The sequence below is a fragment of the Streptomyces sp. NPDC050988 genome, assembly GCF_044456225.1.
Taxonomy (GTDB): domain Bacteria; phylum Actinomycetota; class Actinomycetes; order Streptomycetales; family Streptomycetaceae; genus Streptomyces.
This window is the reverse complement of record NZ_JBITFQ010000006.1, coordinates 363314-405647: the sequence shown is the minus strand read 5'-3', so window position 1 is coordinate 405647 and position 42334 is coordinate 363314. Positions and strand designations below refer to the sequence as shown.

At 70.0% G+C, this 42334-nt stretch carries 40 protein-coding genes and 1 pseudogene; 23 read left to right on the top strand and 18 right to left on the bottom strand.

Annotation, left to right across the window (positions count from 1 at the left end):
* The first annotated feature begins 400 nt into the window (after positions 1-400).
* The 3 genes and pseudogenes from ACIBEI_RS17555 to ACIBEI_RS17545 all read left to right on the top strand — a co-directional run.
* Entirely contained in the window at positions 401-877 is a 477-nt protein-coding gene (locus tag ACIBEI_RS17555) for a hypothetical protein (protein WP_398889572.1), read from the top strand.
* A gap of 313 nt (positions 878-1190) precedes the next feature.
* The gene (locus ACIBEI_RS17550) at positions 1191-2519 is read left to right on the top strand and encodes a beta-xylosidase (protein WP_398889570.1); all 1329 of its coding nucleotides are present in this window, start codon (positions 1191-1193) and stop codon (positions 2517-2519) included.
* Positions 2520-2630: 111 nt separating this feature from the next.
* A pseudogene (locus tag ACIBEI_RS17545) lies at positions 2631-3644 on the top strand (WxL protein peptidoglycan domain-containing protein); the annotation flags it as partial.
* Here ACIBEI_RS17545 and ACIBEI_RS17540 read toward each other — a convergent pair.
* Positions 3541-3879, bottom strand: a complete 339-nt coding sequence (locus ACIBEI_RS17540; RefSeq protein WP_269649623.1) for a P-II family nitrogen regulator — start codon at positions 3877-3879, stop codon at positions 3541-3543. The pseudogene ACIBEI_RS17545 and the gene ACIBEI_RS17540 sit on opposite strands and share 104 nt — an antisense overlap.
* Positions 3880-4044: 165 nt before the next feature.
* Between ACIBEI_RS17540 and era the strand changes: the two genes are divergently transcribed.
* Positions 4045-5004 carry a GTPase Era gene (era, locus tag ACIBEI_RS17535; protein WP_398889568.1) on the top strand — a complete coding sequence of 320 codons (960 nt, stop codon included), beginning with the start codon at positions 4045-4047 and terminating at the stop codon, positions 5002-5004.
* A gap of 206 nt (positions 5005-5210) precedes the next feature.
* Here era and ACIBEI_RS17530 read toward each other — a convergent pair whose 3' ends face one another.
* The 3 genes from ACIBEI_RS17530 to ACIBEI_RS17520 all read right to left on the bottom strand — a co-directional run bounded on the left by ACIBEI_RS17530 (position 5211) and on the right by ACIBEI_RS17520 (position 8118).
* On the bottom strand, positions 5211-6539 hold the full coding sequence (locus ACIBEI_RS17530) for a GH1 family beta-glucosidase (protein ID WP_398889565.1): 1329 nt from the start codon (positions 6537-6539) through the stop codon (positions 5211-5213).
* 187 nt (positions 6540-6726) lie between these two features.
* The gene (locus ACIBEI_RS17525) at positions 6727-6993 is read right to left on the bottom strand and encodes a protealysin inhibitor emfourin (protein WP_055616049.1); all 267 of its coding nucleotides are present in this window, start codon (positions 6991-6993) and stop codon (positions 6727-6729) included.
* 54 nt (positions 6994-7047) lie between these two features.
* Entirely contained in the window at positions 7048-8118 is a 1071-nt protein-coding gene (locus ACIBEI_RS17520; protein ID WP_398889563.1) for a M4 family metallopeptidase, read from the bottom strand.
* 420 nt (positions 8119-8538) lie between these two features.
* On the opposite strand from ACIBEI_RS17520, the gene leuA reads away from it, so the two are divergent.
* The 6 genes from leuA (at position 8539) to ACIBEI_RS17490 (ending at position 17086) form a co-directional block, all read left to right on the top strand.
* Positions 8539-10260, top strand: a complete 1722-nt coding sequence (gene leuA, locus ACIBEI_RS17515) for a 2-isopropylmalate synthase (protein WP_398889561.1) — start codon at positions 8539-8541, stop codon at positions 10258-10260.
* A gap of 172 nt (positions 10261-10432) precedes the next feature.
* Positions 10433-11143 (top strand): TerB family tellurite resistance protein, encoded by a 711-nt coding sequence (locus ACIBEI_RS17510; RefSeq protein ID WP_398889559.1) that lies wholly within the window; start codon positions 10433-10435, stop codon positions 11141-11143.
* Positions 11144-11417: 274 nt separating this feature from the next.
* A complete protein-coding gene (locus tag ACIBEI_RS17505; RefSeq protein ID WP_398889557.1) occupies positions 11418-13547 on the top strand; it encodes an MMPL family transporter in 2130 nt (709 codons plus the stop codon).
* Between the two features lie 202 nt (positions 13548-13749).
* Complete coding sequence (locus ACIBEI_RS17500; protein WP_398889555.1) at positions 13750-15003, top strand: sensor histidine kinase; 1254 nt, start codon at positions 13750-13752, stop codon at positions 15001-15003.
* Complete coding sequence (locus ACIBEI_RS17495; protein WP_398889553.1) at positions 15000-15671, top strand: response regulator; 672 nt, start codon at positions 15000-15002, stop codon at positions 15669-15671. Before ACIBEI_RS17500 ends, ACIBEI_RS17495 begins: the two co-directional genes overlap by 4 nt.
* Positions 15672-15925: 254 nt before the next feature.
* Positions 15926-17086, top strand: coding sequence for an exo-alpha-sialidase (locus ACIBEI_RS17490; protein WP_398889621.1), 1161 nt, complete (start codon positions 15926-15928; stop codon positions 17084-17086).
* A gap of 39 nt (positions 17087-17125) precedes the next feature.
* Here the strand turns inward: ACIBEI_RS17490 and ACIBEI_RS17485 are convergent, their stop codons facing one another.
* On the bottom strand, positions 17126-17515 hold the full coding sequence (locus tag ACIBEI_RS17485) for a VOC family protein (RefSeq protein WP_398889551.1): 390 nt from the start codon (positions 17513-17515) through the stop codon (positions 17126-17128).
* Positions 17516-17625: 110 nt separating this feature from the next.
* Between ACIBEI_RS17485 and ACIBEI_RS17480 the strand changes: the two genes are divergently transcribed.
* Complete coding sequence (locus ACIBEI_RS17480; protein ID WP_398889549.1) at positions 17626-18279, top strand: TetR/AcrR family transcriptional regulator; 654 nt, start codon at positions 17626-17628, stop codon at positions 18277-18279.
* Between the two features lie 109 nt (positions 18280-18388).
* Here the strand turns inward: ACIBEI_RS17480 and ACIBEI_RS17475 are convergent, their stop codons facing one another.
* From ACIBEI_RS17475 to ACIBEI_RS17455, 5 genes are read right to left on the bottom strand one after another with little or no spacing between them, the layout of a single operon-like run.
* Positions 18389-19324, bottom strand: a complete 936-nt coding sequence (locus ACIBEI_RS17475; RefSeq protein ID WP_398889547.1) for a dihydrodipicolinate synthase family protein — start codon at positions 19322-19324, stop codon at positions 18389-18391.
* Positions 19303-20415, bottom strand: a complete 1113-nt coding sequence (locus tag ACIBEI_RS17470) for an oligopeptide/dipeptide ABC transporter ATP-binding protein (RefSeq protein WP_398889545.1) — start codon at positions 20413-20415, stop codon at positions 19303-19305. The genes ACIBEI_RS17475 and ACIBEI_RS17470 overlap by 22 nt, the downstream gene beginning before the upstream one ends.
* Before the next feature lies 1 nt (position 20416).
* A complete protein-coding gene (locus tag ACIBEI_RS17465; RefSeq protein ID WP_398889619.1) occupies positions 20417-22432 on the bottom strand; it encodes a dipeptide/oligopeptide/nickel ABC transporter permease/ATP-binding protein in 2016 nt (671 codons plus the stop codon).
* Entirely contained in the window at positions 22432-23394 is a 963-nt protein-coding gene (locus tag ACIBEI_RS17460; protein ID WP_190227965.1) for an ABC transporter permease, read from the bottom strand. Before ACIBEI_RS17460 ends, ACIBEI_RS17465 begins: the two co-directional genes overlap by 1 nt.
* A gap of 27 nt (positions 23395-23421) precedes the next feature.
* Positions 23422-25050: an ABC transporter substrate-binding protein gene (locus ACIBEI_RS17455; RefSeq protein ID WP_398889543.1), complete on the bottom strand. Its 1629-nt coding sequence runs from the start codon at positions 25048-25050 to the stop codon at positions 23422-23424.
* Positions 25051-25282: 232 nt separating this feature from the next.
* On the opposite strand from ACIBEI_RS17455, the gene ACIBEI_RS17450 reads away from it, so the two are divergent.
* Both ACIBEI_RS17450 and ACIBEI_RS17445 read left to right on the top strand, forming a co-directional pair.
* A complete protein-coding gene (locus tag ACIBEI_RS17450) occupies positions 25283-26083 on the top strand; it encodes a FadR/GntR family transcriptional regulator (RefSeq protein WP_398889541.1) in 801 nt (266 codons plus the stop codon).
* A complete protein-coding gene (locus tag ACIBEI_RS17445) occupies positions 26080-26538 on the top strand; it encodes a protein phosphatase (protein WP_398889539.1) in 459 nt (152 codons plus the stop codon). The genes ACIBEI_RS17450 and ACIBEI_RS17445 overlap by 4 nt, the downstream gene beginning before the upstream one ends.
* 45 nt (positions 26539-26583) lie before the next feature.
* Here ACIBEI_RS17445 and ACIBEI_RS17440 read toward each other — a convergent pair whose 3' ends face one another.
* Entirely contained in the window at positions 26584-28254 is a 1671-nt protein-coding gene (locus tag ACIBEI_RS17440) for a subtype B tannase (RefSeq protein ID WP_398889537.1), read from the bottom strand.
* A gap of 243 nt (positions 28255-28497) precedes the next feature.
* On the opposite strand from ACIBEI_RS17440, the gene ACIBEI_RS17435 reads away from it, so the two are divergent.
* The gene (locus ACIBEI_RS17435) at positions 28498-29718 is read left to right on the top strand and encodes an abortive phage infection protein (RefSeq protein ID WP_398889535.1); all 1221 of its coding nucleotides are present in this window, start codon (positions 28498-28500) and stop codon (positions 29716-29718) included.
* A 21-nt stretch (positions 29719-29739) separates the two neighbouring features.
* On the opposite strand, the gene ACIBEI_RS17430 is transcribed toward ACIBEI_RS17435, so the two are convergent.
* On the bottom strand, positions 29740-30312 hold the full coding sequence (locus ACIBEI_RS17430; protein WP_398889533.1) for a class I SAM-dependent methyltransferase: 573 nt from the start codon (positions 30310-30312) through the stop codon (positions 29740-29742).
* A 55-nt stretch (positions 30313-30367) separates the two neighbouring features.
* On the opposite strand from ACIBEI_RS17430, the gene ACIBEI_RS17425 reads away from it, so the two are divergent.
* A complete protein-coding gene (locus ACIBEI_RS17425) occupies positions 30368-31171 on the top strand; it encodes an AraC family transcriptional regulator (RefSeq protein WP_398889531.1) in 804 nt (267 codons plus the stop codon).
* Positions 31172-31182: 11 nt separating this feature from the next.
* On the opposite strand, the gene ACIBEI_RS17420 is transcribed toward ACIBEI_RS17425, so the two are convergent.
* Positions 31183-31788: a CGNR zinc finger domain-containing protein gene (locus ACIBEI_RS17420; RefSeq protein ID WP_398889529.1), complete on the bottom strand. Its 606-nt coding sequence runs from the start codon at positions 31786-31788 to the stop codon at positions 31183-31185.
* 65 nt (positions 31789-31853) lie between these two features.
* Here ACIBEI_RS17420 and ACIBEI_RS17415 point away from each other — a divergent pair, with 65 nt between their 5' ends.
* Both ACIBEI_RS17415 and ACIBEI_RS17410 read left to right on the top strand, forming a co-directional pair.
* Positions 31854-33110, top strand: coding sequence for an MFS transporter (locus tag ACIBEI_RS17415; protein ID WP_398889527.1), 1257 nt, complete (start codon positions 31854-31856; stop codon positions 33108-33110).
* 106 nt (positions 33111-33216) lie between these two features.
* Positions 33217-33687 carry a peptidoglycan-binding protein gene (locus ACIBEI_RS17410; protein WP_398889525.1) on the top strand — a complete coding sequence of 157 codons (471 nt, stop codon included), beginning with the start codon at positions 33217-33219 and terminating at the stop codon, positions 33685-33687.
* 69 nt (positions 33688-33756) lie between these two features.
* Here the strand turns inward: ACIBEI_RS17410 and ACIBEI_RS17405 are convergent, their stop codons facing one another.
* From ACIBEI_RS17405 to ACIBEI_RS17395, 3 genes are all read right to left on the bottom strand, one after another.
* Positions 33757-34722, bottom strand: a complete 966-nt coding sequence (locus tag ACIBEI_RS17405) for a serine protein kinase RIO (RefSeq protein WP_398889523.1) — start codon at positions 34720-34722, stop codon at positions 33757-33759.
* A 223-nt stretch (positions 34723-34945) separates the two neighbouring features.
* Positions 34946-35971: a GNAT family N-acetyltransferase gene (locus ACIBEI_RS17400; RefSeq protein ID WP_398889617.1), complete on the bottom strand. Its 1026-nt coding sequence runs from the start codon at positions 35969-35971 to the stop codon at positions 34946-34948.
* Positions 35972-36049: 78 nt separating this feature from the next.
* Positions 36050-37027, bottom strand: coding sequence for an ArsR/SmtB family transcription factor (locus ACIBEI_RS17395; protein WP_398889521.1), 978 nt, complete (start codon positions 37025-37027; stop codon positions 36050-36052).
* Positions 37028-37324: 297 nt separating this feature from the next.
* On the opposite strand from ACIBEI_RS17395, the gene ACIBEI_RS17390 reads away from it, so the two are divergent.
* Entirely contained in the window at positions 37325-38188 is an 864-nt protein-coding gene (locus ACIBEI_RS17390; RefSeq protein ID WP_398889519.1) for a hypothetical protein, read from the top strand.
* 3 nt (positions 38189-38191) lie between these two features.
* On the opposite strand, the gene ACIBEI_RS17385 is transcribed toward ACIBEI_RS17390, so the two are convergent.
* Together ACIBEI_RS17385 and ACIBEI_RS17380 are read right to left on the bottom strand one after the other, a co-directional pair.
* Positions 38192-38389 carry a DUF397 domain-containing protein gene (locus ACIBEI_RS17385; protein WP_398889517.1) on the bottom strand — a complete coding sequence of 66 codons (198 nt, stop codon included), beginning with the start codon at positions 38387-38389 and terminating at the stop codon, positions 38192-38194.
* Positions 38371-39204 carry a Scr1 family TA system antitoxin-like transcriptional regulator gene (locus tag ACIBEI_RS17380; protein ID WP_398889515.1) on the bottom strand — a complete coding sequence of 278 codons (834 nt, stop codon included), beginning with the start codon at positions 39202-39204 and terminating at the stop codon, positions 38371-38373. Before ACIBEI_RS17380 ends, ACIBEI_RS17385 begins: the two co-directional genes overlap by 19 nt.
* Before the next feature lie 127 nt (positions 39205-39331).
* Between ACIBEI_RS17380 and ACIBEI_RS17375 the strand changes: the two genes are divergently transcribed.
* The 5 genes from ACIBEI_RS17375 to ACIBEI_RS17355 are packed head-to-tail and all read left to right on the top strand — an operon-like array spanning position 39332 to position 42090.
* On the top strand, positions 39332-39559 hold the full coding sequence (locus ACIBEI_RS17375) for a hypothetical protein (protein ID WP_398889513.1): 228 nt from the start codon (positions 39332-39334) through the stop codon (positions 39557-39559).
* A complete protein-coding gene (locus tag ACIBEI_RS17370; protein ID WP_055613418.1) occupies positions 39556-39771 on the top strand; it encodes a hypothetical protein in 216 nt (71 codons plus the stop codon). Before ACIBEI_RS17375 ends, ACIBEI_RS17370 begins: the two co-directional genes overlap by 4 nt.
* A 35-nt stretch (positions 39772-39806) precedes the next feature.
* Entirely contained in the window at positions 39807-40421 is a 615-nt protein-coding gene (locus ACIBEI_RS17365) for a DUF1266 domain-containing protein (RefSeq protein WP_398889511.1), read from the top strand.
* 22 nt (positions 40422-40443) lie between these two features.
* Positions 40444-41190: a DNA repair protein RecO gene (gene recO, locus ACIBEI_RS17360; RefSeq protein WP_269648986.1), complete on the top strand. Its 747-nt coding sequence runs from the start codon at positions 40444-40446 to the stop codon at positions 41188-41190.
* Between the two features lie 48 nt (positions 41191-41238).
* Positions 41239-42090: an isoprenyl transferase gene (locus ACIBEI_RS17355; RefSeq protein WP_398889508.1), complete on the top strand. Its 852-nt coding sequence runs from the start codon at positions 41239-41241 to the stop codon at positions 42088-42090.
* The last annotated feature ends 244 nt before the right edge of the window (positions 42091-42334 follow it).

The window sequence follows — 42334 nt, the reverse complement described above, 5'->3', positions numbered from 1 at the left end:
CCCCCCCCCCCCCCCCCCCCCCCCCCCCCCCCCCCCCCCCCCCCCCCCCCCCCCCCCCCCCCCCCCCCCCCCCCCCCCCCCCCCCCCCCCCCCCCGACGCGGGCCCCACCGGTCGACTTCGGCCACATCTCCGCCCGGCGGAAGATTCCCCACCGCTTCTCTTGCAATCCCGAGCCGCTCGCGTCTCAATGGACGACAGCTCTTCCGACGGACCGTCAGATTCGTCGCCGCGCAGCGTGCCCGCACACCGCTCGCGGTGACTGGTCCGTGCGCACGTGAATCCCCGCACCGTCGCCGGCCCGCGCACAGGTACCGGTGGCAAGCACGCGTGCCCGCACGACGGCGCGCCCGTCGAACGTCCCCACATGGCAATTCCCGTACAAGGGAAGGGAATCCCCCAATGAGATGCAAGCGACTCGGAATCGGTGCGGCGTTAGCCGCCGGCACCCTCGCCGCAGGCCTGGCCCTCGCCCCGGGCGCCGCGGCCGTCGTCCCCCAGAGCGCCACGATCATCGCCGACTGCGGTTCCTACGGCGGCGGTGAGGCCACCCTCACGGCCACCCAGACCGGCACCTCCGCCACCATCACTCTCAGCTCCTCCGAGATCACTTCCCCGCTCGCCCTCGACGCGGACTCGATCGTCTCCACGCTCACCATGGTGAAGGCGAGCGGTGGCACGACCGCCTTCACGGGCACCAAGAACCCCGCGATAGCCGCGGGCGGTGGCGTCTCGGTCGGCCCGCTGACCGGCACTGTCGCGCCCGGTGACAGCCTGGAGGCGAACGGCGGCTCCCTGCAGATGGTGATCTTCGGATTCATCACCGTGACGTGTACGGCGGAGGGGCCGCAGTCGCCGGGCCCGTTCGTGTTCGAGTGAGTCCCGGGCGGTAGCCCTCCCACGTAGCCCCCCGTAGCCCCCCACGAGCAAGTCGAGCCATCGACCGGTGTCGCCTGTGCGCGGCGGCACCGGTCGATGCGCTGAGTCCCCCCCCGGGGGGGGCGGGCTCGGGAGGGGGTTCGGAGTGCGTCAACTTCCCTCTGTATCAAGTAAGTTGACAGAAACTGATGGGCCATCAGTTCCCGTCCGGTGATTCCATTGACATTTCACACAACCCACACATCAATGTCCCCCTGTCGGCGCAGAAGAACGCGGAAGAGCCGCTGCGCCCGCATCCTCAGGAGGGGCAACCATGGGTTCAGGAACCCGAAGACGCCACCGTTGGGCGGCACTTCTCGGAGCGACCGCGCTCGCGGTCACCGGGGGAGGCGCACTCGCCTGTCCCGCGAGCGCGGAGCCTCAGCAGGTCGACTTCGCCACGCACTGCGTCCCGCCGCCCATCGCGGGCATCCCGCCGATCGACGGCACGACCACCGCCAAGATCACGGTGGACAACGCCGCGCCCAAGGTGGGCGACACGGTCACCGTCACGTACACGGTGGTCAAGCCCGCCGCGAGCAACCCGGTCGACATCGCCCTGCCCGCCGACATCATGACGCCCACCGGCAAGGTCACCCTCGGTGGCGTGCAGACCGGTGACATCACGGTCGCGGGCCCGAAGAAGAACGAGCCGGTGCCCGGGAAGGGTGCCTTCCCGTCGTTCTCGATGACCGGCACCTTCACGGTCACCACCCCCGGCGCGATCACCCTCTCGCCCGGCGACTACAACATCCACACCAGCTACATCCTGGAGCTGGACACGCCGTGCACGGTCACCAACCCGCCCGCCCCCGTCTCCGAGACGGTCACCGCGACGGACGGCGGACAGACCAACAACCGTGCCATCAGCCTCGGTACGGCCTCCGGGAAGCCCGGTGACAGCGTGACCGTCACGGGCACGAACTTCACCCCGGGCGCCGCCGTCACCCTCGCCGGACGGGCCGGCGCCGCCGAGACCGCCGACAAGGGCACCGCCACCGCGAACTCGCAGGGCGCCATCAGCGGCACCCTTACCGTCAACGACAAGGCGACCACCGGGGTCGTGGCGTACGAGGGCAGCGCCTGGAGCGACACCAAGGGGGCCGGGCCCGCCGCCTACGTCGTCATCGACGACAACACTCCGCTCCCCGAGGGCAGCCAGAAGGTCAACTCCTCGGTCAAGGCAGGCACGTTGTCCATGACCCAGGCCGGCGACACCGTCGAACTCGCGGCGGTCGACTACGGCAAGGGCGGCTTCTCGCGCGGCTCCCTGCAGACGGTGACCGTCAAGGACTTCCGCGGCGGACCCGCGGGCTGGTCCCTGACCGGCAAGGTCACCGACTTCGCCGGTCCCGGCGGGGCGAAGATCGAAGCGGCCAAACTGAGCTGGACCCCGGTCTGCGCCACCAAGACCGGCAGCCCCAGCACCTGCCGGCCCGGTTCGCCCGGCTCGGTCGGCAGCGCGGGAGCGACTCTGGCGTCCACCCCCAACGCCGCGCAGACCGGCGGTGAGTTCACCGTCGACGCCAGGCTCTCGCTGAACGTTCCGGCGTTCACCCCGCCCGGTGCGTACTCCGGCGTGCTGACGCTCACGCTCACCTGACACATCGTCAACAGAGACGCCAACTGAGCTGTAAGCAGGCTCGTTTCATCGGTGGCCGGGCGCGCACCCGCCCGTCCGCCTCGTCCGACTCGCCACCGGGGGTCCGCACCCATGCGCAAGCCGTTCGTCCTCCTCCTGTTGCTGTTCCTCGGCCTGACCGGGGCGCCCGCGTACGCCGCCGACAACGGCAGCTGGTCCGTCTACCCCGTCTCGAACGACCTCGCCTCGCGGCCCTACTTCCACCTCTCCGCCGATCCGGGGACGACCATCGAGGACAAGGTCACCGTCGCCAACAAGACCGGGGCGCCACTGGCCTTCCGGCTGTACGCCGCCGACGCCTACAACACCGCCCGGGACGGCGGGTTCGCGGTGCGCACCAGCAAGGAGAGGCAGCGGGGCGTCGGCGCCTGGGCGAAGCCCGCGAAGTCCCGGGTGACCGTGCCCGCGCACGGCTCGGTCACCGTGCCGTTCACGATCCGGGTGCCCGAGGGCGCCGAACCCGGCGATCATCCGGGTGCGCTGGTCGCTCTCGACGAGCGCATCGACGGCGGGTCGGGGGCCGTCGAGGTCGGTGTGCAGCGGGCCGTCGGCGCCCGGATCTATCTGCGGGTGGGCGGGCCGACCGTGCCCGCCGTCGCCGTCGAGGACGTCCGCATCACCCACCACCAGCCCCTGGTCCCGGGCATGGGCGACAGTACGGCCACCGTCTCGTACACCCTGCACAACACCGGCAACGTCACCCTCAACCCCAAGGTGGAGCTGAAGGCCGAGGGGCTCTTCGGCCGTACGCTGCTCGCCCGCGACCTGGCCGAGGTCCCCTCCGAGCTGCTGCCCGGGCAACGGGTGAAGCTGAGTGAACCGTGGCGGGGCGCGCCCCAACTCGACTGGGGCGACGTGACGTTGACCGCCAGCGCGCACGACACCCGCGAGTCGGCGAGTACGTCGTTCTTCGCGCTGCCGTGGCTCGTGGCGGTCGTACTGGGAGTGGGGATCGCGGGCGGCGTGGCGGTGGGGATCAGGATCAGAGGGCGTCGGGACCGCGCTCGCCCGTCCGTACCCGCACCACCGTCTCCACCGGCACCGTCCACACCTTCCCGTCGCCGATCTTCCCCGTCCTCGCCGCCTTCACGATCCCTTCGATGACGGCGTCGGCGTCCGCGTCCTCGACGACGACCTCGATACGGATCTTGGGGACCAGGTCGACCTGGTACTCCGCACCCCGGTACACCTCCGTGTGGCCGCGCTGACGCCCGTACCCGCTGGCCTCCGTCACGGTCAGCCCGTGCACGCCGATGTCCTGGAGGGCGGTCTTGACCTCGTCGAGTCGGTGCGGCTTGACGATCGCGGTGATGAGCTTCATGCCGGGGGCCTGACCTTCTGCGGATGCGGATGCGGGTGCGGGTGATGGGGAGGGGCGGGGAGCGTCCGGAACCCCGTGATCGTATGGCCGTCCGGGCCTGTGCCGTAAGGTCCCGGCCCGGTGCGCGGGGCGCTGGGTGCGGCAGGGCTCCGATGATCAGGGACAATGGGCGTCATGAGCGTTCGTACCCAGTCATCCGAGCCGTCCGAGGCGATCCACCGCGCCGGCTTCGCCTGTTTCGTGGGCCGCCCCAACGCGGGCAAGTCCACCCTGACGAACGCTCTGGTCGGCCAGAAGGTGGCGATCACGGCGAACCAGCCGCAGACGACGCGGCACACCGTGCGCGGCATCGTGCACCGGCCCGACGCCCAGCTGATCCTCGTGGACACGCCTGGGCTGCACAAACCGCGCACGCTGCTCGGCCAGCGGCTGAACGACGTCGTACGGACGACGTGGGCCGAGGTCGATGTCATCGGGTTCTGTCTGCCCGCGAACGAGAAGCTCGGTCCCGGTGACCGTTTCATCGCGAAGGAACTGGCGTCGATCAAGAAGACGCCGAAGATCGCGATCGTGACGAAGACCGACCTCGTGGACAGCAAGACGCTCGCCGAGCAGCTCATCGCCATCGACCAGCTCGGCAAGGAGCTCGGGTTCGAGTGGGCCGAGATCGTGCCGGTGTCCGCCGTCGGGGACAAGCAGGTCGATCTGCTCGCGGATCTGCTGGTGCCGCTGCTTCCGGAGGGGCCCGCGCTCTATCCTGAGGGTGACCTCACGGACGAGCCCGAGCAGGTCATGGTGGCCGAGCTGATTCGTGAGGCCGTGCTGGAGGGGGTGCGGGACGAGTTGCCGCACTCCATCGCCGTTGTCGTGGAGGAGATGCTTCCCCGCGAGGACCGGCCTGCCGACAAGCCTCTTCTCGACATCCACGCGTTCGTCTATATCGAGCGGCCCAGTCAGAAGGGGATCATTATCGGGCCCAAGGGGAAGCGGTTGAAGGAGGTTGGGATCAAGTCGCGCAAGCAGATTGAGGCGCTGCTGGGTACGCCGGTTTTCCTTGACCTCCATGTCAAGGTCGCCAAGGACTGGCAACGGGATCCACGCCAGTTGCGCAAGCTCGGCTTCTAGATCTTTTCTCTTTCCCCAGCCCCACCCCTTCCCGAAACTGGGGGCTGCGCCCCCAGACCCCCGCTTCGGCCTGAACGGCCTCGTCCTCAAACGCCGGACGGGCTGGAAATCAGCCCCTCCGGCGTTTGAGGAGCGGGGGTTCGGGGGCTGGCCCCCGAGTAGTGACGGGAATGGGTAGGGGCGGCGGGGGCGAGGAACTCCCCGGGTCACCCTCCCTGGGTTTGGATCACGTCCCGCAGCCAGCCGTACGACGCCTTCGGCGTTCGGTTCAGGGTGTCGAAGTCCACGTGGACCAGGCCGAAGCGGCGGGCGTAGCCCTCTGCCCACTCGAAGTTGTCGAGGAGGGACCAGACGAAGTAGCCGCGGACGTCCACGCCCTGGTCCAATGCCCGGTGCAGCGCCCGGAGATGACCGTCGAGGTACGTGATCCGGTCCTGGTCGTCGAGGCCCTCGTACGAGCAGCCGTTCTCCGTGATGACCACGGGCGGGAGCCGGTCGCCGTACCGCTGGTGGAAGTCCACCAGGAGTTCCGTGAGGGCCTCGGGGACCACCGGCCAGCCGAAGTCGGTGACCGGGTAGCCCTCGATCTCCCTTACGGAGAAGGGGAGTTCGGCGGGCATCGTCAGTCCGCCGAACTCGATCTCGGAGCCCTGGGGCGCGCCCACCCTGGTCGGGGCGTAGTAGTTGATCCCGTACCAGTCGATCGGCTCGGAGATGACCTTCAGGTCGGCCTCGACGTCGCCGGGCATCAACTCGCCTAGCCCGTCGGGGTATTGGCCCGTCAGCACCGGGTCCGCGAACAGCCGGTTGAGGAGGATGTCGTAGAAGGCCGCCGCCTCCAGGTCCTCCGGTTCCTGGGACGCCGGCCAGGTCGGGCCGTGCGAGTTGGCGATGCCGATGTCCGTGACTCCGGCCGCGCGCAGGGCCCGTACGGCCAGGCCGTGGCCCAACAGCTGGTGATGGGCCACGGGCAGTGAGTCGAAGAGGAGTTTCTTTCCCGGCGCGTGCGCGCCGAGCGCGTGGCCCAACAGGGTGTGTTCGGCAGGCTCGTTGAGGGTGATCCACTTGCTGATCCGGTCACCGAGCCGGTCGACCACCACGGCGGCGTACTCGGCGAAGCGCTCGGCCGTGTCCCGGTTCAGCCAGCCGCCCGCCTCCTCGACCGACACCGGCAGATCCCAGTGGAAGAGGGTCGGGACGGGGCGGATGCCCGCCGCGGTCAGTTCGTCGACCAGGCGGTCGTAGAAGTCCAGGCCGCCGGGGGAGTTCACCCGCGGCCAGGAGATCGAGAAGCGGTACGCGTCCACGCCGAGGTCGCGCAGGAGCGCGACGTCCTCCGGATAGCGGTGGTAGTGGTCGCAGGCCACCGCCGCGGTGGAGCTGTCCTTGATGTGCCCCGGTTCGGCCGTGAAGGCGTCCCAGACCGAGGGGTCGCGCTTGTCCGCCGCGCCCTCGATCTGATGGGCCGAGGTGGACACGCCCCAGAGGAAGCCGGCCGGGAACTGGGGTATCGGGTTCGTCGCCGTGTTCGCCATGCGCGCGATCATCTGTAGCGGGGGTTCGTGAAGTCAACGGGGTTGGGTGAACTGGCCGTTGCCGGTGCCGCCGGGGCGCCCAACAGGGAGGGGCTTGCCGTGATTTGGCGGGTGCGGGGCGTCTGTGGCTTGTCGCGCAGTTCCCCGCGCCCCTAGGAGAGACGGGGCGCTCCTGCGGGCTGGGTCTTCAGGAACCCTCCTTCAGGACCCTTGAGATCAGCTTGCGCTGCTCCTCCGTCAAGCGTGGGTCCGCGCAGTACACCGTCCTGCCGTTGACGGTGATCTGGTAGCTGAAGCCGTCCGGAACCCCTATGGGGGGCGTGCCCCGGCCGGACGCGATCGCCTGTTCGGCCAGGGCGTGCCACTCCTGGGCGTCGGTGCGGCCCGAGGTCTCCACCTCGGCGTGCCGCTCGATGCCCGCGAATCCGCCCGTGCGCCTCACCTGAATACGCATGGGTCCTGTCTAGTACGAAATGGCGCTAATGCGAAACGATGGCGCGGTGCGCGGTCACAGGGTCCGTACCCCGACCTGCTCCCACGCCTTCGTCACGGCCTGCAGTTCGTCGCCCTCGCCGAACGAGGCGCGTGCCCTCGCCACGGTCAGCGTCGCGAAGTCCGTGAAGTTGGCCTTCGACCCCAGTTCGCCGCCGGTCAGCACGTCGTACCAGATCCGTCCGGCGCGCTCCCACGCGTGCCCGCCCAGCGCGGTCGCCGCCAGGTAGAAGGCGTGGTTGGGGATGCCGGAGTTGATGTGGACGCCGCCGTTGTCGCGGCCCGTCTGGACGTAGTCGTCCACCGTGGCGGGCTGCGGGTCCTTGCCGAGCACGTCGTCGTCGTACGCCGTGCCCGGGGCCTTCATCGAGCGCAGGGCCGTGCCCGTGACGCGCGGGGCCAGCAGGCCCGCGCCGATCAGCCAGTCGGCCTCGGCGGCGGTCTGGCCGAGCGTGTACTGCTTGATGAGCGCGCCGAAGACGTCCGAGAAGTGCTCGTTCAGGGCACCCGGCTGGCCGAAGTACGTGAGGTTCGCCGTGTACTGCGTGACGCCGTGGGCCAGCTCGTGGCCGATGACGTCGACCGGGATGGTGAAGTCGAGGAAGATCTCGCCGTCACCGTCCCCGAAGACCATCTGCTCGCCGTTCCAGAAGGCGTTGTTGTAGTCCTCGCCGAAGTGCACGGTCGCGTTGAGCGGCAGCCCCTCGGCGTTGATCGAGTTCCGCTCGTACGCCTTCTGGAACAGCTCGAAGGTCGCGCCCAGGCCGGCGTACGCGCGGTTGACCGTGGCGTCCTTGCCGGGCTTGTCGCCCTCGCTGCGGACCTTCTTGCCGGGCAGGTCCTGCTTGTGCTTCGCGTCGTGGATCGTGCGGTTCGGCTTGTCCTCCGTCGCGCCCTTCGGCGGGGCCAGGGTGGGCGCGCCGATGACCGTGGTCAGGCGGCGGTGGGTGCGCTCGAAGGCGTCGCGCTCCAGGGTGCGGCGTGCCTTGCCGGCGAGTGCCGGGTCCTCGGCCTGGGCCAGGGTGTCGAGGACGTGGGGTGGAACGATGGTGCAGAAGACGGGCTCGAAGCCCCCGTTTGTCGTCATGGTCGGCACCATTGCACTGCGTGATGCTGCTGTCACTAGGGGCAACCATGATTGGTGAAATGCGGGGATAAGGGGGGCTGTGGGGTGGGGGTTGTGTTACGGGTGCGGGTCGGTGGGGGTTGCTCGCGCAGTTCCCCGCGCCCCTGAAAGGCGCAGGCGCGCCATGATGGCCTATGTGACCTTCTGCACCTTTTGTGCAGTAATTCCCTCGCGTCCCGCATACTGATACGGACCCTCGCGTGGGGCTTGGCTCGGCTAGCATGCGGAGCATCATGCGTTTCGGGCTGCTTCTCCTTAGCTGCCGCGGCGAGGGCCTGTAGTCGAGGCCGACCCCCTCCCCGCGGAGTTCGGCGTTGCGCCGTCGGCCGTCCCTCGGACTCTCTCCGAGGATCAAGCGGACCAAGAGGAGCCCCTCGCATCATGGCGAACCGCCAGCAGCCCACCTCCATGCCGATCCACAAGTACCGCCCGTACGACCAGGTCGACATCCCCGACCGTACGTGGCCGGACAACCGGATCACCGTCGCCCCCCGCTGGCTCTCCACCGACCTGCGTGACGGCAACCAGGCCCTGATCGACCCCATGTCGCCCGCGCGCAAGCGTGAGATGTTCGACCTGCTGGTGAAGATGGGCTACAAGGAGATCGAGGTCGGGTTCCCCGCCTCCGGCGAGACCGACTTCGTGTTCGTGCGCTCGATCGTCGAGGAGCCGGGTGCGATTCCGGACGACGTCACGATCTCCGTACTGACCCAGGCCCGCGAGGACCTGATCGAGCGGACCGTCGAGTCGCTGAAGGGCGCCAAGCGCGCCACCGTGCACCTGTACAACGCCACCGCGCCCGTCTTCCGCCGGGTCGTCTTCCGCGGCTCCAAGGACGACATCAAGCAGATCGCCGTCGACGGTACGCGGCTGGTCGTGGAGTACGCGGAGAAGCTGCTGGGCCCGGAGACGACCTTCGGCTACCAGTACAGCCCCGAGATCTTCACCGACACCGAGCTGGACTTCGCCCTGGAGGTCTGCGAGGCGGTCATGGACGTCTGGCAGCCGGGTCCGGGCCGGGAGATCATCCTCAACCTGCCCGCCACGGTGGAGCGTTCGACGCCGTCGACGCACGCGGACCGCTTCGAGTGGATGAGCCGCAACCTGTCGCGCCGTGAGCATGTCTGTCTGTCCGTGCATCCGCACAACGACAGGGGTACGGCGGTCGCGGCGGCCGAGCTGGCGCTGATGGCCGGGGCCGACCGTATCGAGGGCTGTCTGTTCGGGCAGGGCGAGCGGACCGGCAACGTCGACCTGGTCACGCTGGGCATGAACCTGTTCTCCCAGGGTGTGGACCCGCAGATCGACTTCTCGGACATCGACGAGGTGCGGCGCACCGCCGAGTACTGCAACCAGATGGAGGTCCACCCGCGCCACCCGTACGTGGGCGATCTCGTATACACGTCCTTCTCCGGCTCCCACCAGGACGCCATCAAGAAGGGCTTCGACGCCATGGAGGCCGACGCGGCCGCGAAGGGCGTCACCGTCGACGACATCGAGTGGGCCGTCCCGTATCTGCCGATCGACCCGAAGGACGTCGGGCGGTCGTACGAGGCCGTCATCCGCGTCAACTCGCAGTCCGGCAAGGGCGGTATCGCGTACGTCCTGAAGAACGACCACAAGCTGGACCTGCCGCGTCGGATGCAGATCGAGTTCTCGAAGATCATCCAGGCGAAGACCGACGCCGAGGGCGGCGAGGTCACCGGCAAGGACATCTGGGCGGTCTTCCAGGACGAGTACCTGCCGAACGCCCAGAACCCCTGGGGCCGTATCCAGGTCAGCAACGGCCAGTCCACGACCGACCGTGACGGCGTCGACACGCTCACCGTCGAGGCCGAGGTGGACGGCACCGAGACCGTTCTGGTCGGCACCGGAAACGGCCCGATCTCGGCGTTCTTCCACGCCCTGCAGGGGATCGGGGTCGACGCCCGGCTGCTCGACTACCAGGAGCACACGATGAGCGAGGGCGCGTCCGCGCAGGCCGCCTCGTACATCGAGGTCGCGATCGGTGACAAGGTCCTGTGGGGAATCGGCATCGACGCGAATACGACACGCGCCTCACTGAAGGCCGTGGTCTCCGCGGTCAACCGCGCGACCCGATAAGGCCGTTCACCTGCGTTTCTCCGGTCCCGTCCGCCTCACAGGCGGGCGGGACCGCGGCGTGTATCAAGCCATGTCACAGAGTGGTCTCGCCCTGGGTACTGACTCTTCCTCAACAATGTGGCTAACATCACGCCAACGCGGCGATGTTGCCGCGGGGTTACGGAGGTGCGACGTGCTGCCAGGACGGGGACGAAACGGCCGGTTTGTCCGCGCCGGCTCCATGGGAGTTTCGCGCATCCTCGGAACCCGCACGGCGTGGACCACCGTCGGCGACGGCGAGTTCTTCTGCCCCGGCTGCGGAGGCGACCGCAACTACCAGCGCCTCACCGGCCGCCGCCGCTTCACCTGCCTCGGCGTCCCGGTCCTGCCGCGCGGCGAGACGGGTCCCGTCGTCGAGTGCGCGGCCTGCAGCCGGCACTACAGCGCGGACGTCCTGGACCACCCCACCACGACCCGTTTCTCGGCGATGCTCCGTGACGCCGTCCACACCGTCGCCCTCGCGGTCCTGGCCGCCGGCGGCACCTGCGCCCGTACGTCCCTGGAGACCGCCGCCGGCGCCGTCCGCTCGGCCGGGTTCGACGACTGCACCGAGGAGCAGCTCGCGGCGCTCGTCGAGGCGCTCGCCGCCGACACCGGCCGGATCTTCGGGGAGCCCTGTGGGCCCGGGTTGGCCATAGAGCTCCATGAGGCTCTGGACCCGTTGGCACCGCACCTGGCCCCCGGCGGACGCGAGGCCATCCTGCTCCAGGGTGCCCGTATCGCTCTCGCCGACGGGCCGTACACGCCTGCCGAGCGCGAGACGCTCTCGACGGTGGGCGCTGCGCTGACTATCTGTGCGGATGATGTGACGCGGTTGCTCACGGCGGCGCGGACGCCGTCGTGAGCCCCGGGTGATCCCGGGCCCCTTGCGCCCCCCGGCCGGTGCGCTCCTCCCGGTGGGGGCTGAGTGATTGCTGCGGGCCGGTGGGGGCTGGGCGCGCAGTTCCCCGCGCCCCTTACGGGGCGGGGTGCGCCACTGATTACTCCCCTGGGAGTAATTCACCCCTCTCGTCGCCCCCGGCAGTACGGCCCACCTCGCCCTCCCGCCCGACGAAAGCTGTGGTCTTCGACGGAAGTCTGGGGACCGAAGCAGACGTCACCCGGAGGGAGATCGGTCGATGGAGGCCGGAGAGACAACCGCTACGACGAGGCTGGGGTCGGGACGCAGGCGAGCCGTTCCATGGGCGGTGCTCGGGCTGTGGATCGCCGTGATCGCGCTCGTCGGGCCGTTCGCGGCGAAGCTCGGCGACGTGCAGCACGACAAGGTCACCGACTACCTGCCGGCGAGCGCGGACTCGACTCAAGTGGCGAAGATCGAGGAGAAGTTGCCCGGAGGCGAGACCACCGAGATGGTGCTCGTCTACCACCGGGACGGCGGGCTCAGCGCCGCCGACCGGGAGACCGCGGCCGGGCAGGTCGCGGAGATCACCCGGCAGCACGAGCTGATCGGCGGTGCTCCCAAGGGGGTTCCGTCCAAGGACGGCACGACCCTGATGTACCCGGTCGCCAGCAACGAGCCCGGGGCGGACGAGGAACTGCGGGACAAGCTCGTCAACGACGTCCGCGAAGTCGCCCAGGGCGAAGGCGGGTTGAGCGTCGAGGTGGGCGGCACGAGCGCGCTGGACACCGACTCCGGCGCGGTCTACGACTCGCTCGGCGGACCGCTGCTCTACACCACCGTCGCCGTCGTCGCCATCCTGCTGATCCTGATCTACCGCAGCCCCGTGCTGTGGCTCGTGCCCCTCGTCGTCGCCGGGATCGCCGACTTCATGTCGATGGGTGTCGCCTACGGCCTCAACCAGGCCTTCGGCACGCCCGTCTCGGGGCAGAGCTCGGGCGTGATGACGATCCTCGTGTTCGGGGCGGGCACGGACTACGCGCTGCTGCTCGTCTCGCGCTATCGGGAGGAACTGCGGCGCATCGAGCGCCCGTACGAGGCCATGGTCGCCGCCCTGCGCGGCTGCGGGCCCGCCGTGCTCGCCTCCTCCGGCACCGTCGCCGCCGGACTGCTGTGCCTGCTCGCCGCGGACCTCAACAGCAGCCGGGGCATGGGCCCGCTCGGCACGGTCGGCGTGCTGTGCGCGCTGATCGCGATGCTGACCCTGCTCCCCGCCATCCTCGTACTGGCCGGACGGCGGGTGTTCTGGCCGCTCGTGCCGGCCTTCGGGAGCACGCCCAAGCAGCGGCGGAGCCTGTTCTCGGCGATGGGCAGCTCTGCCGGACGCAGGCCGCTGACCGTACTCGCGAGCGGTGCCGTACTGCTCGGCGCCCTCGCCCTCGGCTCACTCAACCTGCCGGGACCGCTCAAGCAGGAGGACTCCTTCGTCACCAAGCCGGAGTCCGTCGTCGCGATGGAGACCCTTGCCAAGGCCTATCCCGAGCAGGGCAGCCAACCCATCGACGTGATCACCCCGCAGGGGCGCGCCGACGAGACCCTCGCGACCGTCCGCGGCACACCGGGCGTCGGCAGCGCGGAGAAGGGGCGTACGGGAGACGGCTGGACCGAGATCTCCGTCTTCGCGAAGAGCGCACCCCAGTCGGCGGGGGAGACCGCCACCATCAAGTCCCTGCGGGACGAACTGAAGGGCTCCTACGTCGGCGGGGACAGCGCCCAGCAGATCGACCTGGAGGTCACCAACGCCCGGGACACGAAGATCGTCGTACCGCTCGTCCTCGTTTCCGTGATGCTCATCCTGATCGGGCTGCTGCGGAGTCTGGTCGCACCGCTGCTCCTGGTGGTCGCGGTCGTCGCGGTGTGGGGCGCTTCCCTCGGGATCGGCGGACTGGTCTTCGAACCGCTGCTCGGCCTCAAGGGCACCGATCCGGGGCTCGGACTGCTGTCCTTCGTGTTCCTGGTCGCCCTCGGCGTCGATTACGGCATCTTCCTCATGCACCGGATGAGGGAGGAGTCCCTGGCGGGAGCGGAACCGGCCACGGCGGCACTCACCGCACTGCGCACCACCGGCGGCGTCATCGCCTCCGCCGGACTCGTCCTCGCCGCGACCTTCGCCGTGCTGACGAACATGGGCCTGGTGCAGCTGGTCCAGCTCGGCTTCGTGATCGCCGTCGGCGTCCTGCTCGACACCTTCCTCGTACGGACGTACCTGGTGACCAGCGCCAGCGTCGCCCTGGGCCGGAAGGTGTGGTGGCCGGGCGTGCTCTCACGGGAGCCCGAGCCGACCGAACGGACCGGGCCGGGCGGACCGGCCGAGCCGCCCCGGCAGCCGGAAACCGTCGGTGCGCCCTGACACGGCGGGCCCGTCCGGGCGCCTCTCCTTCGGGAGGGGCGCCCGCACGTCCGCCCGCATACCGGAAGATGGAGCCGTGCGGGTACGGGGAACGACCACGACGGTACGTGACCGGGCGACGGCCGGTGCCGGTGCCGGTGCCGGAGCAGGCGGTGGTGAGGGCACGGGGGGCGGCGCGCGGCCACGCAGGCTCGAACGCGTCATGGCCGCCATCAACCGCGACCCGCTGACCGCACCGCACCGCACCCGCAACGACGTGATCCTCGCCGTGGGCGTCGCCGTCGTGGCGGTCGCCCTCGCCCTGCTCGTCGACGACGGACGCCGGCTCGGCCCGTCCGGCTGGGCACTGCTGCTCGGAGCCCATGTACCGCTCGTGTGGCGGCGCACCCGTCCAGTGCTCGTGATGCTCGCCGTGGTGGCCTGCGTCGTGGTGTACCACGGTCTCGACTTCAACCACGCGGCGCCGACCCCCGCCTCGTACGTCGCCCTCTACACCGTCGCTGCCACCGGCCGCCCGCTGCGCACCGTCCTGGTGGGAATGGGCGTCCTCGGCGTCTCGGTGGGCGTGATCCTCAGCTTCAGCGCGAAGGACGCCATCCAGCTGCTGGAGATCTCCGGCTGGGTCGTCGCCATGCTCTTCTTCGGCGTCGACGTCCGGTTCTACCGCCGGTACGTCGCCTCCATCGTCGACCGGGCCGAGCGCGCCGAACGCACCCGTGAGGAGGAGGCCAGGCGCCGCGTCGCCGAGGAACGGCTGCGGATCGCCCGGGACCTGCACGACCTGCTCGCCCACAGCATCACGCTCATCGGCGTCCAGACGTCCGTGGCGGCCCATGTCCTTACCGCCGACCCCGAGCGCCTCGACCGCAAGGCCGTCGCGCAGGCGCTGGACGACATCGCGGGGACCTGCCGGACCGCCCGGGGGGAGCTGCGTACGACGCTGGAGGTGCTGAGGGCGCACGACGCGGTCGTGGGGGTGGGTGGGGACCCGGGGGCGGGGACGGGAGCCGGTTCCGGATTCGGGGACATGCGGGGGCCGTTGCCCGGGATCGACGGACTGGCCGGTCTCGCGGAGTCGGGCCGGGTGGCCGGGGCCACGGTCGAACTGTCCGTCCGCGCGGACGGCATACCGCCCTCCGTGGGCGCCGCCGCCTACCGGATCGTGCAGGAGGCGCTCACCAACGCCGTACGCCACGGTGGCCGCGAGGACCTCACCGTGCGGGTGGGCCTGTGGACCGCGGACGGCGCGCTGCGGGTGAGTGTCACGGACGACGGGACGGGTGGGGACCCCGGTGGCGGGGCGGGTCCGTCCGACGGCACGCCGGGTTTCGGGCTTGTCGGAATGCGGGAGCGGGCCCGTAGCGTGGGCGGCACACTGGACGCCGGACCGGGGCCCGCATCGGGCTTCGAGGTGACCGCCACACTGCCGCTGCCCCGGGAGGACGAGGTTCGATGACGATCCGCGTACTGCTCGCCGACGACCAGAATCTCGTACGGGCCTCCTTCGCGATGCTCGTCGCGTCGGCCGGGGACATGGAGGTCGTCGCCGAGGCGGGGACCGGGCGGGAGGCCGTGGCGCTGGCCCGGTCGGCGCGGGCCGATCTCGTCGTGATGGACATCCGCATGCCCGACCTGGACGGGATCGAGGCGACCCGGCTCATCGCCGCCGACGAGGATCTCGCGGGTGTGAAGGTGCTCGTCCTGACGACGTACGACACCGACGAGCACATCGTCGAGGCCTTGCGGGCCGGGGCGTCCGGCTTCCTCGTGAAGGACATCCGGCCGGCCGAACTCCTCGACGCCATCCGGACGGTGGCCGCGGGGGAGTCCCTTCTCTCGCCCGGCCCCACCTCGCGGCTGATCGCCCGCTTTCTGCGCGCGCCGGATCCCGCGACGCCGTCCGCGGTCGGCGGGCCCAGCGGGCTGTCCGAGCGGGAACGACAGGTGCTCGCGCTGGTCGCGCGCGGCCTCAACAACACGGAGATCGCCGAGGCGTTGGGACTCAGTCCGCTGACCGCGAAGACCCATGTCAGCCGGATCATGGGCAAGTTGGGGGCGCGGGACCGGGCGCAGCTGGTGATCGTGGCGTATGAGTCGGGGCTTGTGATACCTGGGGCGGTCTGAGCTTCGGGCCGGGTTCAGGGCGCGTTCCGGGGACCTGTTGTACGGTCCCTCAACTCCCCGTGGTTGCACGGGCATTGCTCTGTCCCTCGGTGCGCACTAGTTTCTCGGGGACATCCCACGTCCTATGTCCCATGCCCGCCTCAGCCTCCGCCGCTTGTGCGTCTTCAGGAGAATCCGTGGCTTCCACACGTCGTCCTCGTCTTGCTGCCCTTGCCGCCGTCGCGGGGCTCACCTCCGGACTCGCCTCCGCAACGGTGTCCACCGGTACCGCGTTCGCCGCGGAACGGCCGTCGCGGGGGTGTGCCTCCTCCGTTCCGTACGCGGCCGGACAGAACGGGTACGACACCTACCGCATCCCCGCCACCGTCACGACCGGCACCGGTGCCGTGCTCGCCTTCGCCGAGGGCAGACGCGACGGTGCCGGGGACACCGGGAACATCGACGTCGTCCTCAGACGGTCCTTCGACGGCGGCTGCACCTGGGGGCCGCTGTCCGTCGTCGCGGCCGGAAAGGGGGACACGCGCGGCAATCCGGCACCCGTCGTCGACCCCCGTACCGGAAAGGTCGTCCTCCTCACGTCCTACAACAGCGGTGCTGTGACCGAGGCGCAGATCATGCGCGGGGAGGTCACGGCCGAGCAGAGCCGGCGGGTCTTCGTGCAGACGAGCCGGGACGACGGGCGTCGCTTCACCGCGCCCAGGGACATCACCTCGGCGGTGAAGCTGCCGGGGTGGCGGTGGTACGCCACCGGGCCCGGGCACGCGGTGGCGCTGACCCGGGGGCCGTACGCCGGGCGGCTCGTCGTGCCGTCCAACCACTCGGCCTCACCGGCGGCCGGTTCCGCCGACACCGGGCAGGAGGCCAAGTACTACGGGGCGCACGCGATCTACAGCGATGACGGTGGGGTGACGTGGCGGGTCGGGTTCGTGGACGACCTGTACGAGGGGGGCGAGAACGCGAACGAGAATGCCGTGGCCCAACTGCCCGACGGGCGGCTGTACTTCAGTGCTCGGGATCAGCACGGGAGCAGTGTGGGCAACCGGCTCGACAGCTACTCCAGTGACGGGGGCCTGACGCTCGACCGGCCCTATCTGGTCCAGCCGACGCTCAATGACGTGCCTGTGGTTCAGGGCAGTGTCCTGCAGTTGACGGGCGGCGGTCGGGGGGTGGGTGCTCCGTTGCTCTTCTCCGGGCCGTCCGTGCCCACGGTCCGTCAGTCCATGGCGGTCTGGCGCAGCACGGACGCCGGACACTCCTTCACCAGGGCGAAGACCCTCTCCACGCTGCCCGCCGCGTACTCCGACCTCGTGCAACTGGGATCGGACAAGGTGGGGGTGCTCTATGAGACGGGGGCCACGGGTATGTACGAGTCGATCGAGTTCCGGCGGGTGCCGGTGGGGGAGTTGAGGGGGTAGGTGGGTCTTCCTTCGCCCCCGCCAGGGTGAGGTGTGGGATCAGGGGGCTGCCGGTGCTGCCCACTCGACGAACTGGACGATCACACCGTTGGGGTCGGTGATCTGGAAGAGACGTTCGCCCCAGGGCTCCTCCCGCAGCGGCATGGTGATGTCCACGCCCTCGGCGCGCAGGCGCTTCTCCTCGTCCTCGATGCCCGTGGTGGTGAAGGCGAGGATCAGGCCGGAGGCGTGCTGGTCGCGCTGGTCGGCCGGCAGGATCTCGTTGCCCCGGGCGAGCAGGACGATGTCGACCGCGGCGTCCTCGCGGGCCAGGGAGGCGAAGCCGTCGGCGGCGGCCTGTTCGGTGTAGCCCAGGTGGGTCGTGAAGAACCGCTGGGAGGCGGCGACGTCGTCGACGGTGAGCGAGACGGTGGAAACGGTGATCTGCAAGGTGATTCCCCTCAGTTCTTAGCTCCATGGAAAACTTGCGACGGACGTAAAGTTAGCCCAGTGCGCACGAGGGTGTCAACATAAAAATGCTACGAGTGTAAGATTGCCCCATGACTACCGACGCCACCTCGTTCGCACCCCCTGCCGGCCTGCGGGAATCGAAGAAGCAGGAGACCCGGCAGCTCATCTCCGACCACGCCACCCGGCTGTTCATGGCCCAGGGCTTCGAGCAGACCACCATCGCCGAGATCGCCGCCGCCGCGCGGGTCGCCAAGAAGACGGTGACCAACTACTTCCCGCGCAAGGAAGACCTGGCCATGGACCACCAGGACGCCTTCATCGCCTCGTTGGCGGGCACCGTGGCCGATCGCCGGGCCGGCGAGTCCGCCCTGGCGGCACTGCGCCGCGCCTTCACCGACGCGGCGACGGCGGCCGAACCGGTCGCCGGGTTCTCCGGTCCGGACTTCGCCCGCATGATCGCCGACAGCCCGACCCTCTCCGCCCGTCTGCGCGACCTGCACGACCTGCGCGAGGCGGCCCTGGTGGACGCCCTCGCCGAGGCCACCGGCGCAACCCGCGACGACATCACCCCCCGCACCGCCGCCGCCCTGCTCGGCGCCGTGCACCGCACCCTGTTCCGGCGCATCCAGGAACTCACCCTCGCCGGCCAGGACAACGCCCGGATCTCCACCACCGTCCTCGCGGAGGCGGACAGCGCCTTCGGCCTGCTGGAGCCCTCGCTCGCCGACTACGCCGCAGCGTGATCCGCGGCAGCCCTCAGGGACGGGAGCGGGGCCGGGGCGGCGGGCGCCTACCGATAAACGCCCTACCTAGAAACGCCCCACCGAGAAACGACCTACCGAGTGAAACGCCCTACAGCAAGCCCGCCCCCGCCAAGAACTTCCCCACCCCTTCGGTCTCCTCCGGAGACAGGGGTACCTGCGGCTCGGCGGTAGCGGGGCAGGCGATGATGCCCCTCAGGTGGAGGGCGGCCTTGAAGGCGCCGAGCGCGGACGAGCTGCCTCCCATTCGCCCCGCATCCCCCACCCGCACCATCCCGAACAACGAACACAACCGCTCCTGCTCGGCCCGGGCCCGCTCCCAGTCGCCCTCGCGGCAGAGGCGGTACAGCCGTACGTACCCGTGCGGATCGACGTTCGCGAGCCCCGGCACCGCCCCGTCCGCCCCCATCGCCAGCGCACTGTCCACGACCAGTTCCGATCCGGTGAGGACCGAGAATCCGGTGATCCCGGGATGTGCACGGGCCCCGGTCACCACGGCCCGGAAGCCTCCTTCGTCCCCGCTGGAGTCCTTGAGCCCCGCCAGCGCCCCCTCCGCGGCCAGCTCAAGCACCGACTCGGTGCCCAGCTTGGAGTGGACGGCGACCGGGAGGTCGTACGCGAACACCGGGACAGGGCAACGGGAAGCGATCAAACGGTAGTGGCGGGCCACCTCCGCCGGGTGCGTGCGGGTGTAGAAGGGTGCCGTCACGACGACCGCGTCCGCGCCCGCCTCCGTCACGTACCGGACGTGGTCGAGGACGCGCGGGGTCGTCATGTCGATGGCCCCGGCGAGAACGGGGAGTTGGCCGGACACGTGGCCCACCACCGACTCGACGACCAACCGTCGGTGACGGTCCGTCAAGTACGCGGCCTCCGAGGAGGATCCGAGTACGAACAGGCCGTCCACTCCGCCGTCCACCAAGTAGTCGACCAGCCTCAGCAGCGACGGGACGTCCACCTCGCGGTCCGGTGTCAGGGGCGTGCAGACGGGCGGTACGACACCGGTCAGCGGGGCGGGCATGGGCATTGGGGCTCCCTGGGCATCTCGGCCATGGCGGTGGCCTCCGGAACGGTGGTGACGGCCTGTGCGACCAGGTCGCGTGTCGACTGGCCGTCCTCCACAGGATGGTGGCACCGAAACCGGTGCCCGGGACTCGACGCGGCCGCGAAGTCCGGCATCGTCCCGGCACAGACCGGGTCCGCCTTCCAGCAGCGGGTGCGGAAGGGGCAGCCGCTGGGCGGGCGCGTCGCCGACGGCACTGGGCCCACCAGCGGAATCGGGTCGATCGGGTCCAACAGGCCCGGCGTCGCCGAGAAGAGGGCCCGTGTGTACGGGTGCCGGGACCCGTCCGTCACCTCGTCGGCCGGGGACTCCTCGACGATCCGGCCGAGGTACATCGTGATGACCCGGTCGCTCATCCTCCGTACGGTCTGGATGTCGTGGGAGACGAAGACCAGGGCCAGGCCCAGCCGTTCCTTGAGGTCGAGGAGGAGGTTGAGGATCTGGGCGCGGACCGACACGTCCAGCGCGCTCGTCGGCTCGTCCGCGACCACCAGGTCGGGGTCGAGGGCCAACGCCCGTGCGATGGCGACCCGTTGGCGCTGGCCGCCCGACAGCTGTCCGGGGAGTCCGTCCGCCAGAGCCTTGGGCAGACCCACCAGGGACATCAACTCCCTTACCCGGTCCTCCCGTTGCGGTGCCGTTCCCCGCCTGTGCACGTCGAGCGGGTCGCGCAGGATCTGCCGTACGGTCAGCCGGCGGTTCAGGGCGGTCGACGGGTCCTGGAAGATCATGCCGGTGCCCGCGCCCACCGTGACCCGCCGTTCGGCCGGTGGCATCGTCCACAGGTCGCTGCCGCGGAAGGACACCGTGCCGGACGTCGGCCTCTGCACCCCCACCAGGACCTTGGCGAGCGTCGACTTGCCGCAGCCGGACTCCCCTACGACGCCCACCGTCTCGCCGGGCGCGATGGTGAGATCGGCGCCGGTGAGGGCGTACACCCGGTCGCGCGCGAACAGGCCGCCGGTGCGCGCCTTGTGGACGACGTGCGCGTCGGACAGCACCACGAGTGGGCTCTCGGGGCGGCTCACCTCATGGCCATCGACAGGCTGGGTCATCTCACGGCCTCGCTTCCGTCGGCTCGGGCGGTACGGATGGTCCGGTCGGGGTCGCGGTCAGGGCGATCGCCGGGTGGTGGCAGGCGACCTCGTGGCGGCGCGGCGGGCCCGCCAGCCGGGGAGCCGTCGTACGGCACACGTCCGTCACCATCGGGCAGCGGTCGGCGAACCGGCAGCCCGCCGGGAAGTCGGCCGGGGAGGGCACGACACCCTTGATCTGCGTCATCCGCTCGGCCGCCGACTCAAGGGACAGGACGCTGCCCAGCAGCCCGCGCGTGTAGTGGTGGGAGGGGGATTCGACGAGGTCCGCCGTCACGCCCGACTCCACGATCTGGCCGCCGTACATCACGACCACCCGGTCGGTGACGTCCGCGATGAGGGCCAGGTCGTGCGAGACGAGGATCAGCGCGAAGTCCAGTTCGGCACGCAGCCGTAGCAGCAGCTCTATGATCTGCGCCTGCACGGTGACGTCGAGGGCGGTCGTCGGTTCGTCGGCGACGATCAGCTTCGGGTCGCGGGAGAGTGCCATGGCGATGAGGACGCGCTGGCGCTGGCCGCCGGACAGTTCGTGCGGGTAGCTGCGCAGGGTGCGTTCCGGGTCCAGGCCGACCAGTTCGAGGAGTTCGGCGCCCGTGCGCGTGCCGCCTCTCCTGACAACTTGCTTGAGCTGGGCGCGGATTGTCATCGCCGGGTTCAGGGAGGAGAGGGCGTCCTGGTAGATCATCGCCATCTCGTGGCCCAGGAGCCTGCGGCGTACGCTCATCGGCTCGCCCACCAACTGCCGCTGGTCGAACCGCACATGGCCGCGCACCCGGGCGCCCTTCGGCTCCAGGCCCATCACGGCGAGCGCGGTCAGCGACTTGCCGCAGCCCGACTCGCCCACCAGGCCCAGGACTTCACCAGGCTGTACGTCGAAACTGATGCCGTCGACGATGTCCACACCCCCGTGGCGGGCATCGAATCCGATGGCCAGGTTCTCCACGCTCAGCACCGGCTGCCCCTCGGGGAGGGGGCGTGCCCGGGTGCGCAGCCGTCGGGCCGCCTCCGTCAGCCCCGGCAGTTCGATCACCTTGCCGCTGCCGGGCTCGGGCGCCTCAAGACGGTCCTCCTCCTCGCGCGCCTCGACGTCCCGCGCGGCCGGCGCCGCCCACGCGTCGGAGACGCCCTCGGAGAGGATGTTCAGCGACAGCACGGTGAACAGCATCAGCAGACCGGGGAAGACGGTCGCCCACCAGCCGCCGGTCAGCACCATGTTCTTGCCGTCCGCGATGACACTGCCCCAGGACGGGTCCGGCGGACGGACCCCCGCGCCGATGAAGGACAGCGACGCCTCGAAGACGATCGCCTCGGCGACCTGCACGGTGCAGAACACGAGGACCGGAGCGGCACAGTTGATGGCCACGTGCCGCCACACGATGTGCGGGGTACGCGCCCCTATCACCCGCTCGGCCGTCACGTAGTCCTCGCCGTACTGGTCCATCACGTTGGCCCGTACGACCCGTGCCATCGGCGGCATGTAGAGGAACGCGATCGCGCCGATGAGGATCGGGATGCTGCCGCCGAACACCGCGACGAAGACGGCCGCGAGCGCGATGCCCGGGAAGGCCATCACGATGTCGAGGCAGCGCATCAGTGTCTCGTCGACCGCCTTGCGGGAGGTCGCCGCGATCGCCCCGATGAGCGCCCCCACGACGAGCGCGAGCCCGGTCGCGCCGAGCCCGATGGCGAGCGACCAACGGGCCCCGTACATCAGCCTGCTGAGGATGTCGCGGCCCAGGCTGTCCTGCCCCATCCAGTGCTCGCCGGACGGCGCGCCCTCGCCGTGGCCGTTGTCGACCAGGGCCGCCTGGTCGAGCGGGTCGTGCGGGGCGATCAGCGGGGCGAGCAGGGCCGTGAGGACGACGATCCCGATGACCACGACCGCGATCCGCGAGATCAGCGGGAGCCGCTTGAAGCCCCTGAGGCGGATGCCGGGCAGGGAGAGCTTCTCCGCCAGCCGCTTCCGGTACATCAGCATCATGCCTCGGCACTCCTCAGGCGCGGGTTGACCAGCAGATAGAGGATGTCGATGACGAGGTTCACGACCACGAACCCGAAGGCGATCGTGAGCACACCGCCCTGCACGACGGCCGGATCACCGTTCTTCACGGCGTCGATCATGAGCTTTCCCATCCCCGGCAGATTGAAGATCGTCTCGATGACGACCGCACCGCCGAGCAGATAGCCGACCCGCAGCCCCAGGACGGTCAGCGGGTTCATCAGGGCGTTGCGCAGCACGTTCCGCCCGACCACGACCACCGGCGGCAGCCCGCTGCCGATCGCCGTCCGTACGTAGTCCTTGTCCAGCTCCTCGACCACCGCCGTACGGACGATCCGGGTGAGCTGGGCGGCGACCGGCAGCGACAGCGCGAGCGCGGGCAGCGTCATCGTCTTCAGCCACCCGGTGAACGAGTCGGCGGGGTTGACGTATCCGCTGGTCGGGAACCAGCCCAGGTCCACGGCCAGGTACTGGATCATCAGCAGCGCCAGCCAGAAGCCGGGCGCCGCGACACCGGTCAGCGACACGACCCGGATCAGCTGGTCCGGGAACCGGTCCCGGTAGATAGCCGCGGTGACCCCGCCGAGCAGCGACAGCACCACCGCGATGCCCAGGCCCAGGAAGGTCAGCTGCATGGTGAGCGGCAGCGCGGTGGTGACCTGGTCGACGACCGGCGCCCGCGTCAGCGCGCTGACTCCCATGTCACCCCGGATCAGATCCCCGACGAAGTCGAAGTACCGCACCGGGAACGGATCCAGCAGTCCGTTCCGCTCCCTGAAGTCGTGCAGCTGCTGCTCGGTCGGGTTCGCGCCCTGGAAGTACGCGGACGCCGGATCACTGTCCGAGAACCGCATCACGACGAACACGAACAGAATGATCCCGAGCATCAACGGCACGAGCAGGGCGACACGACGGACCAGAATTCTGACGATCGCGACCACGGGTGGTTCTCTCCTCGCCGTTTCGGACTAGACCCACTTCGCCTGGAGAACGTTTATCCCCGGATACGGCTGAGGTCGAATACCCGAAAGGTCCTTGGAATCCCACGCGGTGATCAGCTCATTGTGAACGACCGGGTAGATCACGGCGTTCTCCGCCACGATGTCGATGTACTCCTGAGTCATCGACTTCTTCTTCTCGGCATCCGGCTCCTGCGTGGCCTGATCCATCCGCTTGAACAGGTCCTTCGCCACGGAGTTGTTCTCCCAGCGGGCATACCGCATCCAGGTGTTCCCGGGCCCGTAGTTGTAATGCATGATCAGATCCGCGTCGAGACCGAACTGGTTCGGATTGGACGCGGCGGCGACGACCTGGAAGTCCTTCTTCTGGTCGAGCTTCGTGAACAGCGCGGCCGTTTCCTGCGGTTCGAGGGTCGTCCTGACGCCGATGGCGTCCCAGGAAGCCTTGATGGTCGGCAGGCAGTCCACGATCCAGCTCACGTTGACCGCCATCAGCGTGACCGTGAGCCCGCTGACGCCGGCCTCCTTCAAGAGCGCCTTGGCCTTGTCCGGGTCGTAGCCGTAGACGGTCTTCGCCTTCCGGTACGTCGGATTGGCCTCGTTGAGATACGACGACGCCTGCTTCCCGTGACCGCGCAGCGCGGCCTGGATCATCTTCTCCTTGTCGATGGCGTAGTGCAGAGCCTGCCGCACCCGTACGTCGTCGAAGGGTTTGTGGGCGGTGTTGAAGAGGAGGAAGATGTGGTTCATTCCCGCCCCGCCCTCGACCTTCAGGCCGCCCTCTTCGAGCTGGGAGATATTGGCGTACGGAATGTTGTCGGAGATCTGTGCGCCCGCGCTCGAACCCGAGATCTTCGCGACGCGCGGCGCGGCGTCCACGATCGTCAGCCAGTTCATCTTCTTGAACGCGGCCTTGCGCGGTCCGTTGTAGTCCGCGAACGCCTCGAAGGTGGTGTTGGACTTCGGGTGGTGGGCGGCCTGCCGGTACGGGCCGGAGCCGACCGCCTTTCCCGTCGTCGCCTCGTCCAGTGCACCAGCCTTCGAGAACACGTGCTTCGGCATGATCTTCGCGAGGGTGAGCCGCTGGGCCCCGTCCGGGAAGGGGAACTTGAGAACGAGTTCCACCGACTTCTCGTCGACCTTTTTCACCTCCTTCAGCCAGGACGCGAAGAAGTTCTTGGCGAGCGTCGTCGTCTTCGGATCCAGTACGCGCTCATAGGTGAAGACCACGTCGTCGGCGGTGACGGGCTGCCCGTCGTGCCATTTTGCGCCTTCCCGCAGCGTGAACTTCCAGGTCGTCGCCTGGAGATCCGCCGGAACGGCCGTCGCGAGCGCCGCGTACGGCTCACGGCTGATCGGGTCGGTGTCCAGCAGCCCCTCGTAGATGTGGTGGTTGCCTGCCATCGCGAAGGCCGAGGCGGTCATCAGAGGGTCCCAGCTCTGGTCGTTGCCGTAGCCGATGACCGCGGTGAGCGTCCGGTCGGCGCCCTCGCCCCCGCCTCCCGTCTCGTTCGTGGACTCCGGTCCCGACGAGCAGGCGGAGAGCGTCGAGCTGATCGCGGCGGCGGCGCCCAGCGCGCCGGAGTACTTCAGGAACGACCGGCGGTGCAGCGCCGGTGCATGGGTCGCGTCGCGCACGGTTCCTCCAGCAAGGGGTGGGAGATACGACGTCCTACGTCATAAGTGCAGCGTGACCATAAGAGGGCGCGTTGGGGTGGTCAAGGGAGCGCGCACGAATACCGTTTCTTCCAGAGGTGCAACCAATGTCGCCCTGGAACGCGCCGAGTTGACGGACGGTCAATTGCCGATTGACGGCCGATCCTGTCGGGAGGTGGGACGTGGGATGTCCAGCGCGCGTACGATGCGGCGCATGTCTGAGCGGCGCGTATCCGACGACTCCAGGAACGAAAGCCCGAGCCGACAGGGCTCCCGGAACCCCCGGAACTCCGTCCCCCGGGCGCGCTCGGTCCGTGAGCCGCGGGTGAGCGGCCAGATCCAGCGCGAGGTCGTGCAGCTGATCCTCGACCGCAGGCTCCGGGCCGGCGCGCCCCTGCCCACCGAGGCCGAACTGATGGAGTCCCTCGGCGTCAGCCGCAACTCCGTCCGCGAGGCCCTGAAGGCACTGCAGGCACTCGACATCGTGGAGATCAGGCACGGCTACGGCACCTACGTCGGCGAGGCGTCACTGACCCCGCTCGTCGACGGCCTGACCTTCCGCACGCTGGCCCGACAGGGCGACGACACCGGCGCGTTGGCCGAGATACTCCAGATCAGGGAGGTTCTGGAGGAGGGGCTCGTCCGGCGGGTAGCCGGCACGCTCTCCGACGCGGAACTGGCGCTGCTGGAGGCCGTGGTGGAACGGATGGAGGAGGCCGGCCGCGCGGGCCGTCCGTTCCCCGAACTCGACCGGGAATTCCACGAGTTGCTGTACGCGTCACTCGGAAACGCCCTGGTGCCCCAGCTGTTGGGCGCGTTCTGGACCGTGTTCCGTCGGGTCGCCGGTGTACGGGGCTGGACGGACGATCCGACGCCCGACGTGACGGTCCGCCGCCATCGTGACATCGTCGTCGCCCTGAGAGCAGGAGACGTGGAGGGGGCGCAGAAGGCGATGGCGGACCATTTCCGCGGTATCGAGGCGCGGGCCGCGCAGGAGTCACGGGGGGTCGGATGAGCGAGGGCTGGGACGAGGGGGCGGCCGGTGTCCTGCGGCTGCCGTCCGGGCGGTTGGTCCGGGGCCGGGGGCTGCGGCACGGGCTCGAACCCTCGGCGGTCCCGCCGACGTACGGCCTCTATCTCCTCGGCAAGCAGCCGCCCGAAGTCCCTTGGGACACACGGTGGTTGAAGTGGCCGGACTTCTGGCTGCCCCGGGACAGGGCGGACGCGCGAAAGGTTCTGACGGAGACCTGGGGGCGGGCCGCGGACTCCGGCGAGCGTGTCGAGGTCGCCTGCGGGGGCGGCCGCGGACGGACCGGCACGGCGCTGGCCTGCCTCGCCGTCCTGGACGGCGTACCGCCGGAGGAGGCCGTGGAGTTCGTACGACGGAACTACGACCGCCACGCCGTGGAGACGCCGTGGCAGCGGACATACGTACGTCGGTTCGAGGAGGGAGCGGGGCCCGGTTCATGACGGGAACGGGCCCCGCTGCTCCGACGGTGGGGCGGCGGCGGGGGGCTACTTCGCGGAGCGCTTCTTGTAGCCCGTCACCTTGGCTATCCAGGCCATGAAGTCGGCCGGGTCCTCGTTGGAGCCGTGCGCACCGTCCCAGTACATGAAGGCGTCGACGTCGTCGCCCAGGTTCTCCAGGCTCAGCGCGAGGTTGCCGACGACGGTCAGCGAGGTGTCGCTGTCCTTGGTGCCGACGCGGATCCACCAGTGCTTCGAGCGGGCCGGGTTGCGCTTCGCGATGAAGTGCATCGGGTTCATCAGGTCGATCTTCCCGGGCAGGTCACCGGGGAGCCGAGCGCTGGCACTGCCCTCGTGGCGCAGGCTGTAGAGCGTGAAGTGGCGGGCCTTCGTGGTCCCCGTACCGAACAGGTTGTTCTCGCCGGAGGAGAGGTCGAAGGCGTCGAACGCCGGGGTGTCCTTCTTCCGGGCGCCCACGTGGGTGAGGAAGTCGGCCCAGGAGAAGGCCGCCCGGCCGCCGGACCACGTGATGAACGTGTTCGCGGCCAGGTAGGTCGCCCGGGCGGAGTCCGAAAGGGCGGCGAGGTACTTGGTGGCCGACGGCTCCAGATACGTCTTCACCAGGTACTCGTCGAGGTTGCGGGCCGTGACGGTACCGAAGCCCTTCGCCTTCAGCTTGAGGGACGCCTGGTAGTCGGTGAACGCGGTGCTCAGTTCCTTGGACACGGTCCGGTCGACCAGCGAGCCCGAACTCAGCTTGTTGGCGCCCCAGTTCCACTCGTACGCCATGTCCGCGTGTTCGAGGTCGGTGATCGGGCACCAGTCGCCACTGGCGAAGATGGCGTCACTCGCGTCGGCGGCGCCCAACTCCTTGAGGTACTTGTCGTAGAGCGGGCTGTCGCCGGACGCGCCGAGCAGGGCCGACAGGGCGCCGCCCGCGCTGGTCCCGGAGGAGACGATCCGGTCCGTGTTGCCCGGGATGCGGCCCTTGTTGGCGCGTACGTACCTGACCGCGGCCTTCAGGTCCACGATGGCGGCCGGGGCGGTGCCGTAGTACGTGCCGTCCGAGTCGACGAGGGTGCGGCCGCGGGCGCCCGGCTCCACGACGACGTACCCCGTCACCAGGGCCAGCTTGCCGAGGTTGACCATCTCGCCCTGGGCGTCCACCATCGCGTTGCCGCCGGACTGGACCCCGCCGGACCCGGTGGAGGCGGACGCCGAGGCGGACGCGCTGGGTGCGGCACTGGCGCCGGTGCTTGCGCCGCCCGTCGCGTCACCGCCGGGGGCGCCGGTCATCCCGCCGCCGCCCACGCCGGTGGCCTCCGCGACGGACGAGGGCATGTAACCGCCGACGGAGTTGGCGAGGAGGATCGGGGCGCCGGTGGCGTCCACCGCCTTGCCGTCGATCTCGACCGGAACGCTGACGTTCAGGCTCTGGTACTTCTCGTCGACCGGCTTCGTGACGTACGTGATGGCCTTGTAGAAGTGGTACTTCACCTCGTGCTCGTCACCGGCGGCGTCCGTGATCGTCGTCGTCAGTTCCGTGTACGCGTCCTTGTCGAAGGCGAGGGCGCCAGCCGCGCCCGACGCCTTCGCTCCCGACCCGCCGGACTCGCTGGACGCCTGCGCGCTCAGGGCGAAGCCGCCGGCCGCCGCGACGCCCGCGGTCGCGCCGATCCCCAGGACGACACTCCTGCGCTTCACTGCCCTGTGCTTCACGATGTCTCTCCCACGTCCACTGCCACGTCCACGGAGGTCACGTCCACGGATCTTGTGCTTGCGAACGTAATTCGGTCGCGAGAAAAGTGTCAACAATTCTGTGAATGACATGGTGAACGCTCAGGAAGTCATGGTCGGCACACAGCTCAGGGCCACTTCCGGCGCGGCTTCTCATCCCTTGGTATGGGCGCCGTAGACCATCGGCCGACTGCCGGAAACGCCCCGGCTCAACAGACTGGCGGCATGGAGAACACGGGGTGCGGCAAGGCCGGGAACGTGGGGCACGACAAGGGCGAGAGTGCCGGGATCAGCAGGGCGCGGTTCATGGGGGCGGCGGCGGTGGTGGGGGTCGGTGCGGCGGCGGGGCTGCCGGCCGCCGGGGCGTCGGCCTCGACGCCCCCGTCCCGGTCGCCCGCTCCGGCGCCGCGAGCCGCGGTCGGTGGGGCGCGCGGGCTCACGCACCGCGGTGTCGTCTACACCGTCGGGGCCGGGGAGACCCCCGGGACGGCGTGGAGCGAGCGGAGGATGCGCGGTGACATCCAGGTGATCGCGGACGACCTGCACGCCGACACCGTCGAGGTCACCGGGGACGGGGTCGAGCGGCTGAACGCCACGGCGAGCGAGGTCGCCGAGCGCGGGCTGCACGTCTGGCTGCAGCCGACGCTGGGGGACGTGCCGGAACGGGAGATCCTGGAGCACCTGGCGGAGGCGGGCCGGCACGGGGAGCGGCTGCGGAAGCAGGGCGCCCGGGTCACCCTCGCCGTGGGCTGCGAGTTCTGGCTGTTCGTGCCGGGGATCGTGCCGGGGGCCGACGTCTTCGAGCGGATCACCAACCTGGAGAAGGGCAACTTCGATCTGGCGAAGGTACAGAAGCGGCTGGCCGCGTTCACCGCGAAGGCGGCGGCGGTCGGACGGTCGGTCTTCCGCGGCAGGCTCAGTTACGCCGCCATGCAGGACCCGTCCTTCGAGAACGTCGACTGGAACCTCTTCGACGTCGTGGGGATCGACTACTACTCGCACTTCCCGCAACGAGCCGATTACGTCCGTGAGTTGAGGAAGTTCCAGCGCTGGGGCAAGCCGCTCGCCATCACCGAGTTCGGCACCTGTACGTTCGTCGGCGCCCCGGAACAGGGCGGGATGGGCTGGAGCATCGTCGACCACACCAAGACACCGCCGGAGATCAAGGGGAACGTGGTGCGCAGCGAACGCGTACAGGCCGCCTACCTCACCGATCTCCTCGGCGTCTTCGAGTCGATGAACCTGCACGCGGCGATGGCGTTCGAGTTCGTCACCGCCGACGCACCGCACCGCCCCGACAAACCGCTCTACGACCTCGACATGGCCTCGTACGCCATCGTCAAGCCCATCAAGAACCGCCCCGACGACCCCGAGTCCGGCTGGCACTGGGAGCCGAAGGAGGCCTTCCACGCGGTGGCCCGGCACTACGGCCGGGCGGGCTGCTGAGCGGTCCGTGGCCGGCCGGGTTCACGGTCGGGTGGCGCGGAAGCGGACGGCACCCGATTCGGGGTGCCGGTCCACCGACACGTCCGTGAAGCCCGCCTTCGCGAGACGGTCCGGGAGGCCGGCCGGATCCACCGTGTTCATCGTGTCCCGGAAGTGCAGCACCCGGAACCGGAAGCTCGGCTGGCTGTCGCACCCGGCGAAGACACCGCCGGGCCGCAGCACGCGGTGCGCCTCCGCGAAGATCCGGTCCTGCTGGGCGGCCGTCGGCACGTGATGGAGCATCACGAAGCAGACGACGGAGGAGAAGCTCTCGTCAGGCAGCGGCATCGCGGCCCCGTCGGCGTGCAGGATCGTGGCCCGGTCGCCCCACTTCCCCTCCAGCAGGGCGGCCGTGCCCTCGTCGATCTCGACGGCCGTGACACGGGGGACCTGTTCGATCAGTACGCGGAGATTCGCGCCGTAGCCCGGACCGATCTCCAGCACGTCGTCGCCGAGGGGTACGTCCGTCAGGGTCCAGGGGAGGATGTGGTCCCTCGTCGTCCGGGCCCACTTCTCGGAGCCGCACAGTCTGCGGTGTGCTCGGTTCATCGGCATGAGGCGACGGTACGAGCGGGGCGGCGGTGTCCGACACGGGCTACGCTGCCGTCCCATGTCGCCAGACGGACAGCCGGTCGGTCCGCCGGTCGGTCCGCCGGTCGGTCCGTCGGCCGGAGAGCCGGCTGCCACTGGGATCTTCATCGGCCACTTCGCGATGCCGAGGGGCAGCGGGTTCGGCCGGCACTGGCACACGTTCCACCAACTCGCCTGGGCAGCAAAGGGGTTGCTGCGGGTGACCAGCGAGCGTGGCGCCTGGCTGCTGCCGCCGACGCTGGCACTGTGGATCCCCGCCGGGCTGGCCCATACGACGGAGGCGGAGGGCGACGCCGTCATGCGGACTCCGTACGTGAACCCGGCGGCATGCCCGGAGATCACGTGGAGCGAGCCCACGGTGGTGGGCGTGGACTCGCTGCTCCGGGCGCTCGTCGACCACCTCGTCCGCACCGACCTCGCCCCGGACGCCCGGTCGCGGGCCGAGGCCGTACTCCTCGACGTACTGCGTCCCGTACCGGTGACGAGCGTGTCCGTGACCGAGCCCCGGGATCCCCGCACGCGGGCGGTGGCCCGGGCCCTCGCCCAACACCCGTACGACGGGCGGGCGTTGGACGCCTGGGGCAGGGAGGTCGGCGCGAGCGCCCGTACGCTGGCCCGGCTCTTCGTCGCCGAGACGGGCCTCGCCTTCGGCCAGTGGCGCGAACGCCTGCGCATGCAGCTCGCGATGCCGCTCCTCGCCGAGGGCCTGACGACGGAGGCGGTGGCTCGGCGCGTGGGATACGCCTCCGCCAGTTCGTTCGTGGCGGCGTTCCGACGGATCGTGGGGGTCACGCCTCGGCAGTACTTTCCGGTCCGCGACTGAAGGCCCACGTACTACGAGCTACCGGAACCGGTCTCCGTCGTCCGCTGTCCCCGGCGGTGGGCCGCGACGCGTTCGCGTGTGGCACAGCGCCGGGAGCAGTAGCGGCGGGCCGGGCCCGGGCCGGAGGCGATGTAGACGTTCCGGCAGGCCGGGGATGCGCACAGGCCGCCGGGCGGGCGCTGGTGGTCCCAGAGGAGGACGGCCAGCGCCAGACACGACGAGGTCAGGAACCACTCGTCCCAGGGGGCGTCGTCGTGGCTGTCGAGGTGGGGGTGCCACGGAGTGCTGCCGCCGTGCGAGGCGAGCCGCAGCGGTCCGGTCTGTTCCGCGAGCAGGCGGTTGAGGGCCCCGGCGGCGGTGTCGACGTCCTCGGCGGCGAAGACCTCACGGAGGAGGAGAGCACCCGCACGCATCCGTACGACGTCGTCCGTGGCGAGCTCGATGGGCTCCGACTCGCCGTACTCCCGCAGTACTTCGGCGACCGCTTCGACGTCCGCTGCTTCGGGCTGCGGCTCCCGGTCGCCCGTACCGGACAGAGCGTTGATCAGGGCTGCGGTGCGCCGGGCGTTGGCGAGGACGGAGTGCCGCGTGGACCAGTCGTCGGGGAGGGCTGCCATGGGCCGAATGTAGCGCGTGTAACGCATATTGCGCAGGTTTGAGTTACGTACGTAACGTCGTCCCGATGAAGAGGCGTTACGCGATGGGGTCCTTCCTCGTCGGGGCGGCAGCGGCGCGGGCGGGCGACGAGATGTCCGGGCCCGCGCTGTTGCTGGCGGGCTACGCGCTCGGAGGGTCGGCCACGGAGGCGTCGGCGCTGCTCGCGGGCATCACGGTCTCGGCGGTGGTCGGCGGCCCGCTGCTGGGGGCGCTGCTCGACAGGTCCCCGAGGCCGGGCCGCCTGCTGGCCGGCGCCCTCGCCCTCTACGGGACGGGCCTGGTGCTGATCCTCCTGAGCCTCGGCCGCCTTCCCCTCCAACTCACGGTCCTGATCGCCGTGTTCACGGGACTCCTCGGGCCGGCCCTCTCCGGCGGCTGGACCGCCCAACTCCCCAGGGTCGTACCCCGCGAGCGCATGCCCCGCGCGAACGCGCTCGACGCCATGACGTTCAGCCTGGCGAGTCTGGTCGGCCCGGCGCTCGCCGGGGCCCTCGCGCATCTCCTGGGAGCACCGGCGGCCGTGGTGGCGTCGGCGGCGCTGATCGCTTGTGCCCTGCCCGCGGCGTGGACGCTGCCGATGGGCGGCGGCGGGGAACGGGATCAAGATCGGGCCGGTGATCGGGACCTGGATCGGGACAAGGCCCCGCCGACCGCACCCGCACCCGCACCCGCGCCCCTGACCGCCGACCTCGCCGCCGGAATCCGCGCCATCACCCGCACCCGACCACTGGCCCGGGCCACCCTCGCCTCGGTCGTCTCCTGCGCCGGCCTGGGCATGCTGATCACCTGCACCCCGCTGCTCGGCGAGCGGGCGTTCGGTTCGGCCGCCGAGGGCACGCTGCTCCTGACCTGCACGGCGGTCTCGGCCCTGGCCGCCAACGCCGTACTCGCACGCCGTCCCCACGCCATCGCGCCGGACACGATCATCTGGTCCAGCACGCTGCTCCTGGCGGCGGCGCTCGTACTGTCGGCGACAGGCCACCAGGTCCTGGTTGTGGCGGCGGCCCTGACGACGGGCGTGGGCGAAGGCCCGCAACTGGCCGCGCTGTTGGCGATCCGGCACCGGGAATCACCACAGCGCCTCCGCAGCCAGGTCTTCACGACAGGCGCGAGCCTGAAGATCACCGGCTTTGCCCTCGGCGCGGCCGTCGCCGGCCCGCTCGCGACGCACTCGCTGCCGGCCGCGCTCCTGACGGCGGCGGGGGTTCAACTCGTCGCGGGCCTGAGCTTCCACGCGTTCGCTCTCGGGCGGGGGAGCGGAGCCTTCCTCTCGTCGTCGTGAGCCCCGACCTGCGTTGTGTCACCAGGCTTGTATGAGCATGACAGCGGCGGGGGAGGACCGGGAACATGGGTTCGTAACAGTCGGAAATCCAAAAAGGGGGAAACGCATGCGGACTTTGACACGCACGTTAGTCAGCGCCACCGCGGTCGCCGGGATCCTTGTCGGGGGCCTTGCGGGGGCGAGCAGCAGTTTCGCGGCAACCGGAGCGGCAGCCGAGGCGGCCACGAAGTCGGCGGCGAGCGCCGAGGCCGTCAGCCCGCTCGCGGTCGACAACCATGGTCTGTCCACGCCGGAAGCCAGGAACGTCCAGTGCTGGCTGATGGACAACTGGGGCTACCCCGGCCCGCTCAACGGCCAATTGGGCACCGAGAGTTGGAAGGCGATACAGCGCTTCCTCCAGGCGGACTGGGGGTACGCCGGCCCGATCAACGGAGTCCCAGAGTTCAGCACCGACAGGGCGTTGCTGACTTTCCTGACGGCGGAGTACGGCTACCCCGGACCGATCGACGGAGTCTGGGGCCCCAGCGCCACGGTCGCCTTCAAGAGGTTCGCCGCGTGGTGCGCCGGGGCGTGCTGAGCCAGTAGCTCTCCGACTGCCCGGACTCCGTCGTGTCGGCCGGCCAACCAGCCTCGGCCGCCGGTCGGTTCAGAAGGCGTGTGCCATCAGTTCCGCGAACAGCGCGTGTTCGTCGACGTCGAGGCCCCGCGAGCGGAACCAGCCGCAGATGTTGGTGCAGTCGCGCTGGAGGAAGGTCATCCCGTTGAGGTTGCCGACCAGGTCGACGATCTGCGGCAGGTCGATGACGACCAGCCGCTCGCCCGCCGCGAGGATGTTGTACGCCGAGAGGTCGCCGTGTACGAGGCCGTTCTGCACCATCGTCGCGAGCGCGTCCGTGAGTTGCTCGAAGTAAGACGCCAGCAGCTCGGGTGAGGGCCGGGTCTGGGCGAGCCGGGGCGCGGTCTGGACAGCGCCGTCCTCGTCGACGACGGTGATCCACTCCATCAGGATCTCGGTGCCGTCGATCTGGACCGGGTAGGGAACCGGCAGTCCGAGGTTCCAGAGCCGCACCAGCGCACCCCACTCGGACACCGCCCACTCGCCGGCCGCGACCTGCCGGCCGAAGGTGCTCTTGCGCTTGAGGGCCCGCTCGTCACGTGAGCGCTTCATCGAGCGGCCCTCGGTGTAGGACGCGGAGCGGTGGAAGGTCCGGTGCTCGGGGGAGCGGTACCGCTTGGCCGCCATGACCACGCCGCCGCCGGCGGGGTCTCGCGGATCGGCGCGCTCGATGAGGTGGACGTCGGCCTCCTTGCCGGTCTTGAGGACGCCCAGCTCGGTGTCGATCGCGCCCTGCGAGGTCACCACCCAGTCCGGGAGCGGCTCGGGGCCCCGGCAGAGAGGTTCCACGCTGAGCCAGGTCGACCAGCGCCGGCCGTCCTCGAGGTCGTCGTAGGCCTGGAAGTCGAAGACGAACCGGTCGTCGAGGTCGTCCAGTGCCGCGTCGCCCTGCGGCGGGACGTGGCGATGGGTGCCGGTGGTGAAGTCGTCAGGAAATGCCGGGTGTTGAGGCTGCTGAGGGTGTTGCGGGTGCTGCGAGAGATCGTCGTGAGACATCGCTGGAGGTACTCCATGAGGCGAGAGGGAGGCGGTCTGCGGGCAGGCCGAGGACAGTCGTGGTCACGGTCGTGCCTCCTCTCGTGGAGCACCGGGCAGCTCCCGGTTTCCCGCCCATGGTGAGGCGCGGACACGGCGCGCGGCAACCGAATAAATCGGCCCGCGCCGAGCGGCCCCAGTGGTGCCGCGGAGCCCGACCGGACGGCGAATCCCGCTCAGCGCATCAGAAGGGCAGGCCGCGCAGGTCCACGCCGACGGTGGGATCGGACAGGCCGGCCAGGTCGTAGGTCATGGTGGTCAGTGGTGAGGTCCGCGTACCGTCGGGCTGTTGGAAGGTGACGGGCACCGGGGGCCGGCTCCATCCCAGCCGCGTGCAGAGCGGGACCAGGTCCGGGCGGCAGAGCAGAATCATCGTCTCGGCGCCGGCCGCTCGTGCGTGTTCGACCGCCACACTGATCACCGTCCGGGCGATGCCCCTGCCTCGATGCGCGGGGTGCACCAGCACATCGCCCAACCCCGCGGCGCGGCGCGGCAGTCCGTCGAAGGCCACGTCCCGCAGCAGCCATCCCGCGGAAGCCACCGGCCGGCCCTCCAGGACGGCGGTGAGGGTGTGCTGCTTGTCGGCCCACACCAGGCCGAGCCCGTTCGCCCCCAAGGGGTCGGACAGGCCGTCGCGGAGTGCGGCCCTGTCGTCCGGAGAACCGGGGCCCGCTGCATGGACCAGTTGGAGGTCCGCACACCCGTCGTCGTTCACCACAGGCTCCGCAGCGGCCATGGCGGCGGGGTCGAACCGGTAGCGCAGGCAATGCAGGCCGCTGGACCGGACAGTCCCGTCCGCCCGGGCGCCCAGGCGGCGCAGTGCCGCGATCGAGGCCGTGTTGTCGGGCAGGACGAACGCGAAAACGGCTGGGAGCGAGAGGCGGCGAAAGGCCAGGTCCAGGCATGCGCGGCCGGCCTCGCGGGCGATCCCGCGGCCCTGTGCCCGTGGGTGCAGGGCGAAACCGAGGTCGACTCCGTGCCGGGCCCGGTTGCGCAGTCCCACCCGGCCGAGGAACGCGTGCGTCGCGGCATCCCTGACCGCGAAGTCGCCGTAGCCGTGTCTGGTCCAGTGGGCGACGTGGTCGTCGCACATGGCCTCGGCCGCGGACCGGCTGTCCGCGCGGCCGGTCGCCAGCCATCGCATGACGCTGTCCTGACTGACCACGGCCGCGAAGAGATCGTCGCTGTCCTCGCGGCGGATCGGCTCCATCACAAGCCTCTGGGTACGCAGAACGGGTCCGCTCAACCGGGCCACTCGGCAACTCCTCTCCGGTCACGGCGACAGGCCCTAGGTCAGGAGCTCGACGAGGGCCTCGCCGCGTGGGGTGAGGCTCATCCTGACGGACTGGCCCCGGCGTTCGCGGACGAGGAGGCCGGCGTCCTCCAGTTGGTGGCAGTGGTAAGTGACCGTTGCAGGGGCGCAGTTGAGGTGGGCGGCCGTCTCGCTCACAGTCGGGCGGTGGGCGAGATGGCGGAGGATCCTCGCCCGGACCCGCCCGGCGACGTGGCTCAGCGCGTCGGGGGACTCCGCCGGGGGCTCCTGCCCGGTCCAGGCGAGCGCCAGACCTCGGGCCGGGTAGCCGAGCGAGACGCTGTCCTGGGTGTCGAGGCTGAAGATGGAGGCGTTGGTGCCGGACAGCAGCGGGACCAGGAGGAAGCGCCGGTCGCCGAGGACGTGGTCGCCGATCCGGCCGCCGTTGTAGACGAGATCGTCGCCGTCCAGCTTCCACAGCGCGTTGAGCTGGGACAGGACGACCCCGATCTGACCCGTCACCGAGGCGATCCCTACCCGCTCGGCCTCCCGCTCGTAGACGGCCCGCGTCCGCCGCAGCGCCGGCGCGCACGTCGTCCGGACCGCGTCCAGCGCGTCCGCGAAGGCCGCGGCGAGCCGACGGGGGTCACGCAGCACCGGCTCCCACCGGTCCGGTATCCGCCCGCCGAACGTGAAGTCGATCCCGGCCAGCGCGGTGTCGGCCGACAGGTCACGCATCCGCGCCAGCGCTTCGCGGATCTCCTGGTCCGAGCCGGCCGCGTCCATCGACAGCCAGTCCGGTATGGGCGACACCCCGGGTACGAACAGCGGGGGCAGCAACTGGGCGGCGTCCTTGGGCAATCCGGCGCGGACGGTTCGCCGCACGTGCGGGAGTACACCCTGCGGACGGCCGCCCAGGGCATCGACCAGCAGGGAGACGATCGTGGTCCCCGGCCGGTACGCGACCTCGACCTTCAACTGGTCGACCCGCCCCAGCCGAACCCTCGACTCCACCACAGATCCCTCCCCGGGCCACCTGGTTCCACCGCCATGTCACCACGCTCGGTGCTGTTGGCGCGCCTGCGCTTTTAGACGAGATTCGAAAGCGTTGTCCCGTACTCGTCCACCCCGCACCCTGGTTGGTGACAGCGCCGGGCGGTCCGAGTCCGGCACCGGCGCGGCCCCGCGCGGGGGAGGGGGTCGTGCCACCGCCACCGGCACGAGCCCGGCGCTGTCCCGCTCCATCGGCTCCGCGCCGCCGACCCCCGGAATCCCGGCGCCGCGAACCGCCTCCGCCGCTACGATCCGGCCATGTCAGACAGATCATCAAGAGACGGTGCGAACGAGATCGTGCTGACCGGCGGCGGCATCACGGCGCGGTTCGACGGGCAGCGGCTGCGGCTCGTCCAAGGGGCCACCACCTGGACCGTACCCGTACGCGCCCTGCGAGCAGCCGAGTTGACGCCCGCCCGCGACGTACGCATCGACCTGAGCGGGGACCCCGGCGCCGCACGGCACGGGCTCGGCGCGGGTGTTTCGATACCGACCCGCAACGCCCACGCGGCCAGGGCCTTCACCGAGTCGCTCCAGCGCGCCCTGGCCACCACGACCGCCGTGCCCGACGGACACGCGCTGGTCCTCGTGGACACCCGGCAGCCGAGCCTGAGCCCAGGGGTTCACCGCGGCCTCATGATCGGCATCGCGGCCGTCGCCTACACCGCCGTGCTCCTGCTCATCGGGCAGTACGGCGCCGGCGACGTCGGTCCGGTGATCCTGGCCTTCGGCTGGCTGGGGCCCGGTGGCCTGGGGCTGCTCTACTTCTGCTGGGTCCGGCTGATACGCGATCTCGTCGTCCTGCGCCGCCGTGGCATCACCGTCTCCGGCCGCAGCGAGGGGACGGTACGGGGGTTCGGGGGCAACGTCTTCTACTTCCAGCGGCTCAGCTACCGGACGGCCGACGGAAGGGACCTCACGCGGATCGAGTCACGCGGCTCGGTGGGTGGCATCACAACGGGGGTGGGGCGGGTCGATGTCACCTACGACCCACTCGACCCGAGCAGGGCAACGGGCCCGCTCACCGTCAACCACGTCGGCTGGACACTCGTCCTGGTCATCTGCGGCCTGGTCGCCACGCTGGTCTGGGCGGTCGGACTGTACGTCGCCCTCACCGGCTGACGTTCACCGCCCGAGCCCCCCGACAAAGGCGAGCCACGCGTCGGCACCGACCAGCAGAACGGGCCCGCCCACGACCTTGCTGTCCCGCACGGGTACGACACCGGGGACTCCGTCGGCGACTTCGAGGCAGTCCTCCCCGCCGCTGCCGCCGCTGTAACTGCTCTTACGCCAGCGGGAGTTGCTCAGGTCGAACTCGCGCATCGTCTGTGGTCCTCCGCCGCCGACTGGATCAGGGCCAGGGACGCCTCCGGTGACAGCGCGGCGGCCCTGATCAGATCGTAGGACGACTGGGTTCGCTTCACCACAGCCGGTTCGTCCAGCAGGCTCCCCGAAAGCACCGCCTCTGTATAGACGGTTGGCGGGGCATCCTCGAACTGCATGAGCTTCATCATCTTGCCCATCTCTCGGTGTGCCCCCGCCGCGAACGGCAGCACCTGCAACAGCGCCTTGCGCTCCCGCACCAGCGCCGCGATGTGGTCCAGTTGGTGGGCCATGACGGTCGGGCCGCCGACCTGGACCCGCAGGACCGTCTCATGGAGGACCACCCAATACACGGGCCTTGTAGCGTCCTTGAGGAGTCGCGTCCGGGCCATGCGTCCCTTGAGCAGTTCCTCGATGTACTCGTCGGCGGCGAGCGGGTTGCCCGCCAGGAACACCGCCTGCGCGTACTCCCGCGTCTGGAGGAGGCCGGGGATGACCGTCGGCGCGTACTCACAGATCTCTGTGGCCAGCCGCTCCAGCTCCACCACGTGCGCGAAATACTCCGTATACGGCTGGTCCTTGATGAGCTTTCGCCAGAGGCGCTCGAAAAAGCCATCGGTTTGTAGGACCTCGTCGATCCGCTTCGCCACATCCAACTGCGGTTTCCGAATTGCCTGTTCGAATTGCCCGATGTAGCCGCCCGACACAAAAACGCGATGACCCAAGTCCACTTGGGTTAACCCGGCGTCCTCGCGACGCCTCTTCAGCTCCGTGCCGAAGAACTCCCAAGCAGCCTGCCGCGAACCATTGGCCATGGCCGAGCCCCCTTGTACTGCCGTGCACTGCACCGACGTTGCTGAGCGTAGAGGTCTTCCAAAGTCTAAGCGGCAGGCGTCACCGTGGTGATGAAAAGCGTGAAACCCAATTGGAAAGGGGAAAACCGTGAAGGCTGACGGGATCGGCCACGGCGCACAGCACTCGACGGCGTGTGTCGAACAAGCGGAGGAAACGGTGAAGGAATTGCGCGCGGCACTGGCAACGGCAGGAATTAAGTTGCCGACACTGGGGATCGACCCGGCAAGTTTGGCGCGGGAGGCCCCTTGTCCGCTCGTCGAATTGGGGCGGTGTTCCGTCGAGACGGCGGCCCGGCTCGCGGCGGTGCTGGGATGAAGCCGAAGGTCGGGACGTACGTCGTCGACACGAGGACGGGAAGGGTGGGCGTGGTGATGGGGCACGAGGGACCCTACGTACAGCTCAGACCGTACGGCGGCGGCAAGGAGTGGGACTGCGCACCGGACACCGTCCGGGGAGCCACCGCGGCGGAACGCCTCAGCGCGGCCACCGCGTACGCCAACGCACGCAGCCGCGGCGAGGTCCCCTGAAGCGCCCGGAGGTGCCTGTCATAGGGTGCTGCGCCATGGCGATATGGATATGGAAACGGCGCGGGCGGAAGGCCGTGCGCAAGTACCCCGTGCCGCTCACCATGCACCAGTTGTGGATGGTGTCGCTCAGCGCGCCGGTGAACCGTGACCGGGACGCCTCGCGGACGACCCTGTACCCGTTCACCCGTATCGACGACGACAAGGCTGGGCGCTGGCTGGCCGACCAGTGGGAGATCACCTCACGCGCGGAACTGGTCGGCCGGCTCGACGGCCTCGCCCGGACCGGCTACCGCGCCGGCGCCCGGCGGCGGCTCGGCGTCGAGCCCCTGGCGTGGGACGCGGGTCTGTACGTCGACATCACCCGCCGGGGCTTCGCGTGCGGGATGCTCGGCGAGGCCGACGCGTGGACCGCGCTGAAGAACATCGTCCCGGCGGTGGTGAGGTCGTACGCCTCCTGGAACGAGTACGCCGAGCACTATCTGCTGGGCAGGATGGTCTGGCGGGAGAATCTGCGGGGCACCCCGGACGCCCCGGCCCCGCAGGCCGTCTCGGACGCCCATCTGACGTCCCTGCTCGACCCCGCGAACCGGGCCAGCCCCTGGAACATGGCGCCCTGGCACGCGATCAGCCACCCCGACCACGCCCGCTGACTCCGTACGCGAGAATGGGCGCATGAGCCTGTTCCGCGACGACGGCGTTGTCCTGCGCACCCAGAAACTGGGCGAGGCGGACCGCATCATCACGTTGCTCACTCGCGGTCACGGGCGGGTGCGGGCCGTCGCGCGGGGCGTCAGGCGGACCAAGTCGAAGTTCGGGGCGCGGCTCGAACCCTTCTCCCACGTCGACGTGCAGTTCTTCGCGCGGGGGAGCGAGCTGATCGGGCGCGGGCTCCCGCTGTGCACACAGAGCGAGACGATCGCTCCGTACGGTGGCGGGATCGTCGCCGACTACGCGCGGTACACCGCCGGGACGGCCATGCTGGAGACCGCCGAGCGGTTCACCGACCACGAGGGCGAGCCGGCCGTGCAGCAGTATCTGCTGCTGGTGGGCGGGCTGCGCACGCTCGCGCAGGGCGAGCACGAGCCGCACCTCATCCTCGACGCCTTCCTGCTGCGCTCACTCGCCGTGAACGGCTACGCGCCGAGCTTCGGCGACTGCGCGAAGTGCGGCATGCCGGGACCGAATCGGTTCTTCTCGGTCGCCGCGGGAGGTTCCGTCTGCGTCGACTGCCGGGTGCCCGGCAGCGTCGTACCCTCGGCGGGGGCCCTCGAACTGCTCGGCGCGCTGCTGACGGGGGACTGGGCGACCGCGGACGCGTGCGAGTCGCGGTACGTCCGGGAGGGCAGCGGTCTGGTGTCGGCCTATCTGCACTGGCACCTGGAGCGCGGACTGCGCTCGCTGCGGTACGTGGAGAAGTAGGCAGAGAAGTACCCGTAGGCACGTCACGTAAGAGGAGACGAGAAGCACATGGTGGTACGCGGGATCCTGGGGCGCCAGCGCCGCGAGTACAAGACGCCGGAGCCGCACCCGTCCGGCGCCCGCTCGCCCAAGCTGCCCGGGGAGCTGATTCCGAACCACGTGGCGTGCGTGATGGACGGGAACGGCCGCTGGGCCAAGGAGCGCGGGCTGCCGCGCACCGAGGGGCACCGGGTCGGCGAGGGCGTCGTCATGGACGTCCTCAAGGGCTGTCTGGAGCTGGGCGTCAAGAACCTCTCCCTGTACGCCTTCTCGACGGAGAACTGGAAGCGGTCGCCCGAGGAGGTCCGCTTCCTGATGAACTTCAACAAGGACGTCATCCGGCGCCGCCGCGACGAGATGGACGAGCTCGGCATCCGGATCCGTTGGGTCGGCCGCATGCCCAAGCTGTGGAAGTCCGTGGTCCAGGAGCTCCAGGTCGCCCAGGAGCAGACGCAGAAGAACGACGCGATGACGTTGTACTTCTGCGTCAACTACGGCGGCCGTGCCGAACTCGCCGACGCCGCGAAGGCGTTGGCCGCGGATGTCGCCGCCGGGAAGCTCGACCCGGCCAAGGTCACCGAGAAGACCATCCAGAAGTACCTCTACTACCCGGACATGCCGGACGTCGACCTCTTCCTGCGCCCGAGCGGTGAGCAGCGCACGTCCAACTACCTGATCTGGCAGTCCAGTTACGCCGAGATGGTCTTCCAGGACGTCCTGTGGCCCGACTTCGACCGCCGTGACCTCTGGCGTGCGTGCGTGGAGTACGCCTCCCGCGACCGCCGCTTCGGCGGTGCCGTCCCGAACGAGGACCTTCTGGCGATGGAGGAGGGAATGCGGGGCCGCCCCGAAGGGGCCTGAACGGTTCGCTTCGCGAGTGCGGGTGGGTGGGGGCTGGCCGCGCAGTTCCCCGCGCCCCTAAAAGACTGCGCAGTTCCCCGCGCCCCTGAAATCCGCGCCGTTCCTGCCGCAGCTCAAAGATCGCGCAGTTCCCCGCGCCCCTGAAGTTCGCGCCGTTCCTGCCGCAGCTCAAAGATCGCGCAGTTCCCCGCGCCCCTGAAGTTCGCGCCGTTCCTGCCGCAGCTCAAAGATCGCGCAGTTCCCC

Bases quoted from the DNA above. Each gene is read 5' to 3' on its own strand.
- era (WP_398889568.1), top strand. From the start codon at position 4,045: ATGGGCGTCATGAGCGTTCGTACCCAGTCATCCGAGCCGTCCGAGGCG.
- ACIBEI_RS17530 (WP_398889565.1), bottom strand. From the start codon at position 6,539: ATGGCGAACACGGCGACGAACCCGATACCCCAGTTCCCGGCCGGCTTC.
- ACIBEI_RS17525 (WP_055616049.1), bottom strand. From the start codon at position 6,993: ATGCGTATTCAGGTGAGGCGCACGGGCGGATTCGCGGGCATCGAGCGG.
- ACIBEI_RS17500 (WP_398889555.1), top strand. From the start codon at position 13,750: ATGGCCGCCATCAACCGCGACCCGCTGACCGCACCGCACCGCACCCGC.
- ACIBEI_RS17495 (WP_398889553.1), top strand. From the start codon at position 15,000: ATGACGATCCGCGTACTGCTCGCCGACGACCAGAATCTCGTACGGGCC.
- ACIBEI_RS17370 (WP_055613418.1), top strand. From the start codon at position 39,556: ATGAAGCCGAAGGTCGGGACGTACGTCGTCGACACGAGGACGGGAAGG.
- ACIBEI_RS17425 (WP_398889531.1), top strand. From the start codon at position 30,368: ATGTCGCCAGACGGACAGCCGGTCGGTCCGCCGGTCGGTCCGCCGGTC.
- ACIBEI_RS17365 (WP_398889511.1), top strand. From the start codon at position 39,807: ATGGCGATATGGATATGGAAACGGCGCGGGCGGAAGGCCGTGCGCAAG.
- ACIBEI_RS17355 (WP_398889508.1), top strand. From the start codon at position 41,239: ATGGTGGTACGCGGGATCCTGGGGCGCCAGCGCCGCGAGTACAAGACG.
- leuA (WP_398889561.1), top strand. From the start codon at position 8,539: ATGGCGAACCGCCAGCAGCCCACCTCCATGCCGATCCACAAGTACCGC.
- ACIBEI_RS17410 (WP_398889525.1), top strand. From the start codon at position 33,217: ATGCGGACTTTGACACGCACGTTAGTCAGCGCCACCGCGGTCGCCGGG.
- ACIBEI_RS17380 (WP_398889515.1), bottom strand. From the start codon at position 39,204: ATGGCCAATGGTTCGCGGCAGGCTGCTTGGGAGTTCTTCGGCACGGAG.
- ACIBEI_RS17400 (WP_398889617.1), bottom strand. From the start codon at position 35,971: ATGGAGCCGATCCGCCGCGAGGACAGCGACGATCTCTTCGCGGCCGTG.
- ACIBEI_RS17505 (WP_398889557.1), top strand. From the start codon at position 11,418: ATGGAGGCCGGAGAGACAACCGCTACGACGAGGCTGGGGTCGGGACGC.
- ACIBEI_RS17465 (WP_398889619.1), bottom strand. From the start codon at position 22,432: ATGCTGATGTACCGGAAGCGGCTGGCGGAGAAGCTCTCCCTGCCCGGC.
- ACIBEI_RS17555 (WP_398889572.1), top strand. From the start codon at position 401: ATGAGATGCAAGCGACTCGGAATCGGTGCGGCGTTAGCCGCCGGCACC.
- ACIBEI_RS17550 (WP_398889570.1), top strand. From the start codon at position 1,191: ATGGGTTCAGGAACCCGAAGACGCCACCGTTGGGCGGCACTTCTCGGA.
- ACIBEI_RS17405 (WP_398889523.1), bottom strand. From the start codon at position 34,722: ATGTCTCACGACGATCTCTCGCAGCACCCGCAACACCCTCAGCAGCCT.
- ACIBEI_RS17430 (WP_398889533.1), bottom strand. From the start codon at position 30,312: ATGCCGATGAACCGAGCACACCGCAGACTGTGCGGCTCCGAGAAGTGG.
- ACIBEI_RS17435 (WP_398889535.1), top strand. From the start codon at position 28,498: ATGGAGAACACGGGGTGCGGCAAGGCCGGGAACGTGGGGCACGACAAG.
- ACIBEI_RS17520 (WP_398889563.1), bottom strand. From the start codon at position 8,118: ATGACGACAAACGGGGGCTTCGAGCCCGTCTTCTGCACCATCGTTCCA.
- ACIBEI_RS17470 (WP_398889545.1), bottom strand. From the start codon at position 20,415: ATGACCCAGCCTGTCGATGGCCATGAGGTGAGCCGCCCCGAGAGCCCA.
- ACIBEI_RS17415 (WP_398889527.1), top strand. From the start codon at position 31,854: ATGAAGAGGCGTTACGCGATGGGGTCCTTCCTCGTCGGGGCGGCAGCG.
- ACIBEI_RS17385 (WP_398889517.1), bottom strand. From the start codon at position 38,389: ATGCGCGAGTTCGACCTGAGCAACTCCCGCTGGCGTAAGAGCAGTTAC.
- ACIBEI_RS17450 (WP_398889541.1), top strand. From the start codon at position 25,283: ATGTCTGAGCGGCGCGTATCCGACGACTCCAGGAACGAAAGCCCGAGC.
- recO (WP_269648986.1), top strand. From the start codon at position 40,444: ATGAGCCTGTTCCGCGACGACGGCGTTGTCCTGCGCACCCAGAAACTG.
- ACIBEI_RS17390 (WP_398889519.1), top strand. From the start codon at position 37,325: ATGTCAGACAGATCATCAAGAGACGGTGCGAACGAGATCGTGCTGACC.
- ACIBEI_RS17445 (WP_398889539.1), top strand. From the start codon at position 26,080: ATGAGCGAGGGCTGGGACGAGGGGGCGGCCGGTGTCCTGCGGCTGCCG.
- ACIBEI_RS17480 (WP_398889549.1), top strand. From the start codon at position 17,626: ATGACTACCGACGCCACCTCGTTCGCACCCCCTGCCGGCCTGCGGGAA.
- ACIBEI_RS17540 (WP_269649623.1), bottom strand. From the start codon at position 3,879: ATGAAGCTCATCACCGCGATCGTCAAGCCGCACCGACTCGACGAGGTC.
- ACIBEI_RS17420 (WP_398889529.1), bottom strand. From the start codon at position 31,788: ATGGCAGCCCTCCCCGACGACTGGTCCACGCGGCACTCCGTCCTCGCC.
- ACIBEI_RS17475 (WP_398889547.1), bottom strand. From the start codon at position 19,324: ATGCCCATGCCCGCCCCGCTGACCGGTGTCGTACCGCCCGTCTGCACG.